At 72.7% G+C, this 50,064-nt stretch carries 53 protein-coding genes and 1 pseudogene; 31 read left to right on the top strand and 23 right to left on the bottom strand.

Features of this window, described 5'->3' with window-relative positions; translation table 11 throughout:
• Positions 1 to 295: 295 nt before the first annotated feature.
• The 3 genes from ACZ7G3_RS16065 to ACZ7G3_RS16055 form a co-directional block, all read right to left on the bottom strand.
• The gene (locus ACZ7G3_RS16065) at positions 296 to 541 is read right to left on the bottom strand and encodes a DUF5133 domain-containing protein (RefSeq protein ID WP_426601622.1); all 246 of its coding nucleotides are present in this window, start codon (positions 539 to 541) and stop codon (positions 296 to 298) included.
• Between the two features lie 31 nt (positions 542 to 572).
• Positions 573 to 1,442: a SigB/SigF/SigG family RNA polymerase sigma factor gene (locus ACZ7G3_RS16060; protein ID WP_426601623.1), complete on the bottom strand. Its 870-nt coding sequence runs from the start codon at positions 1,440 to 1,442 to the stop codon at positions 573 to 575.
• 177 nt (positions 1,443 to 1,619) lie between these two features.
• Positions 1,620 to 2,066 (bottom strand): ATP-binding protein, encoded by a 447-nt coding sequence (locus tag ACZ7G3_RS16055; protein WP_426601624.1) that lies wholly within the window; start codon positions 2,064 to 2,066, stop codon positions 1,620 to 1,622.
• 168 nt (positions 2,067 to 2,234) lie between these two features.
• Here ACZ7G3_RS16055 and ACZ7G3_RS16050 point away from each other — a divergent pair, with 168 nt between their 5' ends.
• The 3 genes from ACZ7G3_RS16050 (at position 2,235) to ACZ7G3_RS16040 (ending at position 4,764) form a co-directional block, all read left to right on the top strand.
• A complete protein-coding gene (locus tag ACZ7G3_RS16050) occupies positions 2,235 to 2,450 on the top strand; it encodes a hypothetical protein (protein WP_426524227.1) in 216 nt (71 codons plus the stop codon).
• A gap of 49 nt (positions 2,451 to 2,499) precedes the next feature.
• Positions 2,500 to 3,978, top strand: coding sequence for an aminotransferase class I/II-fold pyridoxal phosphate-dependent enzyme (locus ACZ7G3_RS16045; protein ID WP_470926098.1), 1,479 nt, complete (start codon positions 2,500 to 2,502; stop codon positions 3,976 to 3,978).
• A 330-nt stretch (positions 3,979 to 4,308) separates the two neighbouring features.
• On the top strand, positions 4,309 to 4,764 hold the full coding sequence (locus ACZ7G3_RS16040; RefSeq protein ID WP_426524231.1) for a cyclic nucleotide-binding domain-containing protein: 456 nt from the start codon (positions 4,309 to 4,311) through the stop codon (positions 4,762 to 4,764).
• Between the two features lie 93 nt (positions 4,765 to 4,857).
• Here ACZ7G3_RS16040 and ACZ7G3_RS16035 read toward each other — a convergent pair whose 3' ends face one another.
• On the bottom strand, positions 4,858 to 5,472 hold the full coding sequence (locus ACZ7G3_RS16035) for a LysE/ArgO family amino acid transporter (RefSeq protein ID WP_426601628.1): 615 nt from the start codon (positions 5,470 to 5,472) through the stop codon (positions 4,858 to 4,860).
• Between the two features lie 69 nt (positions 5,473 to 5,541).
• Here ACZ7G3_RS16035 and ACZ7G3_RS16030 point away from each other — a divergent pair, with 69 nt between their 5' ends.
• The 3 genes from ACZ7G3_RS16030 to ACZ7G3_RS16020 all read left to right on the top strand — a co-directional run bounded on the left by ACZ7G3_RS16030 (position 5,542) and on the right by ACZ7G3_RS16020 (position 7,269).
• A complete protein-coding gene (locus ACZ7G3_RS16030; protein WP_470926133.1) occupies positions 5,542 to 6,465 on the top strand; it encodes a LysR family transcriptional regulator ArgP in 924 nt (307 codons plus the stop codon).
• 116 nt (positions 6,466 to 6,581) lie between these two features.
• Complete coding sequence (locus tag ACZ7G3_RS16025; protein WP_426601629.1) at positions 6,582 to 6,833, top strand: WhiB family transcriptional regulator; 252 nt, start codon at positions 6,582 to 6,584, stop codon at positions 6,831 to 6,833.
• An 82-nt stretch (positions 6,834 to 6,915) separates the two neighbouring features.
• Positions 6,916 to 7,269 carry a DUF488 domain-containing protein gene (locus ACZ7G3_RS16020; RefSeq protein ID WP_426601630.1) on the top strand — a complete coding sequence of 118 codons (354 nt, stop codon included), beginning with the start codon at positions 6,916 to 6,918 and terminating at the stop codon, positions 7,267 to 7,269.
• Positions 7,270 to 7,324: 55 nt separating this feature from the next.
• Here the strand turns inward: ACZ7G3_RS16020 and ACZ7G3_RS16015 are convergent, their stop codons facing one another.
• Positions 7,325 to 8,998, bottom strand: a complete 1,674-nt coding sequence (locus ACZ7G3_RS16015; protein WP_470926095.1) for an FAD-binding dehydrogenase — start codon at positions 8,996 to 8,998, stop codon at positions 7,325 to 7,327.
• A gap of 130 nt (positions 8,999 to 9,128) precedes the next feature.
• Positions 9,129 to 9,752, bottom strand: a complete 624-nt coding sequence (locus ACZ7G3_RS16010; RefSeq protein ID WP_470926093.1) for a TetR/AcrR family transcriptional regulator — start codon at positions 9,750 to 9,752, stop codon at positions 9,129 to 9,131.
• Between the two features lie 146 nt (positions 9,753 to 9,898).
• Between ACZ7G3_RS16010 and ACZ7G3_RS16005 the strand changes: the two genes are divergently transcribed.
• From ACZ7G3_RS16005 to ACZ7G3_RS15995, 3 genes are all read left to right on the top strand, one after another.
• The gene (locus ACZ7G3_RS16005; RefSeq protein ID WP_470926091.1) at positions 9,899 to 10,528 is read left to right on the top strand and encodes an alpha-ketoglutarate-dependent dioxygenase AlkB; all 630 of its coding nucleotides are present in this window, start codon (positions 9,899 to 9,901) and stop codon (positions 10,526 to 10,528) included.
• A gap of 85 nt (positions 10,529 to 10,613) precedes the next feature.
• A complete protein-coding gene (locus ACZ7G3_RS16000; RefSeq protein ID WP_470926089.1) occupies positions 10,614 to 11,945 on the top strand; it encodes an acyltransferase family protein in 1,332 nt (443 codons plus the stop codon).
• Positions 11,946 to 12,001: 56 nt separating this feature from the next.
• A complete protein-coding gene (locus ACZ7G3_RS15995) occupies positions 12,002 to 13,234 on the top strand; it encodes a DUF4032 domain-containing protein (protein ID WP_426601635.1) in 1,233 nt (410 codons plus the stop codon).
• A gap of 94 nt (positions 13,235 to 13,328) precedes the next feature.
• Here the strand turns inward: ACZ7G3_RS15995 and ACZ7G3_RS15990 are convergent, their stop codons facing one another.
• Positions 13,329 to 14,204: a universal stress protein gene (locus ACZ7G3_RS15990; protein WP_470926087.1), complete on the bottom strand. Its 876-nt coding sequence runs from the start codon at positions 14,202 to 14,204 to the stop codon at positions 13,329 to 13,331.
• 209 nt (positions 14,205 to 14,413) lie between these two features.
• Here ACZ7G3_RS15990 and ACZ7G3_RS15985 point away from each other — a divergent pair, with 209 nt between their 5' ends.
• The 5 genes from ACZ7G3_RS15985 to ACZ7G3_RS15965 all read left to right on the top strand — a co-directional run bounded on the left by ACZ7G3_RS15985 (position 14,414) and on the right by ACZ7G3_RS15965 (position 19,362).
• Positions 14,414 to 15,727 (top strand): CAP domain-containing protein, encoded by a 1,314-nt coding sequence (locus ACZ7G3_RS15985; protein ID WP_470926086.1) that lies wholly within the window; start codon positions 14,414 to 14,416, stop codon positions 15,725 to 15,727.
• A 56-nt stretch (positions 15,728 to 15,783) separates the two neighbouring features.
• Entirely contained in the window at positions 15,784 to 16,461 is a 678-nt protein-coding gene (locus ACZ7G3_RS15980) for an AIM24 family protein (protein ID WP_470926084.1), read from the top strand.
• A 226-nt stretch (positions 16,462 to 16,687) separates the two neighbouring features.
• Complete coding sequence (locus tag ACZ7G3_RS15975) at positions 16,688 to 17,647, top strand: threonine/serine dehydratase (RefSeq protein ID WP_426601639.1); 960 nt, start codon at positions 16,688 to 16,690, stop codon at positions 17,645 to 17,647.
• 215 nt (positions 17,648 to 17,862) lie between these two features.
• A complete protein-coding gene (locus ACZ7G3_RS15970; RefSeq protein WP_470926083.1) occupies positions 17,863 to 18,840 on the top strand; it encodes an LLM class F420-dependent oxidoreductase in 978 nt (325 codons plus the stop codon).
• Between the two features lie 96 nt (positions 18,841 to 18,936).
• Complete coding sequence (locus ACZ7G3_RS15965) at positions 18,937 to 19,362, top strand: SsgA family sporulation/cell division regulator (RefSeq protein ID WP_470926081.1); 426 nt, start codon at positions 18,937 to 18,939, stop codon at positions 19,360 to 19,362.
• Between the two features lie 37 nt (positions 19,363 to 19,399).
• On the opposite strand, the gene ACZ7G3_RS15960 is transcribed toward ACZ7G3_RS15965, so the two are convergent.
• Positions 19,400 to 19,915, bottom strand: a complete 516-nt coding sequence (locus ACZ7G3_RS15960; protein ID WP_426601642.1) for a DUF6328 family protein — start codon at positions 19,913 to 19,915, stop codon at positions 19,400 to 19,402.
• A 152-nt stretch (positions 19,916 to 20,067) separates the two neighbouring features.
• Here ACZ7G3_RS15960 and ACZ7G3_RS15955 point away from each other — a divergent pair, with 152 nt between their 5' ends.
• Entirely contained in the window at positions 20,068 to 20,415 is a 348-nt protein-coding gene (locus ACZ7G3_RS15955) for a hypothetical protein (protein ID WP_470926079.1), read from the top strand.
• A 40-nt stretch (positions 20,416 to 20,455) separates the two neighbouring features.
• On the opposite strand, the gene ACZ7G3_RS15950 is transcribed toward ACZ7G3_RS15955, so the two are convergent.
• From ACZ7G3_RS15950 to ACZ7G3_RS15935, 4 genes are all read right to left on the bottom strand, one after another.
• Positions 20,456 to 21,439, bottom strand: a complete 984-nt coding sequence (locus ACZ7G3_RS15950) for an aldo/keto reductase (protein ID WP_426601644.1) — start codon at positions 21,437 to 21,439, stop codon at positions 20,456 to 20,458.
• 12 nt (positions 21,440 to 21,451) lie between these two features.
• Positions 21,452 to 22,726, bottom strand: a complete 1,275-nt coding sequence (locus ACZ7G3_RS15945) for an FAD-dependent monooxygenase (protein WP_470926077.1) — start codon at positions 22,724 to 22,726, stop codon at positions 21,452 to 21,454.
• A gap of 169 nt (positions 22,727 to 22,895) precedes the next feature.
• The gene (locus ACZ7G3_RS15940; protein ID WP_470926075.1) at positions 22,896 to 23,597 is read right to left on the bottom strand and encodes a ribonuclease H family protein; all 702 of its coding nucleotides are present in this window, start codon (positions 23,595 to 23,597) and stop codon (positions 22,896 to 22,898) included.
• Positions 23,598 to 23,874: 277 nt separating this feature from the next.
• Positions 23,875 to 24,357, bottom strand: coding sequence for a VOC family protein (locus ACZ7G3_RS15935; protein WP_470926073.1), 483 nt, complete (start codon positions 24,355 to 24,357; stop codon positions 23,875 to 23,877).
• A gap of 206 nt (positions 24,358 to 24,563) precedes the next feature.
• Here ACZ7G3_RS15935 and ACZ7G3_RS15930 point away from each other — a divergent pair, with 206 nt between their 5' ends.
• Positions 24,564 to 25,220, top strand: coding sequence for an ATP-dependent Clp protease proteolytic subunit (locus tag ACZ7G3_RS15930; protein WP_426601647.1), 657 nt, complete (start codon positions 24,564 to 24,566; stop codon positions 25,218 to 25,220).
• Positions 25,220 to 25,822 (top strand): ClpP family protease, encoded by a 603-nt coding sequence (locus ACZ7G3_RS15925; protein ID WP_470926072.1) that lies wholly within the window; start codon positions 25,220 to 25,222, stop codon positions 25,820 to 25,822. Before ACZ7G3_RS15930 ends, ACZ7G3_RS15925 begins: the two co-directional genes overlap by 1 nt.
• Positions 25,823 to 25,873: 51 nt before the next feature.
• Here the strand turns inward: ACZ7G3_RS15925 and ACZ7G3_RS15920 are convergent, their stop codons facing one another.
• The gene (locus tag ACZ7G3_RS15920) at positions 25,874 to 26,302 is read right to left on the bottom strand and encodes a helix-turn-helix domain-containing protein (RefSeq protein WP_470926071.1); all 429 of its coding nucleotides are present in this window, start codon (positions 26,300 to 26,302) and stop codon (positions 25,874 to 25,876) included.
• A 256-nt stretch (positions 26,303 to 26,558) separates the two neighbouring features.
• Between ACZ7G3_RS15920 and ACZ7G3_RS15915 the strand changes: the two genes are divergently transcribed.
• Positions 26,559 to 27,446, top strand: coding sequence for an RNA polymerase sigma factor SigF (locus tag ACZ7G3_RS15915; protein WP_470926132.1), 888 nt, complete (start codon positions 26,559 to 26,561; stop codon positions 27,444 to 27,446).
• 58 nt (positions 27,447 to 27,504) lie between these two features.
• Here ACZ7G3_RS15915 and ACZ7G3_RS15910 read toward each other — a convergent pair whose 3' ends face one another.
• Complete coding sequence (locus ACZ7G3_RS15910; RefSeq protein ID WP_426524277.1) at positions 27,505 to 27,960, bottom strand: ATP-binding protein; 456 nt, start codon at positions 27,958 to 27,960, stop codon at positions 27,505 to 27,507.
• 145 nt (positions 27,961 to 28,105) lie between these two features.
• On the opposite strand from ACZ7G3_RS15910, the pseudogene ACZ7G3_RS15905 reads away from it, so the two are divergent.
• Both ACZ7G3_RS15905 and ACZ7G3_RS15900 read left to right on the top strand, forming a co-directional pair.
• Positions 28,106 to 28,285, top strand: a pseudogene (locus ACZ7G3_RS15905) (PRC-barrel domain-containing protein); the annotation flags it as partial.
• Positions 28,286 to 28,345: 60 nt separating this feature from the next.
• Positions 28,346 to 29,629 carry a streptophobe family protein gene (locus ACZ7G3_RS15900; protein ID WP_470926069.1) on the top strand — a complete coding sequence of 428 codons (1,284 nt, stop codon included), beginning with the start codon at positions 28,346 to 28,348 and terminating at the stop codon, positions 29,627 to 29,629.
• 28 nt (positions 29,630 to 29,657) lie between these two features.
• Here the strand turns inward: ACZ7G3_RS15900 and ACZ7G3_RS15895 are convergent, their stop codons facing one another.
• Positions 29,658 to 30,068 (bottom strand): hypothetical protein, encoded by a 411-nt coding sequence (locus ACZ7G3_RS15895; RefSeq protein ID WP_426601651.1) that lies wholly within the window; start codon positions 30,066 to 30,068, stop codon positions 29,658 to 29,660.
• 442 nt (positions 30,069 to 30,510) lie between these two features.
• Between ACZ7G3_RS15895 and ACZ7G3_RS15890 the strand changes: the two genes are divergently transcribed.
• Positions 30,511 to 30,909: a nuclear transport factor 2 family protein gene (locus tag ACZ7G3_RS15890; RefSeq protein ID WP_426601652.1), complete on the top strand. Its 399-nt coding sequence runs from the start codon at positions 30,511 to 30,513 to the stop codon at positions 30,907 to 30,909.
• Between the two features lie 110 nt (positions 30,910 to 31,019).
• Here ACZ7G3_RS15890 and mgrA read toward each other — a convergent pair whose 3' ends face one another.
• The gene (mgrA, locus tag ACZ7G3_RS15885; RefSeq protein ID WP_426601653.1) at positions 31,020 to 32,012 is read right to left on the bottom strand and encodes an L-glyceraldehyde 3-phosphate reductase; all 993 of its coding nucleotides are present in this window, start codon (positions 32,010 to 32,012) and stop codon (positions 31,020 to 31,022) included.
• A 128-nt stretch (positions 32,013 to 32,140) separates the two neighbouring features.
• Between mgrA and ACZ7G3_RS15880 the strand changes: the two genes are divergently transcribed.
• Together ACZ7G3_RS15880 and ACZ7G3_RS15875 are read left to right on the top strand one after the other, a co-directional pair.
• Positions 32,141 to 33,025: a LysR family transcriptional regulator gene (locus ACZ7G3_RS15880; protein WP_426601654.1), complete on the top strand. Its 885-nt coding sequence runs from the start codon at positions 32,141 to 32,143 to the stop codon at positions 33,023 to 33,025.
• 25 nt (positions 33,026 to 33,050) lie between these two features.
• Positions 33,051 to 33,566 carry a mycothiol transferase gene (locus ACZ7G3_RS15875; protein WP_470926066.1) on the top strand — a complete coding sequence of 172 codons (516 nt, stop codon included), beginning with the start codon at positions 33,051 to 33,053 and terminating at the stop codon, positions 33,564 to 33,566.
• On the opposite strand, the gene ACZ7G3_RS15870 is transcribed toward ACZ7G3_RS15875, so the two are convergent.
• Together ACZ7G3_RS15870 and ACZ7G3_RS15865 are read right to left on the bottom strand one after the other, a co-directional pair.
• Positions 33,548 to 34,627: an adenosine deaminase gene (locus ACZ7G3_RS15870; RefSeq protein WP_470926065.1), complete on the bottom strand. Its 1,080-nt coding sequence runs from the start codon at positions 34,625 to 34,627 to the stop codon at positions 33,548 to 33,550. The genes ACZ7G3_RS15875 and ACZ7G3_RS15870 overlap by 19 nt on opposite strands.
• 45 nt (positions 34,628 to 34,672) lie before the next feature.
• A complete protein-coding gene (locus ACZ7G3_RS15865) occupies positions 34,673 to 35,068 on the bottom strand; it encodes a VOC family protein (RefSeq protein WP_470926063.1) in 396 nt (131 codons plus the stop codon).
• A 124-nt stretch (positions 35,069 to 35,192) separates the two neighbouring features.
• Between ACZ7G3_RS15865 and ACZ7G3_RS15860 the strand changes: the two genes are divergently transcribed.
• Positions 35,193 to 35,651, top strand: a complete 459-nt coding sequence (locus tag ACZ7G3_RS15860; protein WP_470926062.1) for a pyridoxamine 5'-phosphate oxidase family protein — start codon at positions 35,193 to 35,195, stop codon at positions 35,649 to 35,651.
• A 455-nt stretch (positions 35,652 to 36,106) separates the two neighbouring features.
• Here the strand turns inward: ACZ7G3_RS15860 and ACZ7G3_RS15855 are convergent, their stop codons facing one another.
• The 3 genes from ACZ7G3_RS15855 to ACZ7G3_RS15845 form a co-directional block, all read right to left on the bottom strand.
• Positions 36,107 to 36,997 carry a glycoside hydrolase family 19 protein gene (locus ACZ7G3_RS15855; RefSeq protein ID WP_470926060.1) on the bottom strand — a complete coding sequence of 297 codons (891 nt, stop codon included), beginning with the start codon at positions 36,995 to 36,997 and terminating at the stop codon, positions 36,107 to 36,109.
• Between the two features lie 219 nt (positions 36,998 to 37,216).
• The gene (locus ACZ7G3_RS15850) at positions 37,217 to 38,539 is read right to left on the bottom strand and encodes an aldehyde dehydrogenase family protein (protein ID WP_426601660.1); all 1,323 of its coding nucleotides are present in this window, start codon (positions 38,537 to 38,539) and stop codon (positions 37,217 to 37,219) included.
• 256 nt (positions 38,540 to 38,795) lie between these two features.
• Positions 38,796 to 38,963, bottom strand: coding sequence for a hypothetical protein (locus ACZ7G3_RS15845; RefSeq protein WP_426601661.1), 168 nt, complete (start codon positions 38,961 to 38,963; stop codon positions 38,796 to 38,798).
• Between the two features lie 211 nt (positions 38,964 to 39,174).
• On the opposite strand from ACZ7G3_RS15845, the gene ACZ7G3_RS15840 reads away from it, so the two are divergent.
• The 6 genes from ACZ7G3_RS15840 to ACZ7G3_RS15815 all read left to right on the top strand — a co-directional run bounded on the left by ACZ7G3_RS15840 (position 39,175) and on the right by ACZ7G3_RS15815 (position 46,294).
• A complete protein-coding gene (locus tag ACZ7G3_RS15840) occupies positions 39,175 to 39,615 on the top strand; it encodes an SPW repeat protein (protein WP_470926058.1) in 441 nt (146 codons plus the stop codon).
• 138 nt (positions 39,616 to 39,753) lie between these two features.
• Positions 39,754 to 40,023 (top strand): GlsB/YeaQ/YmgE family stress response membrane protein, encoded by a 270-nt coding sequence (locus tag ACZ7G3_RS15835; protein ID WP_426601663.1) that lies wholly within the window; start codon positions 39,754 to 39,756, stop codon positions 40,021 to 40,023.
• 723 nt (positions 40,024 to 40,746) lie between these two features.
• Positions 40,747 to 42,351, top strand: coding sequence for an alpha/beta hydrolase (locus ACZ7G3_RS15830; protein ID WP_470926056.1), 1,605 nt, complete (start codon positions 40,747 to 40,749; stop codon positions 42,349 to 42,351).
• 73 nt (positions 42,352 to 42,424) lie between these two features.
• Positions 42,425 to 43,519, top strand: a complete 1,095-nt coding sequence (locus ACZ7G3_RS15825; protein WP_426601665.1) for a baeRF3 domain-containing protein — start codon at positions 42,425 to 42,427, stop codon at positions 43,517 to 43,519.
• 118 nt (positions 43,520 to 43,637) lie between these two features.
• Positions 43,638 to 44,657 carry a Gfo/Idh/MocA family protein gene (locus tag ACZ7G3_RS15820; RefSeq protein WP_470926054.1) on the top strand — a complete coding sequence of 340 codons (1,020 nt, stop codon included), beginning with the start codon at positions 43,638 to 43,640 and terminating at the stop codon, positions 44,655 to 44,657.
• A 275-nt stretch (positions 44,658 to 44,932) separates the two neighbouring features.
• Complete coding sequence (locus tag ACZ7G3_RS15815) at positions 44,933 to 46,294, top strand: SpoIIE family protein phosphatase (RefSeq protein ID WP_470926053.1); 1,362 nt, start codon at positions 44,933 to 44,935, stop codon at positions 46,292 to 46,294.
• On the opposite strand, the gene ACZ7G3_RS15810 is transcribed toward ACZ7G3_RS15815, so the two are convergent.
• Entirely contained in the window at positions 46,291 to 47,799 is a 1,509-nt protein-coding gene (locus ACZ7G3_RS15810) for a DNA-binding protein NsdB (protein ID WP_470926051.1), read from the bottom strand. The genes ACZ7G3_RS15815 and ACZ7G3_RS15810 overlap by 4 nt on opposite strands.
• Positions 47,800 to 48,088: 289 nt before the next feature.
• On the opposite strand from ACZ7G3_RS15810, the gene ACZ7G3_RS15805 reads away from it, so the two are divergent.
• Positions 48,089 to 49,231: an aminoglycoside phosphotransferase family protein gene (locus tag ACZ7G3_RS15805; protein WP_426601669.1), complete on the top strand. Its 1,143-nt coding sequence runs from the start codon at positions 48,089 to 48,091 to the stop codon at positions 49,229 to 49,231.
• 206 nt (positions 49,232 to 49,437) lie between these two features.
• Here the strand turns inward: ACZ7G3_RS15805 and ACZ7G3_RS15800 are convergent, their stop codons facing one another.
• The gene (locus tag ACZ7G3_RS15800; protein ID WP_426524321.1) at positions 49,438 to 49,935 is read right to left on the bottom strand and encodes a hypothetical protein; all 498 of its coding nucleotides are present in this window, start codon (positions 49,933 to 49,935) and stop codon (positions 49,438 to 49,440) included.
• Between the last annotated feature and the right edge of the window lie 129 nt (positions 49,936 to 50,064).

Genomic DNA, 50,064 nt, shown 5'->3' with positions numbered 1-50,064 from the left:
CTTGCTTCCGCAGTTCCTTCGCTACCATCGGGGTCTCCCCCTACGCCCCGGATCCAGGCTCCCCGCGTCCCCCACCCCCCCCGCCCCCCCGGGCCCGGGGACCCGGGCGGCCCGGGCCCGCCGGCTGGACGCCGGGACCCGGCGCGGTCGCCACCGCGCCGGGCTGCCGTGCGCGTCCCGGCGCCGGACCGCGGCGGCGCGTACCGGTCCTCATGACGACGACGCACGACTGCCCGTACGCCGTCTCGCGGCATACGGGCAGTCACGCCACCACACGCTCCCTGTCTGCCGTGGGTCAGTCCGCCACGCCCGCGGACTCGGCGACGGGCGGCGGGGCCGGGACCGTACCGGCCGCGAGCCAGCGGCGGGCGGCCTCCAGGGCCCCTGCCACATCACGCGTGCCGGTCGACACGCACAGCGTGTACGCCAGGTCCCGCGTCCGGGGGCCCGGTCCGCCCGTCTCGTCGGCGGGCTCGCGCACCGCTGCCGCCTCGTACGCGTCGACGAGTCCGCGCAGCACCACGGGGTGAGGCATCAGCATCCGTCTCGTTCCCTCCCTGTTCGCCGGCCGGTCAGCGGCGCACCGGCCGGCCGGTGCCCCGGCGGCCCGCCCGCTGCCCCATCGCCTCGTCGCGCACGCGGGCGCAGCTGCGGCTGATGAGCCGCGAGACGTGCATCTGCGAGATGCCCAGGCGGTCGGCTATACGGCTTTGCGTCATGTCCTCGAAGAAGCGCATGTAGAGGATGGCGCGCTCGCGTTCGGGCAGCCTGCGCAGTCCCTCCTTGGCGGACTCGCGGTCGATCACGGTGTCGTACGAGGCGTCCGCGGCGCCCAGGGTGTCCGCGAGGCTGTAGCCGTCATCGCCGGCCGACAGTTCGGCGTCCAGCGAGAGGGTGCTGAAGCTCTCCAGCGCCTCCATGCCGGCGCTGACCTCGTCCTCGGTCAGCCCGGTGTGGGCGGCGACGGCGGCCACCGTGGGTTCGGGGCTGCCCGGGCTCTGGGTGAGTTCGCGGCGCGCCACCCGCACCTTGTTGCGCAGTTCCTGGACCCGGCGGGGCACCCGAAGGGCCCACATGCGGTCCCGGAAGTGGCGCTTGACCTCGCCGGTGATGGTGGGCACGGCGTAGCTCTCGAAGGCTCCCCGCTCCGGGTCGAAGCGGTCGATGGCCTTCACCAGACCGAGCGCCGCGACCTGGCGGAGGTCTTCGATGGACTCGCCGCGGTCCCGGAACCGCCCGGCGATCCGGTGGGCCATGGGCAGCCAGGCCGTGACGAGTTCGTCGCGGACGGCGTCGCGCTCGGGCCCGTCCGCCAGCCCCGTCAGCCGGCCGAAGAGGGCCATGGTGTCGGGCGCGTCGTCGTGCCGGCGACGGGCGGGAGCGGCGGAGGCGTTGGTGGACTCGATGGTTCCGGGACGGACGGTGGGTGTTTCGATGAGCATGCGCGTTCGCTCCTGAACGGTGGTCTCAGGGGACTTTCCGCGGGAACGGCACTGTCCGGGTCACCACCCGGAGGGCCGAAGCAGCCATACCGCTCCCGCTGCTGCGCCTCCGGTCCGAAGCACGAACTTGCGACTGCCCCTGCCCCGGGGGAACAAACTCCGCTTTTCGAAAAGTACTCAGGACAGCGGAACGACCACGGTGATGCACTTGCCTCCCGAGGGAAGGTCTGCCACCCGTACGTCACGTGCCAGCCGGCAGACGATCGGCCAGCCCCGGCCGCCGACGCGGCGGCGTCCCTGGGGATCGGTGGACGGCACGGCCACCGGAAGGTCGCGGCTGCGGTCGCACACCGACAGCCTCAGACCGGGCCCGACGACGTCGGCCCGGAAGTCGGTGATGCCACCGCCGTGCAGGATCGCGTTGGTGGTGAGTTCCGAGGCGACGAGCACGGCGTCCGACAGGGCGCCCGCGTCGCAGGACGTGCTGCCGTCGGTGCCGCTGCACTCGGTGACGACGCGTTCGACCGTCCTGCGCGCCTCGGCCGGTTTGCACGGCCGGTACGGCCGGTGCCGGTGAGCGCCGTGCTGCTCGACGACGGGTTCGGTCGTGTGCCTGTCACACATCCGTCTGCTCCCTGGTCGGTGAGACGGGCCGGATCCGGCCGGCCCCGCGCGCCGTCCGCGCGCCGTACGGCCCTGTCGATCGGCTGACCTCTGCCCGTACCCCCAAACCTCCGGCCCTCCGTTCGGCCCAGCGGCCATCCGGGGGCTCTGCGGGGGTACGCGGAGTACATGACGGATGTTGTGGACTCGGACGAACTGCTGCGCCGCATGCACCGCGCGAGGGCCTGCGCGGTGGAACAGGAGCGGATCTGGCGGGCGCGAAGGGAGGAGCTGCGGCCGACCGATCCGGAGGGCTCCCGGGACGCCGCCGTACGGACGATGGCGTACGAGGCCGTCCTGCGGGTGCTGGACGAGGTGCTGACCCCGGGGCGGCACGCCCGGTGACGAGCCGCGGAGCGGATTGACCGGGGACCGGACGGGAAACCGGATCCGCATGACGGCCGACCACACCCGAGCACCCGTTCTGGAAGCCCTCGTCGACTACCGCCGCGAGGGGCGGCTGTCGTTCACGCCGCCGGGGCACAAACAGGCCCGCGGGGCCGACCCGGAGGTACGGGACGTGCTGGGCGACGCCGTCTTCTACGGGGACGTGCTCGCGACGGGTGGGCTCGACGACCGGCTCACCCGGGGGCGGGTGCTGCAGCGCGCCCAGGAGCTGATGGCCGATGCCGTGCACGCCGACCACACGTTCTTCTCGACGTGCGGGTCCTCCCTGTCGGTGAAGGCGGCGATGCTGGCGGTCGCGGGGCCGCACGAGAAGCTGCTGATCGGCCGGGACGCCCACAAGTCCGTCGTCTCCGGGCTGATCCTGTCCGGGATCGAGCCGGTCTGGGTCGAGCCGCGCTGGGACGCGGAGCGCCACCTGGCCCATCCGCCGTCCGCCGAGGAGTTCGAGAAGGCGTTCGCCGCCCATCCCGACGCCAAGGGCGCCCTGGTCACCAGCCCGACACCGTACGGCGCGAGCGCCGACCTGCGGGCCGTCGCCGAGGTCTGCCACCGCCGCTCGGCACCGCTGATCGTCGACGAGGCCTGGGGCGCGCATCTGCCCTTCCATCCCGATCTGCCGTCCTGGGCGATGGACGCGGGCGCCGACATCTGCGTGACCAGCATCCACAAGATGGGCAGCGGCCTGGAGCAGGGCTCCGTGTTCCATCTGCGCGGTGACCTGGTCCCGCCGAAGCTGCTCGGCATGCGGGCGGACCTGCTGGGCACCACCAGTCCCTCGGCGCTGATCTTCGCCGGGCTGGACGGCTGGCGCCGCCAGATGGCGCTGCGCGGCCGCGAGCTGATGGGCGGCGCCCTGGAGCTGGCGGCCGACGTCCGCGCGGCTGTCGAGGAGATCGACGGCATGCACGTCAACGACCGGGACGACTTCTGCGGCCCGGGACTGGCCCACGGGTTCGATCCGCTGCCCGTCGTCATCGACCTCGACGGGCTCGGCGTCTCGGGTTTCCAGGCGGCGGACTGGCTGCGCGAACACCGGGGCGTGATCGCGCACATCACGGACCACCGCCGCATCGGCGCGCAGATCACCCACGGCGACGACCGGGAGACCGCCGGCGAGCTGCTCGCCGCGCTCAAGGACCTCGCGCACGCCGCCCCTGGCCTTTCCCCCGCCCCGCGCGTCGAGGTGCCGTCGCCGTCCGAGCTGCGGATGCCGCAGGTGGGTCTGGTCCGGGACGCGTTCTTCGGGCCCACCCAGGACGTGCCGCTCGACCGGGCCGCCGGGCGCGTCGCGGCGGAGATGATCACGCCGTACCCGCCCGGCATCCCGGCCGTCCTGCCCGGCGAGCGGCTGGCCGAACCCGTCCTGCGGTATCTGCGCAGCGGTCTGGACGCCGGGATGTACCTGCCGGACCCGAGCGATCCGCGACTGGAGACGATCAGGGTCGTCGCGGAGAACGGCGGGTGAGGCCCTGGGCGGGGCAGTGGCGGCTCGGGCCAGTGAAACAGGTCACGTGCCCCGGTTCCCGCTTCGCGGAAAAACCAAAGATGGTTTAGCGTTCACGCATACGTGGCGACGGGGTCGACCGGAGTGTCCTTCGTACGTCACCGCTTACGGCCCTGGCTGGCTTCCCCCGTCCAGCCAGGGCTTTTTCATACCCTGGCGCGGCCGTCCCCGGATCCGGCACGGAATCCGTACGGGATCTGCCGTCCGCCGAGGTGCTCAGGGCGCTCGAAGCGACTGAAATGGGCATAGGGAAAGCCCCGGAACCGAATCGCCGGCGAGGAGCCCCGTGCCATGACCAAAGCGATCAAACTGCTGACCGCCCTTCCGCTGCCCCAGCGCGAGCGGCTGACGGCACTCGCCCGGGAGGTCTCCTTCCCGGAGGACGCCCGGATCTTCGAGGCGGGCGGCAGGGCCGACCGGTTCTGGGTCGTCCGTTCCGGCGCGGTCTCCCTGACCCAGCAGGTCACGCCCCTGCAGCGGGTCACGGTCGCCAGCCTCGGCGCGGGCGATCTGCTCGGCTGGTCCTGGCTGTTCCCGCCCTACGAGTGGGACTTCGGCGCCGAGGCCTTCAGCCCGGTGCGCGCCTACGAGTTCGAGGCGGCCTCGGTGCTCGCCCTGTGCGACGAGGACCCGCAGCTGGGCATCGTGCTGGTGCGGTCGGTCGCCGAGATCCTCGCGCACCGGCTGGAGACGACGAGGGGCCGGCTCATGGAGCACTACGCGCTGCACGGACGCGCCTCCCTGTGAGGCGGCGTCACGCACCGTAGCGGCGCGGCGCCGGCAGCGCGACGCGGCCGGGGCCCCGGCCCGGTGGGCCGGCTGGGCCGACGGCGGCCCGGTTCAGGCTCCGGCGACGAGGGTGACGCCGAGGACGATCATGGTGACGGCGACCAGTCCGTCGAGCACCCGCCAGGCCGCGGGCCGGGCCAGGAACCGGCCGAGGTAGCGGGCGCCGAAGCCGAGCGCGGCGAACCAGCACAGGCTGGCGGCCACGGCACCCAGGCCGAAGGTCCAGCGCAGCGGGCCCCGGTCGGCGGCGACCGAGCCCAGCAGGAACACCGTGTCGAGGTAGACGTGCGGGTTGAGCCAGGTCAGTGCCAGGCAGGTGAGGACCGCCCGGCGGCGCGAGCCCGCGGCGTCGCCGTCCGCCCGCAGCGCACCGGTCGGCCGGAACACCCGCCGGGCGGCCAGGGCGCCGTAGCAGAGCAGGAAGCCTCCGCCGATCCAGCCGACCGCGGTCAGCGCGCCCGGCCAGGCCACCACCACCGCGCCGACCCCGCCGACCCCGAGGGCGATGAGCAGGGCGTCGGAGAGCGCGCAGATGCCGACCACGGCGAGGACCGCGTCACGGCGGATCCCCTGGCGCAGGACGAAGGCGTTCTGGGCACCGATGGCGACGATGAGCGAGAGGCCGGTGCCGAAGCCGGCGGCCGCGGCGGTGAGTGCGTTGGTCATGCCCTCGACGCTAAGCGGACGATCACAGGACGTACAGCTAAAGATTCTTACGTATCATTAGCGCTCGTGATGACGGAGAGGACGGGCACGACCACGGCGGCTTTCGCGGACCTTCCGCTCGACCAGGTCCGCACCCTGCTGGCCGTGGTGGACGAGGGCACTTTCGACGCGGCCGCCGCGGCACTGCACGTGACGCCGTCCGCGGTCAGCCAGCGGGTGAAGGCCCTGGAGCAGCGCACCGGCCGGGTGCTGCTGCTGCGCACCAAACCGGTGCGGCCGACGGATTCCGGCGCGGTGCTGGTGCGCCTCGCCCGCCAGGTGGCCCGGCTGGAGCGGGACGCGTACGCCGAGCTGGGGCTGAGCGGTGCCGGGGAGCCGACCCGGGTCTCGGTGGCCGTCAACGCCGACTCGCTCGCGACATGGTTCCTCGGCGCCCTCACGCGGGTGCCTCGAGAACCCCGGCTCTGCTTCGAGCTGCGCCGTGAGGACGAGGACCACACGGCGGCCCTGCTGCGGGAGGGCGTGGTGATGGCCGCGGTGACCTCGTCGCCCGATCCCGTCCCCGGCTGCTCCGTCCGGTACCTCGGCCGGATGCGGTATCTCCCGTGCGCCGCCCCGGGGTTCGCCGCACGGCATCTGGGCGGGCCGCTGCGCGAGGTGCTCGCAGGGGCTCCGGTGGTGGTCTTCGACCGGCGCGACGACTTCCAGGACGGCTTCGCGCGGCGGCTGGGGCACGGCGGCGCGAGTACGGCGCGGCACTACATGCCGACCTCGGAGGGCTTCGTCGAGGCGGTCGCCGCCGGTCTGGGCTGGGGCATGGTGCCCGAGCCCCAGGCGGAGCCGCTGCTGCGCACCGGCCGGATCGTCGACTTCGCCCCGGATCTGGCGGTGGACGTCCCGCTGTACTGGCAGCAGTGGAAACTCGACTCCCCGGCGCTCGCGACGGTGGCCGACACGGTGGTGACGGCGGCACGGGAGACGCTGCGGAGGTAGGCGCGACGGTACGGACGCGAGGCCCCGCGCCGGTTTCACTCCGCTGTCGACAGGTCACCCGCAAGGGAGCAAGGCATTCACGAGGAAGCGAACGATACCGATCGCAGGTGACTTTGATGGACGACTGGCGAGAGCACGCCGCATGCCGCACGGAGGACCCCGACCTGTTCTTCCCGATCGGCACCACCGGCCCGGCCGCTTTGCAGACCGAGCAGGCGAAGGCGGTCTGCCGGCGCTGTCCGGTCCAGGAGCAGTGTCTGCGATGGGCACTCGACACGGGGCAGACCCTCGGCGTCTGGGGAGGGACCGGGGAGCTGGAGCGCCGTGCGCTCAAGCGGCGTGAGGCCGTGCGCCGGAGGTCCGGCTGACCCCGGTGCGGCGCCTCGGCCTCGGTGGCCGGGGCGGCGCGGTCGCCCCCACGGGTACCGGCCCGGAGAGAAAGGAACAGCCATGAACGTCCGTGTGCACCGCGTCTACGATCCGCCCGGACCCGACGACGGCGTGCGCGTCCTGGTGGACCGGCTGTGGCCGCGCGGCGTGGCGAAGGACGCGGCGCACGTGGACGAGTGGCCCAAGAGCCTCACCCCGTCGGCCGAGTTGCGCCGCTGGTACCACGCGGGCGAGGGCTCCTACGAGGAGTTCGCGCAGCGGTACGAGGCCGAGCTGGCCGCCCCGGACGCGGCGGAGCTCCTCGACCACGTACGGGAGCTGGCGCGCAAGGGGGACGTGACGCTGCTGACCGCGTCCAAGTCGCCGGAGCAGAGCCATGCCGCCGTGCTGCTCCGCCTCCTCGACGAGACGTGAGGAGACGGAGCCGCCGCATGGGGAGACGGAGCCGCCGGCGAAGCGGTCGCCTCGCTCAGGACGTCTGCCGTGCCGCCGCCCGGCCCGCCGCCCGCCCGGAGAACAGGCAGCCGCCGAGGAAGGTGCCCTCCAGCGCGTTGTAGCCGTGCACCCCGCCGCCGCCGAAGCCGGCCACCTCACCGGCCGCGTAGAGGCCCTCGACGGGCGTGCCGTCGGCGCCCAGGGCGCGGGAGTCGAGGTCGGTCTGGATGCCACCGAGCGTCTTGCGCGTGAGGATGTGCAGTTTGACACCGATCAGCGGGCCCGCCGCCGGGTCGAGTACGCGATGCGGCGCGGCGACCCGGCCGAGACGGTCGCCGATGTAGCGGCGGGCGTTGCGGATGCCCTGGACCTGGGCGTCCTTGGCGTAGGGGTTGGCCATCTGGAGGTCGCGGGCCTCTATCTGGCGGCGGATCAGGTCGGCGTCCAGGAGCGGTCTGTCGGTCAGCCCGTTCATCCTGTCGACGAGTTGCTCCAGGTTCGGCGCGGACACGAAGTCGGCTCCCCTGCGCAGGAAGGCGTCCACCGGCCCCGGCGCACCCTTGCCGAGGACGCGTTCGCGCAGGAATCCGGCGCGGTCCTTCGCGGTGATGTCGGGGTTCTGCTCGGAGCCGGAGAGCGCGAACTCCTTCTCGATGATCTTCTGGGTGAGGATGAACCAGGAGTGGTCGTGGCCGGCGAGGTCCTCGGCCGTGCGCAGGTGCCGGAGGGTGCCGAGGGTGTCGTAGCCGGGCAGGCAGGGCCCGGGGAGGCGGCGGCCGAGGGCGTCGAACCACAGCGAGGAAGGTCCGGGCAGGATGCGGATGCCGTGGCCGGGCCAGATGGGGTCCCAGTTGCGCACGCCCTCGGTGTAGTGCCACATCCGGTCGCGGTTGACCAGGCGTGCGCCCGCCTCGGCGCTGATGTCGAGCATCCGTCCGTCGACGTAGGCGGGGACGCCGGTGACCATCTCGGCGGGCGGGGTGCCGAGGCGCTCGGGCCAGTGGCGGCGGACGATGTCGTGGTCGGCGCCGATGCCTCCGGAGGTGACGATCACGGCCTGGGCGGTGAGTCGGAACTCGCCGATCGCCTCGCGGTTGGAGGCGACTCCGCGGGGTGAGTGGTCCTCGGCCAGTACGGTGCCGCGCACACCGCGCGCGGTGCCGTCCTCGACGACCAGGTGGTCGACGCGGTGACGGTGGTGGAAGGTGAGCAGCCCGTCGCGCACGGCCTGCCTGGCGTACCGCACGAACGGCTCGACTACGCCCGTGCCGGTGCCCCAGGCGATGTGGAAGCGGGGCACGGAGTTGCCGTGCCCGCCGGCCGTGAGGTCGCCGCGCTCGGCCCAGCCGACGGTGGGCAGGAAGGTGATGCCGTGCCCGGTGAGCCAGGACCGCTTCTCCCCCGCCGCCCACTCGACGTACGCCCGGGCCCAGCGCACCGCCCAGGAGTCCTCGTCCTCGGTCCGGTCGAAGCCCGCGCTGCCCTGCCAGTCGTTCCAGGCGAGCTCGAAGGAGTCCTTGACGCCGAGGCGCCGCTGTTCCGGCGAGTCGACGAGGAAGAGGCCGCCGAAGGACCAGAAGGCCTGACCGCCGAGGTTGGCCGCGTTCTCCTGGTCGACGAGGGCCACCCTCCTGCCCCGGCTGGTCAGTTCGTGGGCCGCGACCAGCCCGGCCAGGCCCGCTCCGACCACGATGACGTCGGCATCCATGGCGATCGTCCCTTCCTGTTCCGTGTCATGGGGGATTTCGAGGGGTTGAGGGGCTCGAAGGGCTCGAAGGGTTCGAGGGGTTCGAGGGGTTCGAGGGGTTCGAAGCGTTGAGGGACGAGGGACTGGGGGGTCAGGGGGTGTCGCCGCCCTCGGTGAGCAGTGCGGTGAGCAGCTGTCCCAGCCAGGCGCGCGCGTGCTCGACGTCCCGGTCCAGGAGCAGCTGGGTGGTGACTCCGTCGTACGCGGCGACCACGGCGTGCGCCGCGCCGTCCGCGTCGCCCAGGACGGCGGGAACAGTGGTGTGCCCGCGGGCCCGGGCGAGCCGTTCGGCGATCGCCTGCCGCAGGCGCGCCCGGTGCTCCAGCAGTGCCCGTGCCACGGCCGGATCGCGGGCGGCGTGCACCAGGAAGTCCGTCTTCACCAGGAGCCAGTCCCGGTCCAGGAGCAGCACTTCGGTGACCCGGTCCGCGGCGGCGGGCACGTCCAGGTCCGGACCGTCCAGCGCGAGGGCGCCGGACACCTGCTCCGCGATCAGGTCGGCCCGTTCGCGGTAGAGGGCGAAGAACAGCTCGTCGAGGCTGTCGAAGTTCGAGTAGAAGGCGCCCCGGCTGTAACCGGCCGCCTCGCAGACCTCCTCGATCGACACCCGGCCGAACCCCTTCTCGGCGAACACCGTGAACGCCGCCTCCAGGAGGTTCGCGCGGGTGCGCGCCCGCCGCCTGGTCACCCGCCCGGTCGTCGCCTTCACCGCCATGTCCGGTCCTCCCTGTGTTCGATCCGGGAACGTATCCGATACAGCGGTGTATCGGAAGGGTCGTGCCGGGAACGGGGCACGGACAGAAAACAAAGACAGAACACATGGATAGAACATCCATTCGAATCAGGGTTTACGCTGGACCCATGACCACGCACCTCCAGGGCTCGCTCTTCGACCAGACGGACGAGGTCCTGCTCGGCCCGCTCGACGGGCTGCGCCGCACGCACCTCGGCTCGGGTGCCTGGATCGACCTGCTTCCCGGGTGGCTGACCGGCGCCGACGCGCTGTTCGAGCGGCTGGCCGCCGAGGTCCCGTGGCGCGCGGAGCGGCGTGCCATGTACGACCAGGTGGTCGACGTACCCCGGCTGCTCGCCTTCTACGGAGCGGGCGACACGCTGCCGCACCCGCTGCTGGCCGAGGCCCGCGACGCGCTGTCCGCGCACTACGCCGAGGAGCTGGGCGAGCCCTTCACCACTGCCGGGCTGTGCCACTACCGCGACGGCCGGGACAGTGTCGCCTGGCACGGTGACCGGATCGGGCGGGGTGCGCGCCAGGACACGATGGTCGCCATCCTGTCGGTCGGAACACCCCGGGACCTGCTGCTGCGCCCGGCGGGCGGAGGCGGTGACACGGTGCGCCGCCCGCTGGGCCACGGGGACCTGATCGTGATGGGCGGCTCCTGTCAGCGGACGTGGGAGCACTGCGTCCCCAAGAGCACCCGGGCCGCCGGGCCCCGCATCAGCGTCCAGTTCCGCCCGCACGGCGTGCGCTGAACCACCCCGGACCGCCGGCGTACCGGAAGTCTGTCCTCCCCCGGTCCGCTGCCCCACACTGGGCGCACCTCGGGCGGGAGGGCCGATGAGCGCGGACACGGGGCGAGGGGCGGCCGGCGGCCGGCGCGGCGAACTGGACGCGCTGCGCGCCCTCGTCGTGCTGGGTCTGGTCTTCTTCCACACCGCCCTCGTCTTCTCACCGGACGACGACTTCTACGTCAAGAACGCGCGGACGACGGACGCCGTCACCGTCCTCGCCGGGTTCGGCGTGGTGTGGGCCATGCCCATGCTGTTCCTCGTCGCCGGTCTCGGCGCCCGGCACTCGATCCGCCGCCGCGGGCCCGGCGGCTTCGCCCGGGAACGTCTGCTCCGCCTCGGCGTCCCCCTGGTCTTCGGGACGGCCGTCCTGTGCCCCCTCCCCCAGTGGCTGCGCCTGCGCGCCGCCGACCCGGGCCACCACGAGTCGTACTGGCGGTTCTGGCCGCGCTTCCTGACCGTCCGCCCGGACCTCGCCGACTTCCCCTTCGTCCTGGAGGGGGACCACTTCGAGACCGGGCACCTGTGGTTCGTCGTCCTGCTGCTCGCCTTCTGCCTGCTGCTCGTCCCGGTCGCGGCCCGGCTGACGGCCGGCGCCGGACACGTTGCCCCCGCTCTGCGCCGCCACCCGGCCCTGCTCCTGCTCCCCGCGCTGCCGCTCGCCGCCGTCAACGCGCTGCTGGGCATGGAGGAGGACTACGCGGGCTGGAACCGCTGGGCCTACCTGCTGTTCTTCCTGTGCGGTTTCGCCCTCGCGGACGACGGGCGGATCCGGGAGGCGATGCGCCGCGCGGCGATACCGGTGGGGCTGCTCGGGCTGGTGCTGTTCGCCGGGTCCGCGCCCGGCTTCGTCGCCGGCGACGACCCGTTCACGGCATGGACGCCGCTCGCGCTGTTCACCCGGGCGGTGTTCGGGGCGGCCGGCTGGTGCTGGGTGGTCTCGATCCTCGGTCTGCTGGACCGGCCGCGGAACCGGACGGCGCGCCCGCGGCCCGGCACGGGCGGCCCGACCGCGCGACGGGACGCGGGGCCGCGTTGGACCGCGCGACGGGACGCGACGCTGCGGTATCTGGCGCTCGCCGCGTTGCCCCTCTACGTGCTGCACCAGCCGGTCGTGGTCGCCTTCGCGTACGGCGTGGTCGGATGGTCCGTGCCGATGGCGGTCAAGTACGCGGTGATCGTGGCCGCTTCGCTGGGCGTGATCCTCGTCGTGTACGAGTACGGGGTGCGCAGGACGCCGGTGACACGGGTCCTGTTCGGGATGCGCCCGGCCGCTCGGCCCCGGTCTGCCCGGGAACCGCTGGAGCAGGACCCACCGGACCCACGGGATCCGCCTGACCCGTCGCTTCCGCCGGGCCCGTCGCTTCCGCCGCCCCACTGACCTGGGTGAGGGACGCCGCGCGACAGGCCCGGGAACGGGCGTTCTAGAGTCGGGGCATGGCCTTGCAGATCAGTGCCACCAATCCGGAGCACCCCGCGCTCCTGCTCGAACTGCCGTGGCAGACCCCGCTGGAGGAGTGGCCCGAGGAGTACCTCGTGCCACTGCCCCGCGGTATCTCCCGCCACGTCGTCCGCTACGCGCGGGCCGGGGACGAGGTGATAGCCGTCAAGGAGCTGGCCGAACGGCCCGCCCTGCGCGAGTACCAGCTGCTGCGCGACCTGGACCGGCTCGCCATCCCCGCCGTGGACGCGCTGGCCGTGGTCACCGGCCGCACCGACCGCGCCGGCGAGGCGCTGGAACCGGTGCTCGTCACCCGGCACCTCGGCGGCTCGATGCCGTACCGGTCGATGTTCGAGACGACGCTGCGCCCGGCGACCATGCACCGGCTGATGGACGCCCTGGCCGTACTGCTGGTCCGGCTGCACCTGTCCGGGTTCGCCTGGGGCGACTGCTCACTGTCCAACACGCTCTTCCGGCGGGACGCGGGCGCCTACGCCGCCTATCTGGTGGACGCCGAGACCGGGGAACTGCACGCGCGGCTGAGCGACGGCCAGCGCGACTACGACCTCGACCTCGCCCGGGTGAACATCAGCGGCGAGCTGCTCGACCTGGAGGCGTCGGGGGCGCTGCACCCCTCCGTCGACCCGATCGACTTCGGCACCGAGATCTGCGCCCGCTACCGGAGCCTGTGGCAGGAGCTGACCCGCACCTCCGTCTACCCGGCGGGGAAGTACCACTACATCGAGCGCCGGATCCGGCGCCTCAACGACCTCGGTTTCGACGTGGCCGAGATGCAGATCGAGCACGCCTCCAACGGTGACACGGTCACCTTCGTGCCCAAGGTCGTCGACGCGGGCCACCACCAGCGTCAGCTGCTGCGCCTGACCGGCCTGGACGCCGAGGAGAACCAGGCCAGGCGGCTGCTGAACGACCTGGAGAGCTGGATGGCCACCCAGGACGACTACGCCCCGGACGACCCCCTCGGCGCCCGCCCGGAAGTCCTCGCCCACCGCTGGGTGCGCGAGGTCTTCCGGCCCACCGTGCGCGCGGTGCCGGTGGAGCTGCGCGGAGCGATGGACCCGGCCGAGATCTACCACGAGCTGCTGGAGCACCGCTGGTACCTGTCCGAGCGGGCCCAGCACGACATCGGCCTGGACACGGCCGTCGAGGACTACATCGCGAACATCCTGCCCAGGGCCCGGGAGACCCTGCAGCCGACGGACGACTGAGTCACCGGCCCGTACGCGCACGCCCGCGAGCCTGTCGCCGTACGAGCCTGTCGCCGTACGGGCGTGGCGCGTACGGGCATGGTGCGTACGGGCGTCACGCGTGCGGGATCACCGCCACCGGGCAGTCCGCGTGGTGCAGTACGCCGTGCGCCACCGAACCGATCCGGGCGCCGACGGCCGTACGGCGGGCACGGCGGCCGACGACCATCAGCTGGGCGTCCGCGGCCACCGACAGCAGCACCTGCCCCGCGCTGCCCATCTCCACGTGCTCGATCACGGGAACCTCGGGGAACCGCTCGCGCCACGGCCCGAGCGCCTCGCCGAGGGCCTTCCTCTCGTACGCCTCGAGGCCCCCGGCCTCGTCGGCGAGTCGCATCGAGCCCGGGCTGTAGGTGAACACCGTCGGCAGGGCCCAGGCCCGGACGGCCCGCACGGTGGCACCGCGCGCGGCGGCCGCCTCGAAGGCGAAGCCGATCACGTCGGCGCCGTCCTCCGGCTCCCCCTGCTGCCCCACGACGACCTCGCGTCCGGCGGCCTCGGCCGCGGCGTCCTCCCCGGCCCGTACGAGGACGACGGGCCGGGTCGCCTCGGCGATCACCTGCTGGCCGACCGAGCCGAGCAGGAAGCCGACGACCGCCCCGTGGCCGCGCGAGCCGAGCACCAGCGTCCCGGCGTCGCCCGCCGCGGCGAGCAGTACGGCGACGGCGTCGTCGGCCTCGCGGACCTCGGTGGACACCGGGAGGTCCGGGTGCCGCCCGGTGACGGTCCGGACCGACTCGGCGACCGAGTCCCGGACCCACCGTTCCTGCGCGTCCCGGTCCCCCGGGCCGGCCGCGTCCTGCGGCTGGAAACGCCAGGCGTGCACGACGTGCAGCGGGGCTTCCCGGCGGACCGCCTCCCTCGCGGCCCAGGCCAGTGCGGCCAGGCTCTCCTCCGAACCGTCGACCCCTGCCGTGATCGGGCGCGTCATGCGGGTCCCTCCCTGTGTCGCGGTCACGTCCATGGTCCCCAGTCTTCCCTACGCCGCCCTCAGCACGTCGCGGCGGGATCAGGTGAACGACGACGCGGCCGGCTGAGCACCGGGGGCCGGCCCCGCGCCGGGAACTCCCGTCGTCCGGTGGACGTTCACCCGACACCGACACCCCGACCGGAATGTGGGACGAGGACACAGGCGGCACGATGAGCGAGTTGGTCCCCGGGGGCAATGTCCCCCTGCCTGACGGCCCCGTGAGCGTGCGGGTGTCCGGCGGCTTCGACGTGACGGCGCTCATCACCGATGACGGTGGCAAGGTGGGCGGTGACGACGACTTCGTCTTCTACAACCAGTTGGCGGCGCCGGGCGCCCGACTGCGGGGCGACACGCTCACTGTCGAGCCCGCGCGGCTGCGCCCCGGTGCCACCCGGGTGACGGTGGCGGTCAGTGCGTCGGACCCCGGGACGGCCCTGAGCGCACTCCCCTCCCCCACGCTCCACGTCACCGACGCGAGCGGGCGCGCCCTGGCCCGGTTCACTCCGTCGCGCCCCGGGCAGGAGACCGTACTGCTGCTCGCGGAGTTGTACCGGCGCGGTGAGGGATGGAAGCTGCGCGCTCTGGGACAGGGGTACGCCGACGGGCTCGCCGGTCTCGCCCGCGACTTCGGGGTGGAGGTCGACGACGCCCCGTCGCCCGGCGACCGGCGGACGGCCGCGTCCCCCGCCCCCTCCGCACCTGCCGCCGACCCCGACGGCTTCCTCGGTCTGGTCAACTCCGCCCGGGCACAGGCCGGTTCCCCTGCCGTCCGTGCCGACCCGCGCCTGGCCTCCGCGGCCCGCGCGCACGCCGCCACCATGGCCGCCGCGGGCACGCTGAGCGTCGAGACCCGGGACGGTGTCTCCGTACACCAGCGCGTCGTCTCCGCCGGGTTCGCCTATCTCACCGTCGGCGAGCACCTGGTCTCCGGTCCGCGCACGCCCGCCGAGTTCGTCGCGTACTGCCTGCGCACGGAGCGGACCCGGCGCACCCTGCAGGACGCGGCCTTCACGCACGCCGGGTGGGCGTGGGTCACCGGCGGGCCCTCGGGCGACACGTACTGGACCGCGTTGTGGGCCGTACCGTTCACCCCGGACGGCCTGGCCCGCACGACGGCCGAGGTCGTCGGCCTCACCAACCGGGAGCGGGCGGGGGCCGGTCTGCCCGCGCTGGCCGTCGACGCCCGGCTGGCCCACGCCGCGCAGGCGCACAGCGCGGACATGGTCGCCCGCGACTTCTACTCCCACACCGATCCCGACGGCGGCAAGCCCTGGGACCGGGCCGCCGCCGCGGGCGCCACGCGGCGCACGGTCGGGGAGAACATAGCCTGCGGCCAGCGTTCCCCGGCCGACGTGGTGGAGGGCTGGATGAACAGCCCCGGGCACCGCGCCAACATCCTCAAGCCCGACTTCACCCACATCGGCATCGGCCTCGCCGGCGGCGGCCGGGCGGGCACGTACTGGACCCAGGTCTTCGGCGGTTGAACCCTGCCACCGGCACGATCTTGTCGGAACGGGACGCTCCGGGCCAGTATGCCCATATGAAGGGTGACCTCTTTTCCAGCGAGCACATGGTGCAGCCCGCCACAGCGCCGGGCATGACCGTCGAGAATTCCAAGTGCATCCGTTACACGGTGAACGGAGACATGCTGGCCCGGCAGGGCGCGATGGTCGCCTATCGCGGCAGTCTCCAGTTCGAACGCAAGGGCCAGGGCGTGGGCGGCATGCTCAAACGCGCGGTCACCGGGGAGGGACTGCCCCTGATGGCGGTGCGCGGACAGGGTGAGGCGTGGTTCGCTCACGAGGCGCAGAACTGCTTCATCGTGGACGTCGAACCCGGCGACGAGTTCACGGTCAACGGCCGCAACGTCCTGTGCTTCGACTCCTCGTTGTCGTACCGCATCGCCACCGTGAAGGGTGCGGGCATCACCGGCGGCGGGCTGTTCAACAGTGTCTTCACGGGGCAGGGCAGGCTGGGGCTGGTGTGCGAGGGCAGCCCGCTGGTCATCCCCGTCTCGCCCCAGGACCCGGTCTACGTCGACACCGACGCCGTCGTCGGCTGGTCCGCCGGGCTGTCGACCTCCCTGCACCGTTCGCAGTCCATCGGCTCGATGCTGCGCGGCGGTTCGGGGGAGGCCGTACAACTGGTGCTCCAGGGCCAGGGCTTCGTCGTCGTACGGCCGAGCGAGGTGACGCCGCAGAAGCCGCAGCAGCACTGAGGCGCCTCGGCGCGCGGACCGGAGGACGGCCGCGGCGGCCGTGAGCGGGGACGGCCGGGGAGCAGCGGTCACCGCCGGCCGTCCCGGTGCGGCCCGGCCTCGAGGGTCTTCCCCGGCAGACGCTCACCGTCCTCGGAACCGTGCTGAACCGTGTTGACCTCGGGAGTGACGCGCGAAAGGGTGCGAAGCGGCGCGGATCACCGCCCGCGCCGGAAGGATGACTGCCTTGATCGGGATCACGGAGATCGAAGCCGCGGCCGAGCGGATCGCCGGACATGTCGTACGCACCCCGACCGTGCCGAGCCCCGGGCTGTCCGCACTGCTCGGGGTCCCGGTCACCGCGAAGCTGGAGCTGCTCCAGCGCACCGGTTCGTTCAAGGCACGCGGCGCGACGGCGAAGCTGCTGTCGCTGACCGAGGCGGAGCGGGCCGCCGGTGTCGTCGCGGTCAGCGGTGGCAACCATGGCATCGCCGTGGCGGTCATGGCCGCCGCCCTCGACGTGAAGGCCACGGTGGTCATGCCGCGGACGGCACCGGCCCGTTCCGTGGAGACCGCCGAGGAGGCGGGCGCGCTGGTACGGCTCACCGACGGGATGGACAGTGCCTTCGCCCTGGTGGCCCGGCTGCGGGAGGAGGGGCTGACCCTGGTCCACCCCTTCGACGACCCGGTCGTGATCGCGGGGCAGGGCACCGTCGGCCTGGAGTTCGCCGAGGACGCCGGGGAACTCACCGACGTGCTCGTGAGTATCGGGGGCGGCGGGCTGATCGCGGGTGTGGCGGCGGCGCTGCGGGCGCTGCGGCCACACGTGCGGATCTGGGGCGTGGAGACCGAGGGCGCCGAGGCGATGTCGCGGGCGCTGGCGGCCGGCGGGCCACTCCCCGTGCCCCTGTCCTCGGTCGTCACCACGCTCAGCGCCCCGTCCGTCTCACAGCTGACGTACGACCACGTGTCGGCGCTGGTCGGCGAGGTGGTCGTGGTGCCGGACCGGGAGGCCGTCGAGGGTTCGCTGGCGCTCGCCGAGCACGGCAAGGTGTGGACCGAGCCGGCCGCGGGCTGTCTGCTGCCCGCGGCCCGGCACGTGGTGGAGCGGGTGGGCGACGGCGCCCGGATCGGGCTGGTGGTGTGCGGAGGAAACTCCACGACCGCGGACATGACGGCCTGGGCGGACCGCTTCGGACTGCGCTGACGCCGGGTTCCGCGCGGGATCGGCATGCACCCCGGGTCACGGCAGGCCGGCCCCGGATTTTGGTTTCGCGCACGCCGGTGACTGTTGGTTTCGCGCACGCCGGTGGCGGAGTTCCGGGCCGCACGGACAGGGGACCGCCCGGTTCGGACGCGGTGCGCGAACGCACGGCTCCGATTGCCCCGTTTTCGCCGCGCCCGGACGGGGACTCGCCCGTTATGGTGCAAATCGGATACACGATGATGACCGAGCAGGCCGGCCCCCGTGAGCTCGTCGGCCATCTGGTGCGGGCCGAGGAGGTGGGGTTCGACTTCTCGGTGACCTCCGACCACTACTTCCCGTGGCTGCGCTCGCAGGGCCACTCGCCGTACGCGTGGAGCGTGCTCGGCGCCGCGGCGCAGGCGACCTCCCGCATCCCGCTGATGACGTACGTGACGTGTCCGACGTTCCGCTACCACCCGGCGGTGGTGGCGCAGAAGGCGGCAACGCTGCAGTTGCTGTCCGAGGGCCGGTTCCGGCTGGGGCTCGGTTCGGGCGAGAACCTCAACGAGCACGTGGTGGGCGGCGGCTGGCCGTCCGTCGACGTGCGGCACGAGATGCTCGAGGAGGCCGTGGAGATCATCCGGGCGTTGTTCGAGGGCGGTCATGTGAACCGCCGCGGCACGCACTTCGACGTGGAGTCGGCCCGGCTGTGGGACCTGCCGGACAGTGCGCCGCCCATCGGGATCGCCGTCTCCGGGGAACGTTCCTGCGCGCTCGCGGGCAAGCACGCCGACCTGGTGATCGCCACCGAACCCAAGCCGGGGCTGCTGGAGGCCTTCGACCGGCACGGCGGCGAGGGCAAGCCGCGCGTCGGTCAGCTGCCGGTGTCCTACGACCCCGACCGGAACACGGCGATCAAACGCGCCCACGCCCAGTTCCGCTGGTTCGGCAGTGGCTGGAAGGTCAACTCCGAACTTCCGCACCCGGACTCCTTCGAGGCGGCCACCCAGTTCGTCACCCCGGACGACGTCGCCGAGTCGATCCCCTGCGGCGACGACCCGGACGCCTTCGTGGAGGCCGTACGCCCGTACGCCGAGGCCGGGTTCACCGAGATCGCCCTGGTGCAGATCGGGGGCGAGTCGCAACCGGCCTTCCTGGACTGGTCCGAGAAGACCCTGCTGCCCGCGCTGCGCGAGGCGCTCGGCCGGTCCTGAGACGGGCCCGGGCGAATCACCCGTTCGCGTGAGCATCTTGCGGAGGGGCGGGGTACTAGAGGGGCTCTGTGTCCGTTTCCCCGGGAGGCCGCTGTCGTGAACACCGTCGTGCACAAGACCCTGGTGGTGCAGCTCCTGACGGGCGACGCCGACCGCTTCCCCGTGCTCGCCCACTTCGGGTACGACGCCGCGGACCCGTTCGCGGTCACCGTGGTGTTCAGCCACGACGGCCGCGTGCTCGCCCGCTGGACCCTGGACCGGGAGATGCTGGGCGACGGGCTCACCCGCCCGGTCGGCGTGGGCGACGTGCGGCTGCGCCCCGAGTCACGGGGCCTGTGGGACGAGTTGCGCGTCGAACTGCTGGGCGACTTCCGGCCCGACGGGGACCGCCACCACGCCGTGGTGTTCGTGTGGGCCGCGGCCGTCGAGGCCTTCCTGGACGAGACCCACGCCGTGGTCCGGCCGGGTGAGGAGCAGGTGCGCGTCGACGACTTCCTCGCGGAGCTGATGGCCGACGGCTGACCTTCGGGGCCGGACCTCAGTGGGACCTCGGCGGAACTCAGTGGGACGTGTAGCGGTGCCGGGTCCACAGCGGGATCCCGAACCAGCACAGCAGGTACCAGAGCACCACGCCGGTGACGAGATAGGGCACGAAGCCGTCGTCCGTCGCCACCCGGAGGATCAGCAGGAGCGAGGACGTCATCGTGGCCAGCAGCAGCACGATGCCGAGCAGGGTCAGCCGGGAGGCCCACCGCACCGCCTGGGGTTTCACGCGCCGCCCGGAGACGATGCGGTGCAGGGACACCGGCCCGATCAGCGCGCCGGTGGTCACGGCGCCGAGGACGACCGTCACGAGGTAGATCGTCTGGTCCGTGTCCGAGAGATCGTCGTACTTCGGGGTGAACACCACGGTCAGCAGGAAGGCGAACAGGATCTGCACGCCCATCTGCGCGACGCGGACCTCCTGGATCAGCTCCGTCCACATCCGGTCCGCCCGCTCCTCCTCGCTCTCGTTGCGCCCCCTGCGCCGGACCGAGCCGTTGCCGTCCGCCGTGTCCGAGCCCGAGTCCGTCACTGTTCCTCCCGGTTTCCGCGGCCTGCGTCCTCTTCTCCCTTCCCGGGTTCCCCGTACTCAGGCGCCGTGCCGGGGTCGCGGCGCCCGGTTTGGGTGATCGGCGGACGGTTACACGGGCCGGGACCGACGCAGGCCCAGGAGGAAGGCGAAGGATGTCCGACACTCAGCTCACCGTGACGCTCAGCGGTGGCGGTCTCGACGACGCGCGGGCGATCGTCCGCGCACTGGAGGGCGTCTTCGGCGCACCCGACGGCCGCCCGGCGGACGAGGGGGCGACGGTCCGCACCGCCACCTTCGACTCCCCGGCGGCCCCGGAGGCGTCCTCGGCACCGGGAGAGGCGGGTGCCCCGCTGTCCGCGCCGGTGGCGGTCACCGTTCAGGGCACGCCGCAGGCCGTCGAGGCGGCGAGCGAGACGCTGTCCCACGCCTTCAGCACGCGGGACGAAGGAGCGGCCTCCGGCGACCAGGAGCGGGAGCGGCAGCTGCTCCTGGTGCCGTGAGGCTCGCGGGTACCGTCGGCCGGCGGCCCGGGGTTACCGTCTACCAGCGGCCCTCGACCTGGTCCCTGACACGGCGGTCGTAGAGGTCGCGGATCGCCGCGAGCGTGTCCTCGGACAGTTCCGGCAGCCGGGCGGCGTCCGTGTTGGCGCGGGCCTGCTCGGGCGAACGGGCGCCGGGGATCACGGTGGTCACGCCGGGCTGCTGGATGATCCACCGCAGGGCCAGCTGGGCCGGGGTGTACCCCTCGGGGGCGAGCGCGGCGAACTCCGCGGCGGCCTCCACGCCCGTGGCGAAGTCGACGCCGGAGAAGGTCTCGCCCTGGTCGAAGGCCTCGCCGTGCCGGTTGAAGTTCCGGTGGTCGTTGGCGGCGAAGACCGTGTCCCGGGTGTACTTGCCGGACAGCAGACCGGAGGCCAGCGGCACCCGGGCGATGATGCCGACGCCCGCTTCCCGCGCCGCCGGGAGGACCTCGCGCAGCGGCTTCATCCGGAACGGGTTGAGGATGATCTGCACGCTGGCCACGTTCGGCCGGGCGATCGCGGTCAGCGCCTCCTCGCAGGTCTCCACGCTGACGCCGTAGGCGGCGACGCGCTCTTCCTCGACCAGGGTGTCCAGGGCGTCGAAGACCTCGTCGGTGGAGTAGACGGGGGTCGGCGGGCAGTGCAGCTGCACCAGGTCCAGGACGTCGACGCCCAGGTTCCGGCGGGAGCGGTCGTTCCACTCCCGGAAGTTGTCGAGGACGTAGTTCTGCGGGATCTGCTCGACCCGGCGGCCCATCTTGGTGGCGACCAGCACGTGCAGGTCGGGCCTGCCGCGCAGGAACGTGGCGATGGTCTCCTCGCTGCGTCCGTCGCCGTAGACGTCCGCCGTGTCGAAGAAGGTCACCCCCGACTCGGCCGCCGCCTCCAGCACCGCGAGGGCTTCCTTGTCGTCGACGTCTCCCCAGTCGGCGCCGAGTTGCCAGGTGCCGAGGCCGACCACCGATGCGTGCTGATCCGACCTGTCGAATGTGCGCTCGTCCATGCCGTCAGTCTGTCATCCGAAGTGATCGCCCACCGCGTCGGGACGGCTTCGGTTCCGCCGCCCGGTTCCGGCACCCTGGTCATGGGCGGCCAGGTTCCGTGCCTGCACCGTCCGCGCGACCCTCGGTCCCAGCCAGCGCTTGAGCCGGCGCAGCGCCGCCAGTCGCCCGGCCGCCCGGTCGACCCGGCAGTAGAGACGGGGCGGAACGTACGGCAGCAGGGGCGAGTGGCGCTGGCCGAGCAGGGCGAACATCCGCTCCGGCGGCAGATGGATGTAGCGGGGCAGGTTCTCGTACCACTGGGCGCTGTGGCGGGCCGCACTCTGTACCGGCAGCAGGGCCGCCCTGCGTTCGCGTTCGTAGTGGGCGAAGGCCTCCGGGAGGGTCGCCCGGTCGCGCAGCGCGGCGGACAGGGCCATGGCGTCCTCCAGCGCGAGGGTGGTCCCGGCGCCGATGGAGTAGTGCGTGGTGTGGGCGGCGTCGCCGAGCAGGACGAGGTTGCCCCGGGACCAGGTGCGGTTGGTGAGGGTGCGGAAGGTCTGCCACGGGGTACCGGCGCCCGGCGCGGACCGGCCGGTGAGCGGGTGGCCGTCCAGGACGTCGGCGAAGAGCTTCTCCAGCAGGACCAGCCCTTCGGCTTCGTCGGCCCGGTCCAGGCCCAGGCGGGTCCAGGTCTCGGGCGCGCACTCGACGACGCAGGTGCTGCCTTCGGGGCCGTAGCCGTAGCCGTACGCCCAGATCCAGCCGTGGTCGGTCTCGACGAAGGCGAAGGTGAAGGCGTCGAAGACCCGGGTGGTGCCGAGCCAGACGTAGTGGTTGCGCCCCGCCCGGATCCGGGTACCGAAGTGACCGGCGTGGCGGGTGCGCAGGACGCTTCCCGCTCCGTCGGCCGCCACGACGAGGTCGGCGGCGGGCGGGTCGTCGCCGGTGATCCTGTGCTCGAACTCCAGGCGCACGCCGAGGGAGCGGGCGCGGGCTGCGAGGATCTCCAGGAGCCGGTGGCGGCCGATGCCGAACCCCTCGTCGCCGCGGTGCCGGGCGGACCGGCCGCCCACGTGGGCGACGCCGTCCCGCCAGCGCACCGAGTGCTCCGCGAGGGCGCGCGCGGACTCGGGGTCGTGTTCCCGGAGCCGGTCGAGCAGTCCGCGCCAGTAGGTGACGCCCCAGCCGTAGGTGGAGCCTTCCGGGTCGCGTTCGTGGACGGTGACGTCGTGGGACGGGTCCTGCAGCTTGAGCAGGATCGACAGATACAGTCCGGCGGGCCCGCCGCCGACACAAGCGACCTTCACACACACCCCTGGCATGCACTCATTACGGACATTCCGGTCATTCGGGAACGCACAGTAACAAGTGAGGGGGCGCAGGCCGGTGCTACGCGGCCGCGGGCCTGCGTCGGCTGCCCGGCCCGGCTGCCCGGCCGTGGCCCTGCCCGGGCTACCCGGCCGTGGCCCTGCGTGGCTACCCGGCCGCCGCCGTGCGGCACTCCGGGTGGCCCCAGCCCTGGTCGTTCTTGGCGATGGACTCCCCCGCCGCGTACGACCGCCCGCACAGGCAGCGCCCCGGGAACTTCGCCTTGATCGTGCGCGCCGGCGAACCGCCGCCCTTGCGGGCCGCGCCCGGCTTGCGGCGCGGTGCCTTGCGGGCCGCGGGAACGTCCGGCGACGGCGGCGGCTCCGGTGAGCCGAGGCCGCTGCCCGCGGGCTCCTGGACGACGGCGGCCTGGCTGGCGGCACGGTCGGCGAAGTCGTTGAGCCGGTCGCCGCCCACCTGGTGGGCGGGTACGTAGCGGAACTCGACCGAGCGGCCGTCGAGCAGCTCGTCGATGCGCACCACCAGCTCCTGGTTGGCGACCGGCTTGCCGGCGGCCGTCTTCCAGCCGTTGCGCTTCCAGCCGGGCAGCCAGGTGGTGACGGCCTTCATGGCGTACTGCGAGTCCATTCGGACCTCGAGCGGTACGTCGGGGTCGGTCGATGCCAGCAGGCGCTCCAGCGCCGTGAGTTCGGCGATGTTGTTGGTGGCCCTGCCGAGCGGGCCCGCCTCCCAGCGGACCGGACTCTCCGAGGCGTCGGCGACCACCCAGGCCCAGCCGGCCGGACCCGGGTTTCCCTTCGAAGCCCCGTCGCACGCGGCCACAACACGTTCACGCATGCGCCCGATCATGCCATGGTCCGGCGGGGTGCCCGGACGGGGCTCGGGAGACGTCCGTGACCTTCGGCATCTCCCCCCTCGGTCGTCGTGATGCCGATCACCGGGAAGTTCGCGTCCCGCGGGCCGCTCAGGGCCGCGGACCGGCCGAAGGGGGTGTCCACCGGCCCGAACCGCGGCCGTGCGGCCGAGCGCGGTGCGGTCGCCCGGGTCGGAGGCATGGAGCGCCGGACGGGGGTCCGCTTCCTCACGCCGGTCGGCCCCTGCCCCGCTCCGCGCGCCGGCGGGCCGCTCACTCCCCGGCGTACGCCCTCTCCAGCGCGGCGATGTCGAGCTTGTGCATCGACATCATCGCCTGGTTGGCGCGCGCCGCCTTCGCGGGATCCGGGTCGCGGAACATCTCCTCGAGCCGGCTCGGGACGACCTGCCAGGAGACGCCGAACCTGTCCTTGAGCCAGCCGCAGGGCCCCTCCTCGCCGCCGCCCTCGGTGAGTCTGGTCCAGTAGTGGTCGACCTCTTCCTGGTTCTCACAGGTGATCTGGAAGGAGATCGCCTCGTTGAACCTGAACTCCGGCCCCCCGTTGAGGGCGATGAACTTCTGGCCGTTGGCCGTGAAGTCGACGGTGAGCACGGTGCCGGCGGGCTGGTGCGCTCCCTCGGGGTAGCGGGTGACGGCGCCGATGCCGGAGTCCTTGAAGAGGGAGACGTAGAAGTGGGCGGCCTCCTCCGCCTGGCCGTCGAACCAGAGACACGTGGTGAATCCGTCGGTGCTCATGAGTACCTCCCGGGCGTGGAACACGGTCACCACTGTCGACCGGCGCGGGCCGGAGAACTCATCGGTCGTACGGACCGGGATCTGCCCGTGGCGAATCTGCCGCGGGCAGAGAAACCCCCGCCGGGGGCCGGGGCGGGCCCAGAGTGGACGGACCGCGGCGCCGCCGGCCGCGTACGACGTTCTCCACGACTCGACAAGGAGCGCCGATGTCTCCACTCATCGCCGGCCGCACCCCGGCCTCGCTGCCCCGGGCGGAGGAGGGCGACACCCCTCCGACCCCGTTCGACGACCACCTGGCCGCGCAGTTGCTCGCGCAGCGGATCGTGCTGCTGGGCACGCAGGTCGACGAGGTCTCCGCGAACCGGGTCTGCGCCCAGCTGCTGATCCTGTCCGCGGAGGACCCGCGGACCGACATCAGCCTGTACATCAACAGTCCCGGCGGCTCCGTGCACGCGGGGCTCGCCATCTACGACACGATGCGGCTGATCCCCAACGACGTCTCGACGCTCGTCATGGGGTTCGCCGCCAGCATGGGGCAGTTCCTGCTGAGCGTCGGCACCGCGGGCAAGCGGTACGCCCTGCCGAACGCGCGCGTCATGATGCACCAGCCGTCGGGAGGCATCGGCGGCACCACCGCCGACATCGAGATCCAGGCGGAGAGCCTGGAGTTCACCAAGCGGACCATCGAGCGGATCACCGCCGAGCACACCGGCCAGAGCCCGGAGACCATCTCCCGGGACGGCGACCGGGACCGCTGGTTCACGGCCGAGCAGGCCAGGGAGTACGGGATGGTGGACCGGGTCCTGGAGTCCCTCGCGGACGTCCGCCCGGCCACGACGCGACCGAGGATGGGGCTGCGGTGATGGGGACGTACACGATTCCGAACGTCATCGAGCGGACCCCGCAGGGCGAGCGGTCCTTCGACGTGTTCAGCCGGCTGCTGAACGAGCGGATCATCTTTCTCGGCACCGAGATCGACGACGGCGTCGCCAACGTCGTCATCGCGCAGCTCCTCCATCTGGAGTCGGCGGCCCCGGAGTCCGAGATCGCGGTCTACATCAACTCGCCCGGCGGCTCGTACACCTCGCTGATGGCGATCTACGACACCATGACGTTCGTGCAGGCGCCGATCTCCACGTTCTGCGTCGGGCAGGCGGCCTCCACGGCGGCCGTGCTGCTGGCCGGCGGGGATCCGGGGCGGCGGTTCGTGCTGGAGCACTCGCGGGTGCTGCTCGGCCAGCCGGCCACCGGCGGACAACGCGGCACGGCGTCCGATCTGGCGCTCCAGGCCAAGGAGATGGTGCGGATCCGCTCCCAGGTGGAGGGAGTGCTGGCGCGGCACACGGGCCACGACGTGGCGACGCTGCGCGCGGACACGGACCGCGACAAGGTGTTCACCGCCGAGGAGGCGGTGGCGTACGGGCTGGCCGACGAAGTGCTCAGCCGGCGTCTGGTGAGGGTGTGAGGGGCCGGGCCGGCGCGTCGCCGTCCGCGAGGCGCCGGCCCGTGCGGGCGGTCAGGCGGCCAGGCACATTCCGTCGTACCGGGCACCGGACGTACCACCGACCCGGCCGGCGCCGGTGTGCCGGGAGGTGAGGCGGACCAGCTCTCCGTGGGCCCGCGCCAGCAGGTCGCCGAGGCCCAGGCCGAGAGCGCCCGCGGCGGCGGCCAGCACCTCCGACGACGCCTCCTTGCGGCCGCGCTCCACCTCCGACAGATACGGCATGGAGATCCGGGCCGCCTCCGCCACCTCCTTCAGGGTGCGTTCCTGGGCGAGGCGTTCACGGCGCAGGACGTCGCCGACGAGATCGCGCCACAAGGGCTCTCTGCCGGTGGGCGACCTCCGCTCCGGGGGAACCGGCGAGGCGGCGGGGCGGGCTCCAGGGCGCGCGGTCTGCGGGCGCAGCGCGATGATGCGGGCTTCGTTCGGCACGTGGCTGGTCACCTCCTCAGCCTAGGATCCCTGCCGCACGAGGGAAGGGGGCGGCGTTCCGCCCAGAGGGAAACCGGAGGGGAAGCACCGGGTGCCGGTCGCCGCCCACGGGACTACGCTGAGGAGGAACACATCACCCCGCGATGACGCAGCGGCACCGAGTTCTCGCCACCCGTGAAGACGGGGGGCTTGCGCCGCCGTGGCCCGGGTACCCGCAAGCGGGAAGAACCTAGGGAGACGTCGAACCGTGACTTTCGTGGGAGAGGTAATGGAGTCCGCCGTGATCCGGCCGGAAGCACAGGTCGTCGAGAAGACCACCGGGAGCAGGACGGGCGGCGGATCACTGCCGGGTGTCGGGGACCCGCGCACCGTGGCTCCGCGTGACGCACGGCAGCTGTCCCGTCAGTTCTTCCGGCGCATGGCGGAACTCGAAGAGGGCACGCACGAGTACCAGTACGCGCGCAACACGCTGATCGAGATGAACATGTCGCTCGTGCGGTTCGCCGCCGGCCGCTTCCGCGGTCGCGGGGACGACATGGAGGACGTCGTCCAGACCGGCATGATCGGCCTGATCAAGGCCATCGACCGGTTCGAGCTGTCGCGCGAGGTGGAGTTCACGTCCTTCGCGCTGCCGTACATCGTCGGCGAGATCAAGCGCTTCTTCCGCGACACCACCTGGGCGGTGCACGTGCCCCGGCGCCTGCAGGAGCTGCGCGTGGAGCTGGCCAAGGCCCGCGAGGAGCTCTCCTCCCGACTGGACCGGGAACCCACCGTCGCCGAACTCGCCACGCTGATGAACATCAGTGAGAGCGAGGTGGTCGAGGGCCAGATCGCGTCCAACGGCTACAACTCCTCGTCGCTGGACGCCGCGCTGACCGGGGACGGGCCCGAGAACGGCGAGTCGGTGCTGGCCGACTTCATCGGCGTGGAGGAGGACGGGCTGCGGCTCGTCGAGGACTTCCATTCGCTCGCCCCGCTGATGGCCGAGCTCAGCGAGCGCGACCGGCAGATCATCCACATGCGGTTCGTGGAGGAGGCCACCCAGGCGGAGATCGGCGAGCGGCTCGGCTGCTCGCAGATGCACGTGTCCCGGCTGATCAAGCGGATCATCACCCGGCTGCGCGAGGGCATGCTGGGCGAACTCGGCTGCGCCTGACGGCAACCGGCAGGCGGGGCGCCCCACGCTCGGGACGTTCAGGAACGGTGTGGCACGGTCATGCTTCGGTGAGGGGCACCACGGCGCGCACCCGTTTGCCGACCGGTACCTGCTCGACGACGACCGCCTCCGCCAGGGCGTGGACGATCTCCAGGCCGTGCCGGCCGACGCGTTCGGGGTCGCGGGGGAAGCGCTGGGGCACCGCCCCGCTGCTGTCGTAGACGGTCACCGCCACGGAGCCGCCCGTGCCCTCCAGCTCCAGGATGTACGGTCCTTTGCTGTGCCGGTCTGCGTTGGTGATCAGCTCGCTCACCACCAGCAGTACCGCGCCGTCGGCGCGCTGGCCGATCGTGGCGCACCACTCGGTCCTCAACTGGTCGAGGAAGAGCGAGGCGAAGGCACGCGCCTGCGCTATGCATCCCGGCTCACCGGAGTAGTGTGCCGCCCGCCTCAGCGGTTCAACGGGTACGTCGAAACCAGTCGGTATCACTGCCCCGTCCAGGTACTCGGTCATGCGTTTCTCTCTCGGAAGCCGGACTGGCCGGACACTGCTGCACCTGTCCTCGTACCCCGAGCCCGGCCTCACAGTCCCCGCGTCTTCGTACTGCGGGCATCGTCACAGTGGCGCGGGGAACCCGACGGTGCGGGAAGGGGGTGCGATGAACGAACTGATGACCGCGCGAAGTCTCACCACCCGGCCCGTGGTCACGCTCGGCGGCGACGCCGTCGCGCACGTCAAGGACACCGTATGCGACGCCGCCGCGAGCCGGATCACCGGTTTCACCCCGACCGTGCGGGGACCGTTCTCCCGGCCGGCGCACAAAAGTCCCCCTCGCTCCGGCCGACGCGGACGGCCCTGCCGGCGGGCGCGCCCGCCGGGTGCTGCCTAGCGTGGCAGCGTGAGCTCGCGAACCCCCTCCGCCCCTTCCGGCCGGGCAGTCGCCCGTCACGGCTGGTTCCAGGCCCTGGGTACGGTGCTGGCCGGGCTGGTCGCCATGGGAGTCGTGGCCGCGCTCGGACTGTGGGCGGCCGGGGCCGCGGACCTGCCCGACAACGCCTTCCCCCGGGTCGTCGCGGCGACCGTCGTCACCGCCGTGGGCGGCGCGCTGGAACTGTCCGGCGACGCCGGAGGGTTCGCCGACACCGACGCCGGGCTGGCCGTGCTCCCGCTGTCCGTCACCCTGACCGGTGCCCTGGTGATCGCCCGGTGTTTCCTGCGGCCCCTGCGCCACCGGGCCGTCGCCGGCGCCGGCGAGCTGGCCGGCTGGGCCGGGCGGATCGCCGTCCTGTGGCTGCTCGCCCTCCTCGGGCTGGCCTTCGCCGCCCGCCAGACCTTCGAGGTCTCCCTCGGGGAAGGCGTCCTGGACGACCTCGGCGACCTGTTCGGCGTCGAGCCGACGGTCGGCTTCACCACGGACGTGCCGCTGACCGTCCTCTTCGGACTGCTGTGGCTGGCGGGCGTCCTCGTACTGGCCCTGCTCGTCTCACGCGGGGCCCCGCTGCCCGGGCGGCTGCCGCGCCTGCGGACGTCGGTGCGGCCGGCGGCGTACGCGATGGTCGCGCTGCTGCTCGCGTACGTCGTCGTCGGCGTCGTCGTCGCGCTGGTCGTCGCCGGAACGCGGGGGCATCCGGCGGACACCTTCGCCGTACTGCTGCTCGGGCTGCCGAACCTGGCGTGGCTCGCGCTGACGATCGGCCTCGGCGCCTCCTGGGAGGGGCGGGTGGAGGGGCCGTTCGGGCTGCCGGTGCCGCACGTGCTCGACGAGGTGCTGCGGACACCGGACGTCTCGACCCTGAACCTGCGAACGCTCGCCGAACACGACGGACGGTGGTGGTGGCTCCTGGTCGTCGCGGCGGTCCTGCTCCTGGCGGCCGGGTCCGTACTCGCGTTCCGCTCCCCGGACCGGATGCCGGCGTGGTCGCACGCCGTGCACATGGCCGTGGCGCTGGCGCTCACGGTCCTCATGACCGGCCTTGTCGGCCGGATCTCCGCGCACTACGGCCTGTCGGTGCTCGGCATCGGCGACCTTGGCGGCGGACTGTCCGGGCAGCTGTTCCTGCGCCCGCGGCTGTGGAGCGCCGTCGGTCTCGCCCTGCTGTGGGGCCTGGTCACCGGGTTCCTCGGCGCGTTGCTCGCGCGGTGGGCGGGACGGCGGGGTGACCGCGCCCCGGCCGGGCCGTAGGAGCGCCGCGGGAGGACACTCGGGCGACTCAGGCGACGGGGACGACGAGGGGCGGGGAGGCCCGCTGCATGCGCAACGCGTCCACGGACTCGGCCATCAGTTCGTACTCGGTGGTGTCGTCACTGGTGGCGATCCGGACCAGGCGCCCCGCCGCCAACTCCTCGGCGACCAGCTCCTGTTGGACGACGTCGGCGCACCAGGTGCGCAGGACGCGCGGTACGTCCGGTGCGTCGTCGGCGACCGGGGTCAGGGCACCGCGCGGTAAGTGGGGGGTGTCGGGCTGCGGATCCAGCCGCTCGGCCATCCACGAGGCACGGTCGCGCAGCCACCACAGGGCGAGGGCGAGGGTGGGAGCCCGGTAGGTTCCCAGGGGTACACCGATGCGTCGGCCGTCACAGACACCGTAGGCGGTGACATGGCACAGGAACTCGTCGTGCACTGCTCCCCTCCCCCGCCGCCCCGCCCGCCTGCCGGTCGGGCCTGGCGTCCGCGCGGCTCGTGTGCTGTGCGTGAGGGCGCTGTCGCATGGTGTGAGACGCCCCTAGAGGTGAGTATGTTCACTACTGAACCACTGTCACCATGAATTTCCGGCCAGTCTCCTGGCATATTCACGGCAGTTGGTGGCCGAAACCCTGCGGCGCGGGACCCTGCCGTCTCCACTCCGAAGTCCCCCGCACTTCACGCCTCCGAAGTGCGCCGCCATCACGCCCCCGGGTGCGCCGCCTCCGCGCCCCCCGGAGGCACGTCGTCATGACTCCCGGGGTAATCGACGCCGCCGACGGGTCCGGGCAGGGTTGCGGTACCGGGTCGCCGCGACCGGGATCCGGTACCTGACCAGCGCCTGCACCGCGCGCACCACACTTTGACGGAGGCTGATCACGATGTCCGCACCCACCCGCCGCTACGAGGATGCCGTCGCCCGCTACTTCGAGGCCTGGAACGCCGCCCCGGAGGCTCGGGCCAAGGCGGTCGCCGCGGCCTGGACCAATGACGGCGGCTACACCGACCCCCTCGCCGACGTCCGCGGCCACGAGCAGATCGCGGCCGTGATCGCGGCGGCGCACGAGCAGTTCCCCGGCTTCGTCTTCCGGCTCTCCGGCTCCGTGGACGGGCACCACGACACGGCGCGCTTCTCCTGGGAGCTGGTGAGCCAGGCCGAGGGTGCCCCCTCGGGGGAAGGTTCGGCGCCCGTGGCCGGATCCGACGTGGTCACGCTGGACGGCGAGGGCCGGATCCGGGCCGTGTACGGCTTCCTGGACCGGGTGCCCGAGGGGGCGTGACGCTTCGTCGGGGATTCCCGGCGTCGCCCCCAGGGCCTTGCGAACGCCGACGATCCCGGAGGGGGTGGCCCGCCTCCGGGATCGTCCGGGCGCGTTCTTCCGGGCGCGTTCTACGGGGTGACGATCTTGTCGATCCGGGCCAGTTCGTCGGAGCCGAAGTCCAGGTTCCCGATGGCCGACACGCTGTCCTCCAGCTGCCGCGGGCTGCTCGCGCCGACCAGGGCGGAGGTCACTCGGCCCTCGCGCAGCACCCACGCCAGGGCCATCTGGGCCAGCGACTGGCCGCGGGACTTCGCGATCTCGTCCAGGGCGCGCAGCTTGCCGACCAGCTCCTCGGTGACCGCGTCGGAGTTCAGGAAGGGGCTGTCGCTCGCGGCGCGCGAGTCCTCCGGGATGCCGTCGAGGTAGCGGCCGGTCAGCAGGCCCTGCTCCAGCGGGGAGTAGGCGATGGAACCGACCTGGAGCTCGTCGAGTGCGTCGAGCAGGCCGCTGGTCTCGGGGCGGCGGTCGAGCATGGAGTAGCGCGGCTGGTGGATCAGCAGCGGGGTGCCCAGCTCGCCGAGGATGCGGGCGGCCTCGCGGGTCTGCTCCGGGGAGTAGTTGGAGACGCCGACGTAGAGCGCCTTGCCCTGCTGCACCGCCGTGTGCAGGGCGCCCATCGTCTCCTCCAGGGGAGTCTCGGGGTCGGGGCGGTGCGAGTAGAAGACGTCGACGTAGTCCAGGCCCATCCGGGTCAGGCTCTGGTCGAGGGAGGACAGCAGGTACTTGCGCGAGCCCCACTCGCCGTACGGGCCGGGCCACATCAGGTAACCGGCCTTGGTGGAGATGACCAGCTCGTCGCGGTACGGCGCGAAGTCGGCCCTGAGCGCCTCGCCCAGGGCGGACTCGGCGGCGCCGGGCGGCGGGCCGTAGTTGTTGGCGAGGTCGAAGTGGGTGACGCCGAGGTCGAAGGCGCGGCGCAGGATGGCGCGCTGGGTCTCGACGGGGCGGTCCGGGCCGAAGTTGTGCCACAGGCCGAGCGAGAGCGCGGGGAGCTTCAGGCCGCTGCGTCCGGTGCGCCGGTAGGGCATGTCCGCGTAGCGGTCGGGGTGTGCGGTGTACAACGCGACTCCAGAGGGGTTGGCACCCGGGGTGCGGGGCTTGGGCGGAACCGTGTCCCACTCTGTCGTGACCTGCGTGCAGTGGTCCAACAGAAGAATCCGATGGGATTGTGCGGTTACGCTTCTCAGTCATGGAACTGCGTCACCTCCAGCACTTCGTCGCGGTCGCCGAGGACCAGCACTTCACTCGCGCGGCCGAACGGCTGCTGGTCTCCCAGTCCGGCCTGTCGGCGTCCATCCGGGCACTGGAGCGGGAGCTGCGGGCGCCGCTGTTCGTGCGCACGACCCGCCGGGTGACGCTGACGGAGGCCGGGCGCGCCCTGCTGGGCGAGGCGGAGCGGATCCTCGCCCAGGTGCGCTCGGCGCACGAGGCGGTCGCCGCGGTGCAGGGTGTGCTGCGCGGCACGCTGTCGCTGGGCACCGAGCAGTGCATCGCCGGAGTGCCCGTGGCGGGGCTGCTGGCAGCGTTCCGCAGGGAGCATCCGGACGTGGAGATCCGGTTGCGGCAGGCGGGCTCCGGCGAGCTGGCGGAGGAGGTCGCGGCCGGGCGGCTCGACCTGGCCTTCGCCTACCGGACGCAGGCGGACACGGACCAGCTGCGGTCCGTCTCGCTGGCCGGTGAGCCGATGACCGTGCTCTGCCATCCCGGCCACCGCCTGGCGACGGTCGGGGCGGTGCTGACCCCGCACGATCTCGCCGACGAGGTCTTCGTCGACTTCCACCCCGACTGGGGTCCGCGCCGCGTCACCGACACCGCCTTCGCCGCGGCGGGCGTCAGGCGGACCGTCGCGCTGGAGGTGAACGACGTGCACGGTCTGCTGGACCTGCTCGACGAGAACCTCGGCATCGCGGTCGTGCCGCGCCACTTCCGGCACAAGCGGGCCTCCCTCACCTCGCTGCCGCTGAAGGACTCCGACGACACCGCGTACGAGACGATCGCGCTGCTGCCGCCGGCGCAGGCCACCAGCCCGGCGGCGCGGGCCCTGATGGGACTGCTGGAAGCGGGGAGCGCGTGAGGGCGGACTGCGCGATGGTGGACCCATGCACGCGAAGGACATCCTCATCGAGGGCTACGGCCGCATCCAGGAAGAAGTCCACGCCGCCGTCGAGGGTCTGGACCCCGACGGCCTGAACGCCCGTCCCGCCGACGACGCCAACACCGTCGCCTGGCTGCTCTGGCACCTCACCCGCGTCCAGGACGACCACGTCGCGGACGCCTTCGGGCTCGACCAGGTGTGGCTGACCGACGGCTGGGAGAAACGCTTCGGCCTCGGGCTGCCCCGCCAGGACACCGGGTACGGCCACAGCCCCGCGAAGGTCGCGAAGGTGCGGGTCGACTCGGCCGACCTGCTGACCGGCTACTACGACGCCGTGCACGAGCAGACGCTCGGCGCCCTGCGCTCCCTGGCCGCCAAGGACCTGGAACGGATCGTGGACGAGGACTGGGACCCGCCGGTCACGCTCGGCGCCCGGCTGGTGAGCGTCCTGTCCGACGATCTCCAGCACGTCGGACAGGCCGCCTATGTGCGGGGGCTCGTTCAGAGCGCCGCTTCGTAACCCGGCAGGACGACGTCCTCGATCAGGGCCCTGCGCTCGTCGAACGGGATGAAGGCGCTCTTCACCGCGTTCACCGTGACCGTGCGCAGGTCCTCGACGGACCAGCCGGCCTGCTCGACGAGCAGGGACATCTCGCGGGTCATCGTCGTGCCGGAGACGAGGCGGTTGTCGGTGTTGAGGGTGACACGGAAGCCGAGGTCCTTGAGCGCGGTGATGGGGTGCTCGGCGATCGAGGTGGCGGCGCCGGTCTGGAGGTTGGAGGTCGGGCACATCTCCAGGGCGATCCGGCGGTCGCGGACCCAGCCGGCGAGACGGCCGAGCTTGCCGGCCGCGAGGTCGGGGATGTCGTCGGTGATGCGCACGCCGTGGCCGATGCGCTGGGCACCGCACACCTGGAGGGCCTGGTGGATGCTGGGCAGCCCGTGCGCCTCGCCGGCGTGGATGGTGAAGGGCACGTTCTCGCGGCGCAGGTGCTCGAAGGCGTCGAGGTGGTCGGCGGGCGGGAAGCCGTCCTCGGCGCCCGCGATGTCGAAGCCGACGACACCGGCGTCCCGGAAGGCCACCGCGAGGTCGGCGGTCTCCCGCGTGCGGTCGAACATCCGCATTCCGCACAGCAGGGTGCCCACGCGTACCGGCGTGCCCGCTGCAGCCGCCTTGGCCATGCCGGCGGCCAGGCCCTCCTGGACGGTCTCGACGACCTCGGCGAGGGTCAGTCCACCGGCCGTCATCAGCTCGGGGGCGTAGCGGACCTCGCCGTAGACGACGCCGTCGGCGGCGAGGTCGAGGACGTACTCCTCGGCGGTGCGCAGCAGGCCCTCGCGGTTCTGCATCACGGCGAGGGTGTGCTCGAAGGTGGCGATGTAGCGCACCAGGTCCCCGGAGTTGGCGGCATCGTAGTACCAGGCGGCCAGCTCGGCGGGGTCGGTGGCGGGCAGGGTGTGGCCGACGGCCTCCGCCAGCTCCACGACGGTCGCGGGGCGCAGACCGCCGTCGAGGTGGTCGTGCAGCACCGCCTTGGGGAGGCGGCGGAGAGTCTCGGTGTCTATGCGCGTAGATGACATGTGCGGTCGTTCCTCGGCGGTCGGTGCGGGGGTCTGGGGACGGGGTCAGGAGGCGGCGGGCTGGAGCAGGTCCCAGCGGTTGCCGTACAGGTCCTGGAAGACGGCGACCGAGCCGTAGGGCTCGTGCCGGGGCTCCTCCAGGAAGGTCACGCCCGCGGCCGTCATACGGGCGTGGTCGCGGGCGAAGTCATCGGTGTACAGGAAGAAGCCGACGCGCCCGCCTGTCTGGTCGCCGACGCGGGAGCGCTGGGCCTCCCCCTTGGCACGGGCCAGCAGCAGGGCGGTGCCCGGTGCCGCACCACCGGGTTCGACGACGACCCACCGGGAGCCGTCGGGCCGGGGCGTGTCCTCGGCGAGGCGGAAGCCGAGGGCCTCGGTGTAGAAGCGGATCGCCTCGTCGTAGTCGTCGACGACGAGGGCGACCAGGGCGATGCGTGTCATCGGGACCTTTCGAGACGGGCGATTGACGGGAGAGGTTATACGTAAAACCCACTGCGGCGCCAGTCTCTGGTCCTACACCTCGGGCCCGAGGCGCGGGCCGGGCCGGTCCACTACCGTCACCGCCATGAAGATCACCGCACCGCCTCGCGAGCCCGGACAGCGCAGGCAGGACGTACTGGACCGGCTGGAACGGGAGATGGACATCTGGGTGGCCACGGCGGACGCCGACGGGCTGCCGTGCATGGTCCCGCTGTGGTTCGTGTGGCACAGGGAGTCGGTCTGGTTGTGTACGCGGCTCACCAACCCGACCGGCCGCAACCTGCGCGACGGCGGCCGGGCCCGGCTGGCGTTCGGGCACACGCGGGACGTCGTGCTGATCGACGGCGAAGTGGAGACGTTCGGTCTGCGGGAGGTGCCGTCCGCGGCGGCCGGGGCGTTCCTCGCCAAGACCGGCTGGGACCCGCGCGAGGACAGCGCGTCGTACGCCTGGTTCCGGGTGCGCCCGCTCGCGGTGCAGGCATGGCACGAGACGCGCGAGCTGAAGCAGCGGCACATCATGCGGGACGGCGCCTGGACGGTGTAGCGCGCGTCTGCCCGTGCGGGCGCCTCCGGCCATGCGGGCGCCTCATCCCGTGCGGGCACCTCCTCCCGTGCGGGCACCTCTGGCCGTCCAGGCGTGTCAGCCCGACCCGCGCACCGTCGAACCCGCGCCAGGTCGTCGTCGGTGAGGCGGAGCGCGCCCGCGGCGGCGTCCCCGCGGGCGCACTGCCGATCGGTTCGCCGGCGGAGCGCAGGGACGAGAGGCAGAAGGCCACGGTGCCGATGTGGTGGACCGCCCCGCCCGACCGCCCGGCGCGGCACGGCGAGGACCGCTCACGGTCGCTCGCGTACCCGGGCGGAGGGCGGCGCTGCCCGGCGGCCGCGTCGGCTCCGGCACGACGCGGCGGTCGGACGGGCCGCCTAGGTTGCAGGTGCCAGCGGACTCCGCGGCGATCCTTTCCGAGGTCGTCGGCGGAGTCCGCACACACCCGGCGCGGCTCAGCAGTACAGGTTGCCGCCCGGCGGGACACCGAGGATCTGGCTGAACTGCTGGTACTTGGTGACGCGGCTCTGCACCTGTGCGGGGTTCTTGCCGTCGCACTCCTTGGCGCCGTTGATGGAGCGGATCGTCTGGCCGAAGCCGGCACCGTTGACCATGGCGTTGTGGCCGGTCATGCTGCCGGGCCCGGACTGCGTGTTCCAGTACCACAGGGCGGTCTTCCAGGCGACGGCCGCGTCGTTCTGGACCAGCCAGGGGTTGTTCAGCAGGTCGATGCCGAGCGCGTCGCCCGCGGCCTTGTAGTTGAAGTTCCAGCTGAGCTGGATCGGGCCGCGCCCGTAGTAGGCGGCCTGGCCGGCCGGGCAGCCGTAGGGCTGGCTCCCGTCGCAGTAGTGCGGGTAGTTGGCGGTGTTCTGCTCGACGATGTGCACGAGTCCGCCGGTCTCGTGGCCGACGTTGGCGAGGAAGGCCGCCGCCTCCTGCTTCCTGGTGGTGTCGCTGCCGGTGTTGGCGAAGCCGGGGTAGGCGCCGAGCGCCGCGGTGAGGCCGCGGTAGGTGTAGAAGGAGTTCCTGCCCGGGAACATCTGGTTGAACTGGGCCTCGGTCACCACGAAGTTACCGACCGGCGTCTCGGATCCGCCGTCGCAGGCGTACGGCTCCCAGTACCAGGTGCTGATGAGCGGGTCGTAGCCCGGGTTGGCGTGCTCTGCCCGGTAGGCCTTGCCGTCGGTGTAGCGGACGATGTCGCCGGCGTTGTAGTAGGCGTCGGCCGACCAGGCCGGGTAGCTCGAACACGCGGCGGCGGACGCCGGTGCGGCGGGCAGGAGCACGGGTACGGCTCCCGCGAGGGCGAGTACGGTCACCAGGGCAGATATACGGCGCCTCGACACAGCTCTGCCTCCTTCTGCGGAGCACGGCCGCTCCCGTGCGGGGGCAGGTCGGAGCGGAGCCTCGTGCGCGCGTGCCGGCCGGACCGGCCACGGCGTGGGGGCGGCCGTGGTGGGGGGTGTGGAGGCACACTCAACCGTGTTGGTCTGTACCAGTCAAGGGTGTAGACCAGTTCAACCCGGCCGTTTCCCGGCCGGGTTGGCGTGGAGCGATCGCGTCGCTCAGCTCAGGGGCTTCTTCAGGACCGCCTTGCGGTGGCTGAACGTCTCGATGGAGTAGCGGCCGTGGTAGCTGCCCATGCCGCTCTCCCCCACGCCGCCGAACGGCAGGTCGGAGACGGTGAGATGGGCGAGCGGCAGCCCGTGGCCGAGGCCGCCGGAGGACGTCTCCGCGGCGAACCGCTCCCGGGTCGCGTCGGACCCGCTGAAGACGTAGAGGGCCAGCGGCTTGTCGCGGTCGTTGACGAAATCGATCGCGTCGTCGAGGCCGGGCACGGTGACGATCGGCAGGATCGGGCCGAAGATCTCCTCGCCCATCACCGGCGAATCGGGCGCCACGTCGGCGAGCACGGTCGGCGCGATGTACTTCTGCGTCCGGTCGCTGCCGCCGCCGACGACCACCCGGCCGGAGTCCAGCAGTGCGGTCAGCCGGTCGAAGTGGCGCTCGTTGACGATCCGCGCGTACTCCGCCGACCGGGCCGGGTCGGTCCCGTACAGTGCCTCGACCGCGCGGACCAGCGCCGGCTCCAGGGCTGCCGCGGTCTCCGGGTCGGTGAGCACGTAGTCGGGGGCCACACAGGTCTGGCCCGCGTTGAGGAACTTGCCGCCGGCCAGCCGGGCGGCGACGACGTCGAGGTCGGCGTCGCGGTCGACGAACGCCGGGGACTTGCCGCCGAGTTCGAGGGTGACCGGGGTGAGGTGCTCGGCGGCGGCGCGCATGACGATGCGGCCGACGGTGCCGTTTCCGGTGTAGAAGACGTGGTCGAAGCGCTCGGCGAGCAGGGCCGTGGTCTCGGGGATCCCGCCCTCGACGACGGCCACGGCCTCGGTGTCCAGGTACCGCGGCAGCAGGCGGGCCAGCGCGGCGGAGGTGGCCGGGGCCAGCTCACTGGGCTTGGCGACCACCGCGTTGCCCGCGGCCAGGGCGCCGACCACCGGGGCGAGCAGGAGCTGGGCCGGGTAGTTCCAGGGCGCGATGACCAGGACGACGCCCAGCGGGTCGTACTGCGTCCAGGCGGTGGCGTCGGCGCCGAGGTGCGCCGGGACGGGGGCGGGCTCGGGGCGCAGCCAGTCGGCCAGGTGGTCGAGGGTGTGGTCGATCTCGCGCACGGTGAAGCCGATCTCCGTGCGCTGGGCCTCCGCGGCGCTCTTGCCGAGGTCGGCGTGGAGCGCGGCCTCCAGGTCCGGACCGTTCTCCGTGAGCAGTGCGCGCAGCCGGCGAAGCTGCGCGGTGCGCCACTCGACGGGCTTGGTCCGGCCGGTGCGGAAGGTGGCGCGCAGGCGGGCCACGACGTCGGCGGGCCGCTCGGGGGCGGGGTGGTTCACGGTGTGCCTCGCTGGTGGGGGAAGACGTCGGCCGAAAGACTGGATGTAATAGCCAACCTTTCAGGTACCAAAATACATTCCCTGCCCGAGGGGCTGCTTTTTTCGCGGCGGCCGGGGTCCGGACCGGTCCCACTGGAGGACCGGACCGGACCCGGACCCGGACCCGGACCGCGGCCGAGGACTTCGCACCGGCGCGCCGGAGGGGCCTCCCCCAGGGGGGCGGCGGCCACGCGGCCACGTACCCGCAGGCCGCCGTTCAGTCCTCGTCGCGAGCCGGGACGACCACCAGGAAGGCGTCCGACTCCAGGTCCATCACGACGGTCGCGGGCTCACCCCGGGCCCGACACCGCGCCGCGCACTCCTCCGCCGGCCACGACCCGCGCGGCGACCCCGCGGGGAACCGCTCCAACACCTTGGCACCCATGGCGACGACCACCTCCACTGTCCCCGCATTCCTCGCGTTCTCCCACCTCGCACCTGCCCGCGATCCGCGTGGACATGTACACCCCGGCCACCCCTGCACACTCCGGCCACGACTACATATAAAGCGGAAATAAGGGCAGAATGGACATATGCGGCGCTGCCGCACACCGCACCCAGACGCGGTCGGCCCAGCAAGTCGAAGGAGACGACTCATGGCCCACGTCTCGCACACCCGAGGTGACATGACCAGCCACCCCGACGCTCCGGAAATGCAGGCGCGCTACGCCCGCATGCTCGGTGGTCGCGACGTGGCACTCGTGGACGGGCCGGTGTTCCTGCTCGGCCTCTACTGTGCCGTGTCCCCGTGGATACTCCACTTCACCACCAGCCAGCCTGCACTCGTGGCCCACAACCTGATCATAGGAATCGCCATCGGCCTGCTGGCCCTGGGATTCACCCGCGCCCCGGAACGCATGTACGGCCTCAGCGGGGCCATGTGTGCGATGGGTCTCTGGATGATCATCTCGCCGTGGATCGTCGGCACGAACCCGGACGCCGGCGTCATCTGGAACAACATCATCATCGGCGCGCTGACCCTGGCTCTGGGGGCGGTGTGCGCCGCCACGGCATCGAAGAGCATGCGCAGGCCCTAGACACACGGGAGGGGAACACCACGGGCCGGTCCGCCTGCGCGGGCCGGCCCGCGCACGCCCCGATGCCTCCGCCGGGACTGCGCCCGCCCGCAACGGGCACACGCACTACCGCGGGGGCCTTGACACGAAGGGGCGGAAATGGAAATCGGCGGCATCATCAGTGCCATCGTCATCGGCATCGTCATCGGCGTCCTGGGCCGCCTCGTCGTCCCGGGCCGTCAGCGCATCGGGGTCCTGTGGACCATCCTCGTCGGCATCGTGGCCGCGCTGATCGGCTCGTGGATCGCGACGGCGTTCGACGTGGCCGACACCGACGGCGTCGACTGGGTCGAGTGGCTCATCCAGATCGGCCTGGCCGCACTCGGCGTGGCCGCGCTGGACCGTTCACGGCCGCGTCCGCGCCGCTGAACAGCGCTGCCGCTGAACAGCGCTGCGGACGCGGGAACGGCACCGGCTCCCGAGCCACTCCTCCCCGAGTCCGGTCCCGGTGACCCCCAGGGTCTCCGCGAGCGGCGTCGGGAGCCGCCCCGAAACCGCGCTCGAAGGCGGGGGAGTCCTCCTCACTCCCGGGGAGCGGGCCGCGGCCACCGCGTACCCATCCGGCGAGCACTGCCCGATACGCGCGGCGCGCACGCCTGAGGGACCGCCGCGCACACCTGCCGGACCCCTGGGGCGCGCCGCACGCACACCTGACGGAACTGGGGCGCGCGCCGCACGCACGCCCGGTGGACCTGGGCCGCGTGGTCCACGCCGCGTCGTCGGAGCGGCTCGGGGCCCGGCCGACGGAACCGGACGTCCCCGCACCGCCCGAGCGGACGCCCACGGCGCACGAGGCGGCTCCCGGCACGACCGTGGAGGGTCCCGGCACGACCGTGGAGGGTCCCGGCGCGACCGTGGACGGTCCCGTGCCGGAACCGGCCGGGGAGACCCGCGCGTTGCACCACCGGTTTCCGCGAGAGGAACGGGTACGGACGGAAGGAAGCCACCTCGCGCGCCCCCGCGGCAGCGCCCGGCGGCAGCGTCCGACGACAACGCCCGCCCACAGCGCCCGGAGGCGAGGCGTCCGAGGCCCCCTTATGGTGATCGAGGGCGCCGAGCACCGGTCCGCGACGGGGCGCCCGGGAGGCATCGATGCTGGCCAAGCTGTCGACTCGGCCCTCGGTCCGGCGCTGCGCGGTCACCGGCGCACTTACGCTGGCCCTGCTGGGTGCGGGGCTGCCCCTGGCGACCGCGGACGACACCGAGTCCGGCCTGTCCCGCTTCTACGAGCAGAGCATCACCTGGGCGTCGTGCGAGGGCGTGGACGTGCCGAAGGACCTGCAGTGCGGGAAGGTCACCGTCCCCCTCGACTACGACCGGCCCGAGGGGGGAACGCTCGACCTGGCCCTCGCCCGGTACCGGGCGACCGGTGAGTCACGTGGCTCGGTGCTGCTCAACTTCGGCGGGCCGGGCGGCTCCGGCGTGAGCGAACTCTCCACTGGCGGCAAGGACTTCATGCACCTGACCAACGGCTACGACGTGGTGACCTTCGATCCCCGCGGCGTCGGCCGGTCCTCGCCGGTCACCTGCGGCCCGGCCACGCTGGACATCATGGAGGCCACGGACGGGGACGAGGAGCTCACCGACCCGCAGGACGTGCTCCGGCGGCTGCGGGACGCGGCCGCCGAGTGCACGAAGCACTCCGGCCCCGTGCTCCCCCACATCGGCACGGTCAACGCCGCCCGCGACATGGAGGTGATGCGCCGGGCACTCGGCGACGACCGGCTCAACTACCTCGGCTTCTCCTACGGAACCCGGCTGGGCGCGGTCTACGCCGCCCAGTTCCCGGACAAGGTCGGCCGGGTCGTGCTGGACGGCGTGGACACGTTGACGGAACCGCTGACCGAGCAAGGGCTGGCCGGCGCCCGGGGGCAGCAGACCGCGCTGGAGAACTTCCTCGACTGGTGCGTGGAGGACATCGCCTGCCCGTTCGGACAGGACGCCCGGGCAGCCCGCCGCCAGGTCGTCCAGCTCGTCGCCTCGCTCGACTCCGATCCGGTACCGACGGACTTCGGCGAGCCCTTCTCCGGGCAGGACATGGTGGGCGCCATCGGCCAGGCGCTGTACAGCCGCGAACTGTGGCCCACGCTGCAGCGGGCGCTCGCCCAGCTGCTCGAGGACGGCGACACCCGCGGCCTGGAGGGCTTCGTGTCCGGCGGCGTCACCTTCCCGGTCCGCGCGCGGGGTCCCGCGGACGACGACGGCGGCCTCACCGACCAGGAGGACATCCCCATGGACAACCTCCCGGCCGCCCTGATGGCGGTCAACTGCGCCGACGACCCCGACCGCCCCGCCGCGGACCAGGTCGCGGGGTCCCTGAGCCGGCTGCGCGCGCGGTACGAGGAGGCCTCCCCGGTCTTCGGCCGGTACCGGCTCACCCAGGTGCTCATGTGCTACGGCCGGCCCAGGGGCACCGACTACATCCGCGACGAGGTGAAGGACCTGGACACCTCGGAAATGCTGCTGGTCGGCACCCGGGGCGACCCGGCCACCCCGTACCGCTGGACCGTGGAGACGGCCGAGCGGCTCGGCCCCTCGGCCGTGGTCCTCGACAACAAGGGCGAGGGGCACACCGGCTACGCGTCCTCCGAGTGCGTGCACCGCAAGGTCGACGACTTCCTGCTGTACGGCTCCCTGCCGCCCGACGGCAGTTCCTGCGGCTCCGAGGCCTCCCGGACCGCCCGGGGCGACGACTGAAGCGGCCGGCGGGTCACAGAGAAGACATATTGCCCCGAATGCCCGACATGCCCATCGGATCTATCGTGCTGACATGGAGCACGATCTGAGTCCCGCCACCCTCGCCGAACTACGGCGCCCCCGCCCGTACCCGGCCGTGTCCGTGCTGACGCCCACGCACCGCCGCGAACCGGACAACGCCCAGGACTCCGTCCGACTGCGCAACGTGGTCGCCGAGGCCAAGAAGCAGCTGGAGGACGATCCGGCGGTCACCCGAGAACGGCGCATGGAGGTGTCCCGGGAACTCGACCGGGCCCTCGCCGAGGTCGACCTGACGCACGCCGAGGACGGACTGGCGCTCTTCGCCGCCCCGGGTGAGCACCAGGTCTGGACGCTCGCACGTTCCGTCCCCGAGCGCGTGGTCCTGTCGGACACCTTCCTGACCCGCAACCTCGTCGCCGCGCAGGCCGCCGAGCGGCCGTTCTGGGTACTGTCGGTCGCCACCGACCGCGTCACGCTGTGGAGTGGCGGCACGGGCCGGGTCGTCGAGGACCGCACCGGCGGCTTCCCCCTCGACCGGCCCCCGGAGGACTTCGACCCCGAGCGCCAGGAACGGATCGGCGACGCGCCGAGCACGTTCCGGGACGAGGGAACCCGGCGGTTCCTGCGCGAGGCCGACGCCGCGATGGGCAGGGTCCTGCGCGCGCATCCCCGGCCGCTGTACGTCACCGGCCCGCAGGCCGCGCTGTCGCTGCTGGAGGAGGCCGGAAGCGCCGTGGGGGACGCGGTGCTCGTTCCGCACGGGGGCCTCGCGCACGGCACGGCCGAGGCCGTGTGGCAGGCGGTGCGGCCGGTGCTCGACGACGAGGCGCGCGGCTCCGTCGAGGCCGTGGCCAGGGAGCTGGAGGCGGCCCGCGGGCGCAAGGACTTCGCGGCCGGCGTGGACGAGTTGTGGGAGAGCGCCCGGACCGGCCGCGTACGACTCCTCGCCGTCGAGGAGAACTTCCGGGTGACCATGCGCGACGACGGCGACCATCTGGTCCCGGCGGACGGCGACGACCTCGACGCACGCGAGGACGTCGTGGACGAGATCGTCGAGCGGTGCCTGGAGACCGGGGCCGACGTCCGCTTCGTGCCGGACGGCGCGCTCGGGGAGGCGGACGGTATCGCCGGAGTACTCCGCTACTGACACCCGCCCCGCCCCGCCCGGGGACCCCGCCCCTCTTGACGACCATGAAACCCTGTTCGCCGTACACGTACCCGCCTCTTCGCGGGTGTGCGGCGGACGGGGAAGGAGTCGGCGGAGCGTGAGCGAACTTCTGGGTGTGGCGGTCCTGGGCGCGGGACACATGGGCGCTGATCACATACGACGCCTCGACGGGGTGGTGAGCGGGGCCAGGGTCGCCGCGGTGGCGGATCCCGACGCCGAGCGGGCGAAGGCGGCCGTGGGCGGGATCGACGGGGTCGTCGTCCACACGGACGCCGAGGCCGCGCTCGACGCGCCGGGGGTCGAGGCCGTGCTGATCGCCTCGCCCGGCGAGGTGCACGAGGAGGCGCTGCTGGCCGCCTTCGCACGCGGGTTGCCGGTGCTGTGCGAGAAGCCGATGGTGCCGGACTCCGCGGGCGCCCTGCGCGTGGTGGAGGCGGAGGCGCGGCTGGGCCGGAGGCTGGCACAGATCGGGTTCATGCGGCGGTACGACGCCGAGTACCGGCAGCTGAAATCGCTGCTGGACGGCGGGCGGCTGGGCCGGCCCCTGATGCTGCACTGCGTCCACCGCAACGTGTCCTCCCCGTCGCACTTCACCTCCGCGATGCTGGTCACCAGCTCCGTCTCGCACGAGATCGACGCGGCCCGCTGGCTGCTCGGGCAGGAACTGACCGCGGTGACGGTGCTCCGGCCGCGTCCCTCGGGAGGTGCGCCGGAGGGTCTGCTCGACCCCCAGTTCGTGCTGTTCGAGACCGAGGGCGGCGCCCTGGTCGACGTGGAGATCTTCGTCAACTGCGGTTTCGGCTACGAGGTGCGCTGCGAGGCCGTCTGCGAGGCGGGCAGCGCCCGGATCGGGGACGCGCGCACCATGGTGGTGACGGCGGCGGGCGGCGCCCGGGAGGAGGTGCCCCAGGACTACCTCGTACGGTTCGCGGACGCCTACGACCGCGAGGTGCAGGCCTGGGTCGACGCCACCCGGCGAGGCCGGGTCACCGGTCCGGGCGCCTGGGACGGGTACGCCGCCTCCGTGGTCGCCGAGGCCGGCGTACGGGCCCTGGAGACGGGCGCGCGCACACCCGTCGACCTGGCACCCCGCCCGACACCGCACGACCGCCCCTAGAACAAGGGTTCATCGAACGCCAGGACGACGACACCTCCGAGCCCCAGTGCCCGTCAAGTCCCGTAGGAATCCTACGACTTGACCCTCGAGCCACCTACGCCGTTCGGGTGCCGAAGTCACCCCGGGAAGACTGTGGCATATGCCGGAAGCACCACCGTATCGTGTGTTGCCAAATCACTTACGGGGCGTCGCGGGCTGTGCAAGAGTCGTAACGGTCCTTCCGCCAGCCTCAGTTCCGCCTTGGTCGTCGTACCGTCTGCACATCGGAGTGCGTCATGTCGTCCCCTCTCTCCGCGGACCACCCAGCCGCCCAGCCACCAGGACACGGCTCGGTCGAGGCCCTGATATCGCAGGCGCGGCGGCTGAGGGGCGACGTGGACGCGGTGCGGCGGGACAGCCAGGGCGACGGAACCGACCCCCGCGGGCGCTGGCAGCGCGCCCTGTACGACCTGGCACTGCACCAGCTCAGTGACATCGACGAGCACCTGGCGCAGCTCCGGGACGGGCCGGCACCCGCGCCGCGGACCGGTTCGCTGCTCAGCCGGGTCGGCAGCGCCGAGTGGAACCTGCTGACGGACGAGGCCGAGTGGTCCGGGGAGCTCTTCCACATCCTCGGCCGCGACCCCGCCGCCGCCCCGCTCAGCCTCGACGAACTCCCGTCCGTGGTACTCGCCGAGGACCGGCCGAAACTGACCGCGATGGTCACGGGCTGCCTCGTCGACGCCCGGCCGATCGACGGCGAGTTCCGCGTCGTGCGCCCCGACGACACCGTACGCACCGTGCACATGATGGGCGAGCCCGTGCTCGACGCCGACGGCAGCACCGCCTCGATGTGGGCGGTACTGCGGGACGTCAGCGAACTGCGCCGCAGCCAGCGGGTGGTGAGCGAGACCCGTGACTCGCTCAGCCGCCACCCGCTGCCCGCGGACACCGGGCAACGGGCCGCGGTCGAACCGCGGGAAGCCGTGCAGCCGCCCTGGCACGGCCTCCTGCGGTTCCCGCACGAGGGGCGGCCGGGCCTGGACCTGGCCGCCGGTTACCTCCCGCCGGCAGCCCCGACGGCCTCGGCGGCCCAAGCACCCCCGTGCACCGCCTGGTACGACGCGTGCCCCCTCGCCGGCGACGAGACCCTGCTCAGCGTCGGCGACCTCACGGGCCCGGGCCCCGACGGGGCGCAAGGTCCGGCGATGCCGATCGGCGCCCTGCGCGGCCTGGCCACGGCGGGCACCCGACCCGCACAACTCCCGGACCGACTGGACCGGTTGCTCGAGGCCACCGCCCTGCCGCCCGTTCGCGGCGCCCTGTACTGCTCTTACCGGCCCCACACCCGCACGCTGACGTGGGCACACACCGGACACCTCGTCCCGCTGCTGTTCCGCCGGGGGACGGGGCACGGACTGGCCGGGCAGGCCGAGGCGGCCCTCGAAGACGGCGACCTGCTGCTCCTGCACACCGGCGAACTCGCCCCCGCGGACGTGCGGCGGCTTCTCTCCCTGGGTCCCCGCCTGACCGGGGTGGGCTCCGCACAGGACGGCGTACGGATCGTGACGGAGGAGTTCGGCGGGCACCTCGGGCAGGAGGACACCTGCGTGCTGGTGGCCCGGGTGACGCCTTGGACGACACGTCGCGCACGCTAAGCCGGAGCGCTGGTGCCGCCCCTCCCCCTCCCCCTGGGCGACTTGCCCTTGGGCAGCGCCAGTTTGATCTCCTCGCGCAGCTCCTGGATCTTCGGATAGTCGGCGTACTCGGCGGTGAGCCGGTACATCTCACGCAGCCGGTCCCAGGTCCGCTGGGATGAGTTGGACCCCATCGACACCAGGGCGAGGCGCGCGTACCGGTCCGCCTGTTCGGGGTCGTCGGCGATGAAGCAGGCGGACGCCATGGACAGGTAGTCGAAGATCTTCGACCGCTGCCGGCCGTCGATCCGCAGGGCGAGCGCCTTCTCGGCATAGTGCTGCGCGTGTACGGCGGCCCCCGGCTCGAACTCGGCGAGCGTCCGGTAGGCCAGGGCCTGCATGCCGTACAGGTCCTCCTCCTTGAACGTCTGCATCCAGTCGGGCGACGGCACGTCCGCCTTGTCGGAGACGAAGAGGTCCTCGGCCCGCCCCAGGGTGCGGCGCATCGCCTGGCCCTTGCCCATCGAGGCCTGGGCCCAGGCCTCGATGGTGTAGAGCATGGCCCTGGTACGCGGCAGTACCTCCTCGCCGGAGCCGGTCCTGGCGAGCTTCATCAGGTCGAGCGCGTCGTCGGGCCGGCCCAGGTGGACCATCTGACGGGCCGCCCGGGAGAGCGCCTCGCCGGCCCGGGGACGGTCACCGCCCTCGCGCGCGGCGTGGGTGGCGATGACGAAGTACTTCTGGGCCGTGGGCTCCAGGCCGACGTCGTGCGACATCCAGCCCGCGAGGACGGCGAGGTTGGCGGCGACGCCCCACAGGCGCCGCTGCAGATGGGGTGGGTGGTGGTAGGCGAGCATGCCGCCCACCTCGTTGAGCTGGCCCACCACGGCCTTGCGCTGGAGGCCGCCGCCACGGGCGGCGTCCCAGGCGCGGAACACCTCGACCGAGCGCTCCAGTTCCTCCACTTCCTGCGACCCGATGGGGGCGGCCTCGTAGCGGTCGAACCCCGCGGGGTCGGCGTGCAGGGGGTGGCGGAGGTCGGGAGCGTCGGCAGCCAGGGCCGGGTCGGTGTGCAGCCAGTCGTGCATGGCGTTGCTGAGTGCTGATCCCGCGGCGAGCGCGGCGCCCGCGCCCACCAAGCCGCGTCGGTTGAGCATGAGGTCCATTCCCGTGAATTCGGTGAGGACCGCCGCAGTCCGCTCGGGCGCCCACGGCACTCCGTCGGGATGCTCCTCGCTCCCGCCGCGTGGCCGTTTCCCCGCACGCCCGTGCCGGACCAGACCGAGGTCCTCGATGGTCACGACACGGCCGAGACGCTCGGTGAACAGAACCGCCAGCACCCGCGGCACCGGATCACGCGGGATCTCTCCCATGTCGATCCACCGCCGCACCCGCGAGGTGTCGGTCGCCAGCTGAGGGTGGCCCATGGCCGCCGCCTGCCGGTTGACCAGCCTCGCGAGTTCGCCCTTGGACCAGCCGGCCAGGCCGAACAGGTCCGACAGACGGGTGTTGGGTTCTCCGCTCACGTCAAGCCCCCAGGTTCTCGGCTGAGTTGACAGTAGCCCCGTGCGGGTTGCCGGGCGACTATTCGCCACCGTTCGCCAGGGTGCGCCAGATGGTGTGCCACGGGCGGACGGGTGTCAGGTAGGAATGCGCCACCCCGACCCGGTCGCCGCGGGGTTACTCCCCAGGGTGATCCCGGGCGGCCGGTCGGGCAGCGCGACGGCTTTCGGAAGGCGTTCCCTCCCGTACTCGACGGTCGGGCACCGCGCTTCAGACAGGCACAGCAGGCACACGAAGGGATCTGTCTCGCCCATGTACGCAGCATCGTCCTCCGTGTCCGCCCCGCAGCGATCGCTGCACCCCCGCCCGGCGGCGGGCGGCGGCCCCTATCTCGCCCCCGCTCGTCCGGCGGCCCCGGTGCTCGGGGCGGGCAGGGCGCGGCGCGGCGCGGGCCCCGGCACGCAGCCACTCAGCGGGAGAATCGACCTGTCCGGCCCTCAGGGAGCCCAACTGCGCACGGCGATCACCTCCGTGCACCGGATCTGCCCGGAGTTCGCCCCGGTCCAGGTGCTGCGCCGCAACGGGCGTTCCGTGCTCCTGGTCGGCACGACCGGGCGCAGCACGGCGGTCGCCAAGTGTTTACTGGACCACTCCCCCGCGTGGGCGGAGCGGATCAGGCACGAGATAGGGGCATACCGCTCGTTCGTCCGGCACCGCCCTCCCGTGCGGGTGCCGAGGCTGATCGCAGCGGACCCGGACAACTGCACGCTGGTGATCGAGCGGATGCCGGGGCGCGTGGCGGCGCTGCAGCGGCACCCGCTGGAAGCCCCGCCGCGGGCGGACATCAGGGCAGCGCTCGGCGCGATCTGCCGGCTCAACGCGTGGCGACCGCCGGCCGGCACCTTCGACGCCCCGCTGGACTACGCGGCCCGGATCTCCCGGTACCACGAGCTGGGACTGCTCACCGACCGGGACCTGGGCGACCTGCAGAAGCTGCTGCACGGTATCGCCCACGCCGGCGGACGCCAGGGCATGGGCCAGTTCTGCCACGGTGACGCGCTGCTGTCCAACGTCCTCATGTCACCGGCCGGTCCAGTGCTGGTGGACTGGGAGCACGCGGGCTGGTACCTCCCCGGCTACGACCTGGCGACGCTGTGGGCGGTCCTCGGTGACGCCCCGGCGGCTCGCCGCCAGATCAGCCAGATCGCCCAGTCGGCGGGGCCTGCCGCGCGTGACGCGTTCCTGGTGAACCTGATGCTGGTGCTGACCCGGGAGATCCGTACCTACGAGACGGCCGTGCAGCGTTCGATGCGTGACACGGCCCCGGTGCCGCAGGCCCCGGCCCACCCGGGTGCCGCGCCGTCCGGCGAGGAACAGCGGCTGCTGCTGCGCCGGCTGCACGACGACTGCCAGATGGCCCGGCGGGCGGTGCGTGCGGCGGTCGGCACGCGCTGAGACGACGGTCGACGGTCCGCGGTGTGCCCATGATGGGGCGCACCGCGGATTCTGTGTGCCCGGATGCCTGCAGTGGCCGTTGACGCCGGCCGGTGGGGCGAGTGGACGGCCAACCGGTACCCCGGGTCAGAAGGCCTGGTCCCGCCCCGGGTCAGAAGGCCTGGTCCCGCACCCCGCGGCAGAACCCGGCGGCGGTGGCCGCCGGGTCAGCCCTGCTGGAACAGCTCCGCCGGAAGCGGCTTCAGCAGGGCGTACAGGTCGTCGGTGATGGGGCGGTCCCAGGCGGCGATGGTCACCAGGACGCCGTCGCTGCGGTCGAACTGCACGCAGGAGATCCGGCTCTCGGAGAGCTTGAGACGGCGCACGATGAGCAGGTTGTCGCCCTGCATCACCGGTACGTCCTCGGCGCCGACGACCGTGATCTCCTCGTCGTTCTCCAGTGCGAGCAGCAGCTGGGCCACCTCGAACGGGATCTCTCCCTCGGGGACCTCGCGGGCCGGGGAGCCGGCCGGCAGGTTGCCGATGATCATCGCGGGGCCGCGGCCGCCGAACAGGTCGTAGCGCAGGAAGACGCCCTGGCAGCTGCCGTCGGGCGCGGGCAGCAGGCCGGCGCCCAGGTTCCCGGGCCAGTCGCCGGGGTCCATGGCCAGTACGTCGAAGTCGGGCCCGGCGGGCGTGGCGCTGCGGCGGCGGAGGAACGACATGCCGCCATGGTACGTGGCCGGAGCCCGCGGGCGGCGTGGGGGGGGGGGGGGGGGGGGGGGGGGGGGGGGGGAGCGGGGGGGGGGGGGTGGGGGGGGGGGGGGGGGGGGGGGGGGGGGGGGGGGGGGGGG

Source organism: Streptomyces sp. NPDC037271, from assembly GCF_055603605.1.
The sequence above is the reverse complement of the archived record's forward strand: the minus strand, read 5'-3'. Positions and strand labels throughout refer to the sequence as shown.

Bases quoted from the DNA above. Each gene is read 5' to 3' on its own strand.
- ACZ7G3_RS16035 (WP_426601628.1), bottom strand. From the start codon at position 5,472: ATGACCAACGCACTCACCGCCGCGGCCGCCGGCTTCGGCACCGGCCTC.
- ACZ7G3_RS15805 (WP_426601669.1), top strand. From the start codon at position 48,089: ATGTACGCAGCATCGTCCTCCGTGTCCGCCCCGCAGCGATCGCTGCAC.
- ACZ7G3_RS15915 (WP_470926132.1), top strand. From the start codon at position 26,559: ATGGAGTCCGCCGTGATCCGGCCGGAAGCACAGGTCGTCGAGAAGACC.
- ACZ7G3_RS15935 (WP_470926073.1), bottom strand. From the start codon at position 24,357: ATGAGCACCGACGGATTCACCACGTGTCTCTGGTTCGACGGCCAGGCG.
- ACZ7G3_RS15940 (WP_470926075.1), bottom strand. From the start codon at position 23,597: ATGATCGGGCGCATGCGTGAACGTGTTGTGGCCGCGTGCGACGGGGCT.
- ACZ7G3_RS15875 (WP_470926066.1), top strand. From the start codon at position 33,051: ATGCACGCGAAGGACATCCTCATCGAGGGCTACGGCCGCATCCAGGAA.
- ACZ7G3_RS15985 (WP_470926086.1), top strand. From the start codon at position 14,414: ATGAGCGAGTTGGTCCCCGGGGGCAATGTCCCCCTGCCTGACGGCCCC.
- ACZ7G3_RS16040 (WP_426524231.1), top strand. From the start codon at position 4,309: ATGACCAAAGCGATCAAACTGCTGACCGCCCTTCCGCTGCCCCAGCGC.
- ACZ7G3_RS15950 (WP_426601644.1), bottom strand. From the start codon at position 21,439: ATGGACGAGCGCACATTCGACAGGTCGGATCAGCACGCATCGGTGGTC.
- ACZ7G3_RS16055 (WP_426601624.1), bottom strand. From the start codon at position 2,066: ATGTGTGACAGGCACACGACCGAACCCGTCGTCGAGCAGCACGGCGCT.
- ACZ7G3_RS15860 (WP_470926062.1), top strand. From the start codon at position 35,193: ATGAAGATCACCGCACCGCCTCGCGAGCCCGGACAGCGCAGGCAGGAC.
- ACZ7G3_RS15815 (WP_470926053.1), top strand. From the start codon at position 44,933: ATGTCGTCCCCTCTCTCCGCGGACCACCCAGCCGCCCAGCCACCAGGA.
- ACZ7G3_RS15870 (WP_470926065.1), bottom strand. From the start codon at position 34,627: ATGTCATCTACGCGCATAGACACCGAGACTCTCCGCCGCCTCCCCAAG.
- ACZ7G3_RS16025 (WP_426601629.1), top strand. From the start codon at position 6,582: ATGGACGACTGGCGAGAGCACGCCGCATGCCGCACGGAGGACCCCGAC.
- ACZ7G3_RS15990 (WP_470926087.1), bottom strand. From the start codon at position 14,204: ATGACGCGCCCGATCACGGCAGGGGTCGACGGTTCGGAGGAGAGCCTG.
- ACZ7G3_RS15910 (WP_426524277.1), bottom strand. From the start codon at position 27,960: ATGACCGAGTACCTGGACGGGGCAGTGATACCGACTGGTTTCGACGTA.
- ACZ7G3_RS15980 (WP_470926084.1), top strand. From the start codon at position 15,784: ATGAAGGGTGACCTCTTTTCCAGCGAGCACATGGTGCAGCCCGCCACA.
- ACZ7G3_RS16005 (WP_470926091.1), top strand. From the start codon at position 9,899: ATGACCACGCACCTCCAGGGCTCGCTCTTCGACCAGACGGACGAGGTC.
- ACZ7G3_RS16015 (WP_470926095.1), bottom strand. From the start codon at position 8,998: ATGGATGCCGACGTCATCGTGGTCGGAGCGGGCCTGGCCGGGCTGGTC.
- ACZ7G3_RS15970 (WP_470926083.1), top strand. From the start codon at position 17,863: ATGGTGCAAATCGGATACACGATGATGACCGAGCAGGCCGGCCCCCGT.
- ACZ7G3_RS16060 (WP_426601623.1), bottom strand. From the start codon at position 1,442: ATGCTCATCGAAACACCCACCGTCCGTCCCGGAACCATCGAGTCCACC.
- ACZ7G3_RS15830 (WP_470926056.1), top strand. From the start codon at position 40,747: ATGCTGGCCAAGCTGTCGACTCGGCCCTCGGTCCGGCGCTGCGCGGTC.
- ACZ7G3_RS15955 (WP_470926079.1), top strand. From the start codon at position 20,068: ATGTCCGACACTCAGCTCACCGTGACGCTCAGCGGTGGCGGTCTCGAC.
- ACZ7G3_RS16010 (WP_470926093.1), bottom strand. From the start codon at position 9,752: ATGGCGGTGAAGGCGACGACCGGGCGGGTGACCAGGCGGCGGGCGCGC.
- ACZ7G3_RS15845 (WP_426601661.1), bottom strand. From the start codon at position 38,963: ATGGGTGCCAAGGTGTTGGAGCGGTTCCCCGCGGGGTCGCCGCGCGGG.
- ACZ7G3_RS15880 (WP_426601654.1), top strand. From the start codon at position 32,141: ATGGAACTGCGTCACCTCCAGCACTTCGTCGCGGTCGCCGAGGACCAG.
- ACZ7G3_RS16065 (WP_426601622.1), bottom strand. From the start codon at position 541: ATGCTGATGCCTCACCCCGTGGTGCTGCGCGGACTCGTCGACGCGTAC.
- ACZ7G3_RS16020 (WP_426601630.1), top strand. From the start codon at position 6,916: ATGAACGTCCGTGTGCACCGCGTCTACGATCCGCCCGGACCCGACGAC.
- ACZ7G3_RS15890 (WP_426601652.1), top strand. From the start codon at position 30,511: ATGTCCGCACCCACCCGCCGCTACGAGGATGCCGTCGCCCGCTACTTC.
- ACZ7G3_RS15800 (WP_426524321.1), bottom strand. From the start codon at position 49,935: ATGTCGTTCCTCCGCCGCCGCAGCGCCACGCCCGCCGGGCCCGACTTC.
- ACZ7G3_RS15995 (WP_426601635.1), top strand. From the start codon at position 12,002: ATGGCCTTGCAGATCAGTGCCACCAATCCGGAGCACCCCGCGCTCCTG.
- ACZ7G3_RS15835 (WP_426601663.1), top strand. From the start codon at position 39,754: ATGGAAATCGGCGGCATCATCAGTGCCATCGTCATCGGCATCGTCATC.
- ACZ7G3_RS16045 (WP_470926098.1), top strand. From the start codon at position 2,500: ATGACGGCCGACCACACCCGAGCACCCGTTCTGGAAGCCCTCGTCGAC.
- ACZ7G3_RS15925 (WP_470926072.1), top strand. From the start codon at position 25,220: ATGGGGACGTACACGATTCCGAACGTCATCGAGCGGACCCCGCAGGGC.
- ACZ7G3_RS16050 (WP_426524227.1), top strand. From the start codon at position 2,235: ATGACGGATGTTGTGGACTCGGACGAACTGCTGCGCCGCATGCACCGC.
- ACZ7G3_RS16030 (WP_470926133.1), top strand. From the start codon at position 5,542: ATGACGGAGAGGACGGGCACGACCACGGCGGCTTTCGCGGACCTTCCG.
- ACZ7G3_RS15840 (WP_470926058.1), top strand. From the start codon at position 39,175: ATGGCCCACGTCTCGCACACCCGAGGTGACATGACCAGCCACCCCGAC.
- ACZ7G3_RS15865 (WP_470926063.1), bottom strand. From the start codon at position 35,068: ATGACACGCATCGCCCTGGTCGCCCTCGTCGTCGACGACTACGACGAG.
- ACZ7G3_RS15930 (WP_426601647.1), top strand. From the start codon at position 24,564: ATGTCTCCACTCATCGCCGGCCGCACCCCGGCCTCGCTGCCCCGGGCG.
- ACZ7G3_RS16000 (WP_470926089.1), top strand. From the start codon at position 10,614: ATGAGCGCGGACACGGGGCGAGGGGCGGCCGGCGGCCGGCGCGGCGAA.
- ACZ7G3_RS15825 (WP_426601665.1), top strand. From the start codon at position 42,425: ATGGAGCACGATCTGAGTCCCGCCACCCTCGCCGAACTACGGCGCCCC.